The organism is Nesterenkonia sp. (assembly GCF_029265375.1).
In the GTDB taxonomy this organism is placed as follows: Bacteria; Actinomycetota; Actinomycetes; order Actinomycetales; family Micrococcaceae; genus Nesterenkonia.
Genome location: NZ_JAJUJJ010000007.1, coordinates 55,956 through 110,260, shown reverse-complemented (window position 1 = coordinate 110,260; position 54,305 = coordinate 55,956). Strand labels below are relative to the sequence as shown.

The 54,305-nt window shown below is 67.5% G+C and carries 55 protein-coding genes and 2 pseudogenes (1 of these 57 only partly in view); 26 read left to right on the top strand and 31 right to left on the bottom strand.

Features of this window, described 5'->3' with window-relative positions:
- The coding region (locus Q1K09_RS04765) for a transposase (protein ID WP_300343701.1) at positions 1-206 on the top strand (206 nt) is incomplete at its 5' end.
- 135 nt (positions 207-341) lie between these two features.
- On the opposite strand, the gene cas2 is transcribed toward Q1K09_RS04765, so the two are convergent.
- From cas2 to Q1K09_RS04735, 6 genes are all read right to left on the bottom strand, one after another.
- Positions 342-662 (bottom strand): CRISPR-associated endonuclease Cas2, encoded by a 321-nt coding sequence (gene cas2 / locus Q1K09_RS04760; protein ID WP_300343700.1) that lies wholly within the window; start codon positions 660-662, stop codon positions 342-344.
- A 3-nt stretch (positions 663-665) separates the two neighbouring features.
- On the bottom strand, positions 666-1,538 hold the full coding sequence (gene cas1, locus Q1K09_RS04755; protein ID WP_300343698.1) for a type II CRISPR-associated endonuclease Cas1: 873 nt from the start codon (positions 1,536-1,538) through the stop codon (positions 666-668).
- A 4-nt stretch (positions 1,539-1,542) separates the two neighbouring features.
- Positions 1,543-4,668: a type II CRISPR RNA-guided endonuclease Cas9 gene (gene cas9, locus Q1K09_RS04750; RefSeq protein WP_300343697.1), complete on the bottom strand. Its 3,126-nt coding sequence runs from the start codon at positions 4,666-4,668 to the stop codon at positions 1,543-1,545.
- A gap of 449 nt (positions 4,669-5,117) precedes the next feature.
- A complete protein-coding gene (gene hpt / locus Q1K09_RS04745) occupies positions 5,118-5,669 on the bottom strand; it encodes a hypoxanthine phosphoribosyltransferase (protein ID WP_300343696.1) in 552 nt (183 codons plus the stop codon).
- A gap of 21 nt (positions 5,670-5,690) precedes the next feature.
- Positions 5,691-6,722: a tRNA lysidine(34) synthetase TilS gene (gene tilS / locus Q1K09_RS04740; RefSeq protein WP_300343695.1), complete on the bottom strand. Its 1,032-nt coding sequence runs from the start codon at positions 6,720-6,722 to the stop codon at positions 5,691-5,693.
- Between the two features lie 16 nt (positions 6,723-6,738).
- Positions 6,739-7,887, bottom strand: a complete 1,149-nt coding sequence (locus tag Q1K09_RS04735) for a zinc-dependent metalloprotease (RefSeq protein WP_300343694.1) — start codon at positions 7,885-7,887, stop codon at positions 6,739-6,741.
- Positions 7,888-7,988: 101 nt separating this feature from the next.
- Between Q1K09_RS04735 and Q1K09_RS04730 the strand changes: the two genes are divergently transcribed.
- The 3 genes from Q1K09_RS04730 (at position 7,989) to Q1K09_RS04720 (ending at position 9,273) form a co-directional block, all read left to right on the top strand.
- Positions 7,989-8,777: a class I SAM-dependent methyltransferase gene (locus tag Q1K09_RS04730; RefSeq protein WP_300343693.1), complete on the top strand. Its 789-nt coding sequence runs from the start codon at positions 7,989-7,991 to the stop codon at positions 8,775-8,777.
- On the top strand, positions 8,774-8,956 hold the full coding sequence (locus Q1K09_RS04725; protein ID WP_300343692.1) for a hypothetical protein: 183 nt from the start codon (positions 8,774-8,776) through the stop codon (positions 8,954-8,956). The genes Q1K09_RS04730 and Q1K09_RS04725 overlap by 4 nt, the downstream gene beginning before the upstream one ends.
- 122 nt (positions 8,957-9,078) lie before the next feature.
- Complete coding sequence (locus Q1K09_RS04720) at positions 9,079-9,273, top strand: hypothetical protein (RefSeq protein WP_300343691.1); 195 nt, start codon at positions 9,079-9,081, stop codon at positions 9,271-9,273.
- A 4-nt stretch (positions 9,274-9,277) separates the two neighbouring features.
- Here the strand turns inward: Q1K09_RS04720 and Q1K09_RS04715 are convergent, their stop codons facing one another.
- Positions 9,278-10,285 (bottom strand): DUF2332 domain-containing protein, encoded by a 1,008-nt coding sequence (locus Q1K09_RS04715; RefSeq protein WP_300343690.1) that lies wholly within the window; start codon positions 10,283-10,285, stop codon positions 9,278-9,280.
- Positions 10,286-10,347: 62 nt separating this feature from the next.
- Between Q1K09_RS04715 and Q1K09_RS04710 the strand changes: the two genes are divergently transcribed.
- The 7 genes from Q1K09_RS04710 to Q1K09_RS04680 all read left to right on the top strand — a co-directional run bounded on the left by Q1K09_RS04710 (position 10,348) and on the right by Q1K09_RS04680 (position 16,698).
- Positions 10,348-10,665 carry a hypothetical protein gene (locus tag Q1K09_RS04710; protein ID WP_300343689.1) on the top strand — a complete coding sequence of 106 codons (318 nt, stop codon included), beginning with the start codon at positions 10,348-10,350 and terminating at the stop codon, positions 10,663-10,665.
- 7 nt (positions 10,666-10,672) lie between these two features.
- Positions 10,673-11,830: a helix-turn-helix domain-containing protein gene (locus tag Q1K09_RS04705; RefSeq protein ID WP_300343688.1), complete on the top strand. Its 1,158-nt coding sequence runs from the start codon at positions 10,673-10,675 to the stop codon at positions 11,828-11,830.
- A 118-nt stretch (positions 11,831-11,948) separates the two neighbouring features.
- The gene (locus Q1K09_RS04700) at positions 11,949-13,361 is read left to right on the top strand and encodes a GntP family permease (RefSeq protein WP_300343687.1); all 1,413 of its coding nucleotides are present in this window, start codon (positions 11,949-11,951) and stop codon (positions 13,359-13,361) included.
- A gap of 49 nt (positions 13,362-13,410) precedes the next feature.
- Positions 13,411-14,193: a 3-hydroxybutyrate dehydrogenase gene (locus Q1K09_RS04695; protein ID WP_300343686.1), complete on the top strand. Its 783-nt coding sequence runs from the start codon at positions 13,411-13,413 to the stop codon at positions 14,191-14,193.
- 35 nt (positions 14,194-14,228) lie between these two features.
- Positions 14,229-15,017 (top strand): CoA transferase subunit A, encoded by a 789-nt coding sequence (locus tag Q1K09_RS04690; RefSeq protein WP_300343684.1) that lies wholly within the window; start codon positions 14,229-14,231, stop codon positions 15,015-15,017.
- Between the two features lie 8 nt (positions 15,018-15,025).
- Positions 15,026-15,682 (top strand): CoA transferase subunit B, encoded by a 657-nt coding sequence (locus tag Q1K09_RS04685; RefSeq protein WP_300343683.1) that lies wholly within the window; start codon positions 15,026-15,028, stop codon positions 15,680-15,682.
- Positions 15,683-15,723: 41 nt separating this feature from the next.
- A complete protein-coding gene (locus tag Q1K09_RS04680) occupies positions 15,724-16,698 on the top strand; it encodes a 1,4-dihydroxy-2-naphthoyl-CoA synthase (protein WP_300343682.1) in 975 nt (324 codons plus the stop codon).
- 90 nt (positions 16,699-16,788) lie between these two features.
- Here the strand turns inward: Q1K09_RS04680 and Q1K09_RS04675 are convergent, their stop codons facing one another.
- A complete protein-coding gene (locus tag Q1K09_RS04675; RefSeq protein WP_300343681.1) occupies positions 16,789-17,244 on the bottom strand; it encodes a MarR family winged helix-turn-helix transcriptional regulator in 456 nt (151 codons plus the stop codon).
- Positions 17,245-17,292: 48 nt separating this feature from the next.
- Here Q1K09_RS04675 and Q1K09_RS04670 point away from each other — a divergent pair.
- Both Q1K09_RS04670 and Q1K09_RS04665 read left to right on the top strand, forming a co-directional pair.
- Positions 17,293-17,712: pseudogene (locus Q1K09_RS04670) on the top strand (NAD(P)H-dependent oxidoreductase); the annotation flags it as partial.
- Positions 17,692-18,369 carry a GNAT family N-acetyltransferase gene (locus tag Q1K09_RS04665; RefSeq protein ID WP_366909004.1) on the top strand — a complete coding sequence of 226 codons (678 nt, stop codon included), beginning with the start codon at positions 17,692-17,694 and terminating at the stop codon, positions 18,367-18,369. The pseudogene Q1K09_RS04670 and the gene Q1K09_RS04665, both read left to right, overlap by 21 nt.
- A gap of 32 nt (positions 18,370-18,401) precedes the next feature.
- On the opposite strand, the gene Q1K09_RS04660 is transcribed toward Q1K09_RS04665, so the two are convergent.
- From Q1K09_RS04660 to Q1K09_RS04650, 4 genes and pseudogenes are all read right to left on the bottom strand, one after another.
- Positions 18,402-18,794: a hypothetical protein gene (locus Q1K09_RS04660; RefSeq protein WP_300343680.1), complete on the bottom strand. Its 393-nt coding sequence runs from the start codon at positions 18,792-18,794 to the stop codon at positions 18,402-18,404.
- A gap of 32 nt (positions 18,795-18,826) precedes the next feature.
- Positions 18,827-19,183 (bottom strand): annotated as a pseudogene (locus Q1K09_RS13070) (SRPBCC domain-containing protein); the annotation flags it as partial.
- A complete protein-coding gene (locus Q1K09_RS04655) occupies positions 19,180-19,806 on the bottom strand; it encodes a winged helix-turn-helix domain-containing protein (protein ID WP_300343679.1) in 627 nt (208 codons plus the stop codon). The pseudogene Q1K09_RS13070 and the gene Q1K09_RS04655, both read right to left, overlap by 4 nt.
- Positions 19,807-19,837: 31 nt before the next feature.
- Positions 19,838-21,466: an ATP-binding cassette domain-containing protein gene (locus tag Q1K09_RS04650; protein ID WP_300343678.1), complete on the bottom strand. Its 1,629-nt coding sequence runs from the start codon at positions 21,464-21,466 to the stop codon at positions 19,838-19,840.
- Between the two features lie 286 nt (positions 21,467-21,752).
- Here Q1K09_RS04650 and Q1K09_RS04645 point away from each other — a divergent pair, with 286 nt between their 5' ends.
- A complete protein-coding gene (locus Q1K09_RS04645; protein ID WP_300343677.1) occupies positions 21,753-23,834 on the top strand; it encodes an efflux RND transporter permease subunit in 2,082 nt (693 codons plus the stop codon).
- Positions 23,835-23,840: 6 nt separating this feature from the next.
- Here Q1K09_RS04645 and Q1K09_RS04640 read toward each other — a convergent pair whose 3' ends face one another.
- Positions 23,841-24,707 carry a GyrI-like domain-containing protein gene (locus Q1K09_RS04640; RefSeq protein WP_300343676.1) on the bottom strand — a complete coding sequence of 289 codons (867 nt, stop codon included), beginning with the start codon at positions 24,705-24,707 and terminating at the stop codon, positions 23,841-23,843.
- Positions 24,708-25,018: 311 nt separating this feature from the next.
- On the opposite strand from Q1K09_RS04640, the gene Q1K09_RS04635 reads away from it, so the two are divergent.
- The 4 genes from Q1K09_RS04635 (at position 25,019) to Q1K09_RS04620 (ending at position 28,318) form a co-directional block, all read left to right on the top strand.
- Positions 25,019-25,396 carry a DUF1801 domain-containing protein gene (locus tag Q1K09_RS04635; protein WP_300343675.1) on the top strand — a complete coding sequence of 126 codons (378 nt, stop codon included), beginning with the start codon at positions 25,019-25,021 and terminating at the stop codon, positions 25,394-25,396.
- Positions 25,393-25,986 (top strand): hypothetical protein, encoded by a 594-nt coding sequence (locus tag Q1K09_RS04630; RefSeq protein ID WP_300343673.1) that lies wholly within the window; start codon positions 25,393-25,395, stop codon positions 25,984-25,986. Before Q1K09_RS04635 ends, Q1K09_RS04630 begins: the two co-directional genes overlap by 4 nt.
- A 79-nt stretch (positions 25,987-26,065) precedes the next feature.
- Complete coding sequence (locus Q1K09_RS04625) at positions 26,066-27,370, top strand: AMP-binding protein (protein WP_300343671.1); 1,305 nt, start codon at positions 26,066-26,068, stop codon at positions 27,368-27,370.
- Positions 27,371-27,409: 39 nt separating this feature from the next.
- Positions 27,410-28,318 (top strand): 1,4-dihydroxy-2-naphthoate polyprenyltransferase, encoded by a 909-nt coding sequence (locus Q1K09_RS04620; protein WP_300343669.1) that lies wholly within the window; start codon positions 27,410-27,412, stop codon positions 28,316-28,318.
- A 22-nt stretch (positions 28,319-28,340) separates the two neighbouring features.
- On the opposite strand, the gene Q1K09_RS04615 is transcribed toward Q1K09_RS04620, so the two are convergent.
- From Q1K09_RS04615 to Q1K09_RS04585, 7 genes are all read right to left on the bottom strand, one after another.
- Complete coding sequence (locus tag Q1K09_RS04615; RefSeq protein WP_300343667.1) at positions 28,341-28,862, bottom strand: PLDc N-terminal domain-containing protein; 522 nt, start codon at positions 28,860-28,862, stop codon at positions 28,341-28,343.
- A gap of 200 nt (positions 28,863-29,062) precedes the next feature.
- Positions 29,063-29,398, bottom strand: a complete 336-nt coding sequence (locus Q1K09_RS04610; RefSeq protein WP_300343665.1) for a DUF4229 domain-containing protein — start codon at positions 29,396-29,398, stop codon at positions 29,063-29,065.
- Between the two features lie 9 nt (positions 29,399-29,407).
- A complete protein-coding gene (gene ccsB, locus Q1K09_RS04605; protein ID WP_300343663.1) occupies positions 29,408-30,583 on the bottom strand; it encodes a c-type cytochrome biogenesis protein CcsB in 1,176 nt (391 codons plus the stop codon).
- On the bottom strand, positions 30,580-32,337 hold the full coding sequence (locus tag Q1K09_RS04600) for a cytochrome c biogenesis protein ResB (protein ID WP_300343660.1): 1,758 nt from the start codon (positions 32,335-32,337) through the stop codon (positions 30,580-30,582). Before Q1K09_RS04600 ends, ccsB begins: the two co-directional genes overlap by 4 nt.
- Positions 32,334-33,098 carry a cytochrome c biogenesis protein CcdA gene (locus tag Q1K09_RS04595; RefSeq protein ID WP_300343658.1) on the bottom strand — a complete coding sequence of 255 codons (765 nt, stop codon included), beginning with the start codon at positions 33,096-33,098 and terminating at the stop codon, positions 32,334-32,336. The genes Q1K09_RS04600 and Q1K09_RS04595 overlap by 4 nt, the downstream gene beginning before the upstream one ends.
- Positions 33,095-33,793: a TlpA disulfide reductase family protein gene (locus Q1K09_RS04590; RefSeq protein WP_300343656.1), complete on the bottom strand. Its 699-nt coding sequence runs from the start codon at positions 33,791-33,793 to the stop codon at positions 33,095-33,097. Before Q1K09_RS04590 ends, Q1K09_RS04595 begins: the two co-directional genes overlap by 4 nt.
- A gap of 62 nt (positions 33,794-33,855) precedes the next feature.
- A complete protein-coding gene (locus tag Q1K09_RS04585; RefSeq protein ID WP_300343654.1) occupies positions 33,856-34,518 on the bottom strand; it encodes a histidine phosphatase family protein in 663 nt (220 codons plus the stop codon).
- A 51-nt stretch (positions 34,519-34,569) separates the two neighbouring features.
- Between Q1K09_RS04585 and Q1K09_RS04580 the strand changes: the two genes are divergently transcribed.
- A complete protein-coding gene (locus tag Q1K09_RS04580; RefSeq protein WP_300343652.1) occupies positions 34,570-35,793 on the top strand; it encodes a hypothetical protein in 1,224 nt (407 codons plus the stop codon).
- Positions 35,794-35,818: 25 nt separating this feature from the next.
- Here the strand turns inward: Q1K09_RS04580 and purN are convergent, their stop codons facing one another.
- Positions 35,819-36,406 (bottom strand): phosphoribosylglycinamide formyltransferase, encoded by a 588-nt coding sequence (gene purN / locus Q1K09_RS04575; protein ID WP_300343650.1) that lies wholly within the window; start codon positions 36,404-36,406, stop codon positions 35,819-35,821.
- A gap of 76 nt (positions 36,407-36,482) precedes the next feature.
- Here purN and Q1K09_RS04570 point away from each other — a divergent pair, with 76 nt between their 5' ends.
- Positions 36,483-36,932: a hypothetical protein gene (locus tag Q1K09_RS04570; RefSeq protein ID WP_300343648.1), complete on the top strand. Its 450-nt coding sequence runs from the start codon at positions 36,483-36,485 to the stop codon at positions 36,930-36,932.
- Positions 36,933-36,944: 12 nt separating this feature from the next.
- Here the strand turns inward: Q1K09_RS04570 and Q1K09_RS04565 are convergent, their stop codons facing one another.
- A complete protein-coding gene (locus Q1K09_RS04565; RefSeq protein ID WP_300343645.1) occupies positions 36,945-38,252 on the bottom strand; it encodes a DUF6350 family protein in 1,308 nt (435 codons plus the stop codon).
- Between the two features lie 150 nt (positions 38,253-38,402).
- On the opposite strand from Q1K09_RS04565, the gene Q1K09_RS04560 reads away from it, so the two are divergent.
- A complete protein-coding gene (locus Q1K09_RS04560; protein ID WP_300343643.1) occupies positions 38,403-39,614 on the top strand; it encodes a glycosyltransferase family 1 protein in 1,212 nt (403 codons plus the stop codon).
- 49 nt (positions 39,615-39,663) lie between these two features.
- On the opposite strand, the gene Q1K09_RS04555 is transcribed toward Q1K09_RS04560, so the two are convergent.
- Positions 39,664-40,842, bottom strand: coding sequence for a phosphatase domain-containing protein (locus Q1K09_RS04555; protein ID WP_300343640.1), 1,179 nt, complete (start codon positions 40,840-40,842; stop codon positions 39,664-39,666).
- A gap of 24 nt (positions 40,843-40,866) precedes the next feature.
- On the bottom strand, positions 40,867-41,358 hold the full coding sequence (locus tag Q1K09_RS04550; protein ID WP_300343638.1) for an Lrp/AsnC family transcriptional regulator: 492 nt from the start codon (positions 41,356-41,358) through the stop codon (positions 40,867-40,869).
- A gap of 132 nt (positions 41,359-41,490) precedes the next feature.
- Here Q1K09_RS04550 and ald point away from each other — a divergent pair, with 132 nt between their 5' ends.
- Positions 41,491-42,579 carry an alanine dehydrogenase gene (gene ald / locus Q1K09_RS04545; RefSeq protein WP_300343637.1) on the top strand — a complete coding sequence of 363 codons (1,089 nt, stop codon included), beginning with the start codon at positions 41,491-41,493 and terminating at the stop codon, positions 42,577-42,579.
- 69 nt (positions 42,580-42,648) lie between these two features.
- Here the strand turns inward: ald and Q1K09_RS04540 are convergent, their stop codons facing one another.
- Positions 42,649-44,064 carry an MFS transporter gene (locus tag Q1K09_RS04540; protein ID WP_300343635.1) on the bottom strand — a complete coding sequence of 472 codons (1,416 nt, stop codon included), beginning with the start codon at positions 44,062-44,064 and terminating at the stop codon, positions 42,649-42,651.
- A gap of 144 nt (positions 44,065-44,208) precedes the next feature.
- On the opposite strand from Q1K09_RS04540, the gene Q1K09_RS04535 reads away from it, so the two are divergent.
- From Q1K09_RS04535 to Q1K09_RS04525, 3 genes are all read left to right on the top strand, one after another.
- Positions 44,209-45,108, top strand: a complete 900-nt coding sequence (locus tag Q1K09_RS04535; RefSeq protein WP_300343633.1) for an inositol monophosphatase family protein — start codon at positions 44,209-44,211, stop codon at positions 45,106-45,108.
- 129 nt (positions 45,109-45,237) lie between these two features.
- Positions 45,238-46,347 carry a VIT1/CCC1 family protein gene (locus Q1K09_RS04530; RefSeq protein ID WP_300343631.1) on the top strand — a complete coding sequence of 370 codons (1,110 nt, stop codon included), beginning with the start codon at positions 45,238-45,240 and terminating at the stop codon, positions 46,345-46,347.
- Between the two features lie 104 nt (positions 46,348-46,451).
- Positions 46,452-46,913, top strand: a complete 462-nt coding sequence (locus Q1K09_RS04525) for a pyridoxamine 5'-phosphate oxidase family protein (RefSeq protein ID WP_366908991.1) — start codon at positions 46,452-46,454, stop codon at positions 46,911-46,913.
- Positions 46,914-47,027: 114 nt separating this feature from the next.
- On the opposite strand, the gene sucD is transcribed toward Q1K09_RS04525, so the two are convergent.
- From sucD to Q1K09_RS04500, 5 genes are all read right to left on the bottom strand, one after another.
- Positions 47,028-47,942: a succinate--CoA ligase subunit alpha gene (sucD, locus tag Q1K09_RS04520; RefSeq protein WP_300343629.1), complete on the bottom strand. Its 915-nt coding sequence runs from the start codon at positions 47,940-47,942 to the stop codon at positions 47,028-47,030.
- An 18-nt stretch (positions 47,943-47,960) separates the two neighbouring features.
- A complete protein-coding gene (gene sucC, locus Q1K09_RS04515) occupies positions 47,961-49,124 on the bottom strand; it encodes an ADP-forming succinate--CoA ligase subunit beta (RefSeq protein WP_300343626.1) in 1,164 nt (387 codons plus the stop codon).
- 115 nt (positions 49,125-49,239) lie between these two features.
- Entirely contained in the window at positions 49,240-51,678 is a 2,439-nt protein-coding gene (gene pcrA / locus Q1K09_RS04510; RefSeq protein WP_300343624.1) for a DNA helicase PcrA, read from the bottom strand.
- Between the two features lie 32 nt (positions 51,679-51,710).
- Complete coding sequence (locus tag Q1K09_RS04505; RefSeq protein ID WP_300343622.1) at positions 51,711-52,142, bottom strand: TA system VapC family ribonuclease toxin; 432 nt, start codon at positions 52,140-52,142, stop codon at positions 51,711-51,713.
- The gene (locus Q1K09_RS04500) at positions 52,139-52,396 is read right to left on the bottom strand and encodes a hypothetical protein (protein ID WP_300343620.1); all 258 of its coding nucleotides are present in this window, start codon (positions 52,394-52,396) and stop codon (positions 52,139-52,141) included. The genes Q1K09_RS04505 and Q1K09_RS04500 overlap by 4 nt, the downstream gene beginning before the upstream one ends.
- 31 nt (positions 52,397-52,427) lie before the next feature.
- Here Q1K09_RS04500 and Q1K09_RS04495 point away from each other — a divergent pair, with 31 nt between their 5' ends.
- A complete protein-coding gene (locus Q1K09_RS04495; RefSeq protein WP_300343618.1) occupies positions 52,428-53,060 on the top strand; it encodes a hypothetical protein in 633 nt (210 codons plus the stop codon).
- Between the two features lie 56 nt (positions 53,061-53,116).
- Here Q1K09_RS04495 and Q1K09_RS04490 read toward each other — a convergent pair whose 3' ends face one another.
- Positions 53,117-54,305, bottom strand: partial view of an endo-1,4-beta-xylanase gene (locus Q1K09_RS04490; protein ID WP_300343617.1) — the 3' portion only. 89 nt of this gene lie beyond the right edge of the window; 1,189 of the gene's 1,278 nt are visible here — the last part of the coding sequence; its start codon lies off the right edge, out of view; it ends in the stop codon at positions 53,117-53,119.

Below are 54,305 nucleotides of genomic sequence, written 5' to 3'. Positions count from 1 at the left end.
TGGAGTCCTTCAACAGCAGGATCCGGGACGAGTGCCTGAACATCAACAGCTTCTACTCCCTGCTCCACGCAAAGGTCATCATCAGCGACTGGAAGCATGACTACAATCACCACAGGCGACACTCAGCGCTGGGCTACCAGGCACCGGCGGTCTATGCCGCGAGCTGCCGCCACAGAAGAGAAGATCAATCCCCGCAACTCACATAAGACCTGGACCTAACACCGGGGGCATTCCAGAAAACCATAGAGGCACCCCCCATTCTGCACGTGCTCGCAGGGTCACCAAATCTGCCCTTCGTTCTAAACGCGGAAGGCAAGCGCCACTATTGGCTCCTGTAGCGCCTAGAACAAGAGAAGCTGCTCATCCGGGTCCTCAGCTTTTACAGGCTCTCCCTCTGCTTCGAAGCGCTTCATCGAGGACCAAACAGCATCACTGAAGCGCATGATGCGCACCGCTCCACCCGGACTAATGTTCTCCTCAATGTTTTTCACAATCCGGTGAGACTGACTCGCGTTGGGGAAGTACCTTGCATAGACGCTGAACTGAACGCGCGAACACCCTAGGTCGAGCAGCAGATTCCGGAACTGATTGGCCGCCCTCTGCTGAGCTTTTGTCAGGACAGGCAAGTCAAACATTACGAGTAACCACACAGGATCCGCCATTTCCTACACCTTTGGAACATCCAGATACTCGGCTCCGCCCTCTACATACTGGGCAAAGGCAGAGGTGAATCGGTCAATCTCCGCGTCCGCGCGGAACCCCTCCTCCGAGGAGTCGGGGGGACGTACGGCGTGGATGAGTGCCTTCTTGGTCTGCTGATCCAGCAGCAACTCGCGCGGATCGAACGCAAGGATTGCGCGATCGATAACTGCGCGGAATGGCTCGATCAGATCGTCCGCCAACGCGAAGGGGTTCGACCGCCCCCTGTGGAAAATCCCGATCCCAGCAGTGAGTCCCGCACCCAGTATTGAGGTCAAGACTCGTCCGCGGAGGATCGTGTAGCCATAGTTGTGTGCGGCATTCAGCGCGTCATTCGCGCCGGGTATACGAGTGAAGTTCAGGTGCCCATAGAGACCACTCCAGAAAAGGCGGGCTGCTTGGCCTTCGAGGTTCTCCGGATCCCCGGAGCGCACCTTCCTGGACATCTCGTATAGACGTTTTGCCTCAGCAACGTTGCCCGCCATCTCCAGGGTCTTCCCCTGCGACGCGATCTTGGCTTTGATGACTCGCATCCACGCGTTTTTTCTCCGCGGCTCTGAGAGCGCAGCCTGGGCCTGCATCCGAGCGCCCGTGCGAGTATTGTCTGACCAGGGCATAAGCGCGGAAAGAGGCTGACCGCGCCAGTCACAGAAAAGCACCACCACGTCGTGTTTAGCCGCATGGTGCGGGACACCGGGGGAGATGGCGCACTTAGGTCCGATGAGGGCCGTAGAGAGCGAGTCCAAAGGAACTCGACGGCCTTCTATGCTGAACGCCCCACGTTCAGTCCGAACCTTTCCCTCAAAGTTGAGGAGATCGAGTACCTGCCATGCCGCCATCAGCTCACCCCAACAACTTCATTGCCTCTTCCATAGGGGAGAAGCTGCGGGGAAGGCGCGTCGAGTGCCAACGGGGATTACCGAGGGCTTCCCGTCGGATCACCGAGATTCCGGGGAGGAAGGCGCCAATGCTGGCCCTGCCACCCCTTTCAAGCACGCTTGATGCAGTTGGCGAGAGTCCGTCAGGAGGATTCTCGTTCGACAGAAAGTGCGGCCTAATTACTATGCGCCGGGCGTCAAAGAATCCCGAAAGCACCCATCGTCGATCTGGGTACTCTTCGAGGAACTCTAGGACTCCATCCGAGAGACCCCCGCGATGCTCATGGTGGAGGACAAGCTCATCGCCCGGGCTCATCCATCCAACTTGTACGGCTCGCTTGTCGTCCAGCGCAGTTTGAACTTTGTCAGCAACACTGCGCCTAGACATCGACCATTCGGGGACACGAGCTCTCAATATATCCGTCTTGTGGTCAGGCCATATCTTGGCGATCTCCCCCGCGAAGACTCGGAGCATGCCGAATTCAATGACGCCTTTCGGGTTCTTCCACGCGTATATGCGAGCATGATGGATGCTCCCGAGCTCCGCGTATCCACCACGGACTGGGAGAGAAGGGGCGGAAGAGCCGAAGAGAGGAAGGTGTGTGAGACCGCGATCCTGTAGGTCTCGCACCAGCTCTGGGGGCAACTCCACGGCCTTCTTCGCACCGTCGAGTGCGCCCTTGACCTCCAAATACAATTGCGGATCTACGATCCGCTTAGCGGTCTTTACGTCCCAAGGGTCTGTGACGGACTTGTAAGCAAGCTTCCGCACAGTGTCCTTGTGCACGGGTCCCACATTCCTGCCCAGCCGCAGGGGATTCATCACGGCGATCTCATCCTCGAGGATCGTGTCCCGGACGATCTCGCCCAATCGCTGAACCCTCAGTTTCCAATCTAGGAACGACTCACGTTCTCCATAGAGCCGTTGCCAGTCCTTCTCCCACTCCTGGTCGCCCACCCAGAACGCGGCACTCCTCATGTTGTCCCGAATGGCCAGCACTTGCCCGACCGCGTGGTTCATGAGAGCTATAACTGCGGCGTCCACAGCGTGGTGCCGGAAGTCGCCACGATCTTTGATGTCCTTACCCCGCAGACGAATCATCGAATCGATTCCAGAGGCCTTGCGAGCGGCAGAAATTACAGCCCCTCGGTAGACATCGACGGCCGGCTTCTCGATGCCGAGCTGCTCAGCGGACTCAGACAGGAAGCGTTGAATCCGCTCACGCAAAGCGCGTGCTGCGTAGGCGGTCGACTCCATGCTCCGCTCGTCCAGCGGCTCGTCCTCCTCTTTCTGCCGTAGACGGAGAATAGTCTCACGGGTGACTTTCCGTTCTGTGGCATTGGCTCCACGGCCCAGCCAACCCTTTACTCGATTCACGGCCTCGTCCACACTGACCCCTTCACGGTAAGTCTGAGAAGCCCACACTCGGAACGGCACTTTGCCTTTATCCTGATTGCAGCCTCTGCAGACGGCCACTAGGTTCGCGCGTGTTGAGGCACCACCGCCGGCGCGCGGAACGATATGGTCCAGCTCGCAGGATCTCGCATCAATGGTGCAGCCACAGTAGGCGCACTGGCTGTTTTGCCGCTGAACGTACTCCTGGCGGCGAGCGTCGCGTCGAGTCGGTTCGTGCGGAAGCACACCCCTAAGAGCTTCCTTGGCTTGCTCCCGCTCCCGAAGGATACGCCGCTGTTCACTTCGATAGTCAGAAAGAGCTTGAACCCCCATGAATGCGCTACGCACATGTTCCAGATTGACGCGCTCGGGGAGGCCCCAGTTCTGTACACAGCGCAGGAGGAAACGCCGGATGACTGTGAGATTCTGATCTACCGTGGGGTGCTCGGTGCGTTCGTCTAGCGAGGGCGGCGTTGGCTGCCACGTATCGTCCACTCCGAACTCAGCCTTGCGAGCCGCGTGCAGACCTTCCCGGTGCTTTGCCATCCGCGCATTGAGCCGCCTCAACGACTCGGTCGAGTAGGCGGCTCGGCCGTTTTCAAGCTCGATGCTTGCCAGCTTCTCCAGGGCTGTTTCGTCCCACTCGGTGACGATCGCATCAAGGCCTGTCTGCGCGAATAGCTCCTCCTGGCCGTCAGTGGTATCAATGAGCCAAGAAACGAACGCTCGGATCAGATCCGCATCAGCTTCTTCGAACCACTTCTTGATCGGCTTCTTAGCTTTCGCTGGAAGCTGCTCGATGCCGTATTCGAGTAGGTCGAGAGTCCGGTTGATCGGGGGGTTATTTCCGACAATATCGTCCATGGCGTTCGTCTTCAGAGCCCGCGGGGAAACCCCGAGAGCTTTCGCCACGTCTGCCCAGACCGGAGTATCGGTGGGAAGGTGCTCCTTGTGCCAGGTGAGGAGGAGCTCCGTGGCAGTGTCATGCTCTTTGGCCTCGAGTTGTCTGGTTCTACTTCCTTCTCGGATTCTCAAGTTAGCTACAGCAGTGCGGATCCGGAACTCCTGGAATTCCAGCGAGGCTCGCGGCGCGCGGTAGAACTGCGTCATGCCTGGCAGTTCATCCTTACCGACGTTTTCCTGCGGGACCCACGGCTTTTCCTGGTGAAACACTACTTGGATGAGCTGATCCCGATGCGATTCCGGGAGCTCTTGGATGGCCCAGTACCTCTTAACCTCAGCGAGTTGGTCTTCTTGGAGCACCTTGTGCTCAAAGATTGGCAGGTCTCCTTTGGTCTGGGTGCGGCTATGCTTCGACGTTCGAGGGCGGGTGACGATGGTGGGATGACTGCCCAGTGCTCCCAACTGACCCACAGTGAAGTCGTCTGGCAGTGCGCGTCCAAATCGCTCCCGAGCTGCGTCGACGTTTTTCTTGTGTTGGGTGCTAGGCACAGGTAGAGCTGAGAAAGCGTCCCAGGTCAGCCAAGGATTGCGCCAACCCCTGTGTCGTGCGATGTGCCGCAAAGCAATAGACACGTGAGCTTTGAGCTCCTCGAGGTCGGCGATCTTCTCCTCGGCCAGACGGCTCCGCACCTGCCATGGCTCGTAGGTGGCCGGCTCGTCAGAAACGGGGTAACCCAGCTCCCTCAGCTTGGCGTCAAGCTCCTGTAGACGACGATTGCGGTACTTGCGCATTCGGCGAATGCGGCGGGCCAAACCGGCGGATGCTTTGCGACTCACCGGGCTCTTCTCTGTGCCTGGCAAGATTCCGCCATCGATGCGATGCGTGACCGCAGAAAGGATTTGGATCGGAAACCCGTCGTCGTCAAGCTCAATGGCAGCGAGACCTATGCCTCGCTGTCCAACGTCAATGCCGATTCGGTAGCGGCACTCCCGGTCTTTGGGCTTATCTACTCGGATCATCGCGCCCCCAACGGTCGAACCCTCAAGTTTGGGGGAACGCTACCTGAGAATTAGCTTGGAACGTTAGAGTCCGGCTTGAAGGATTTACACCATGCTACTGAGCCGAGAACCGCTATCAGGCCTGAGGACGTTGTGCGTCCCCACCTCTACGGGTTGGCCTGGCAGCAAGGACGAAGAGCACTCCTAGAAAGTCCGAAAGTCAAAAGCCTGTGGCGGCCAGATTATGAGTACACGTGCGGAGCGAGGATGCCGATGCAGTCGAGGTTGCGGTACTTCTCGGAGAAGTCCAGGCCGTAGCCGACCACGAACTTATTGGGGATGTCCATGCCGACGTACTTCACGTCGATGTCCACCTTGGCGGCCTCCGGCTTGCGCAGCAGAGTGCAGATCTCCAGCGATGCCGGCCCGCGGGACTCCAGATTGGCCTTCAGCCAGCTCAGGGTCAGCCCGGAGTCGATGATGTCTTCGACGATCAGCACGTGCCGGTTCATCAGGTCGGCGTCGAGGTCCTTCAGGATCCGCACCACCCCGGAGGACTTGGTGCCCGAGCCGTAGGAGCTCACCGCCATCCAGTCCATAGTCACGTGGGACTTCAGTGCGCGCGCCAGGTCCGCCATGACCATCACCGCGCCCTTGAGCACTCCGACGATCAGCACGTCCTTGTCCGCGTAGTCCCGGTCGATCTCGGCGGCCAGTTCAGCGATCTTCTGCTGGATCTGCTCCCGGGTGTAGAGAATCTCTTCCAGATCGTCTCTGACGTCCTGTACTTCCATGCGAGCGGCCGTACTCCTTGATCAGTGGTCTGCCGAAGGTGGAACGACCACCAGTTTTCCATATTCGCTGGTTCCGCGCGCACCGCGGTAGAGCCTGACGCCGCCCTCCATCTGCACCGGGCCGGCCGACCGGCTGCCGGTGAGCAGCTTCTCGGCCGCCATCAGCCGCTCGTGGCTGGGGTTCGCCCCGCCTGCCGCGGCCACCGCCAGGGCGATGATCCGCAACCGGATGGCCGGGGGTTCTGCGCGCAGCGGCCGCAGCTTCAGCCGCAGCGCTCCGGCCGGGTCGGGGTCCTCCAGCAGATGGGGGAACAGCTCCTTGGCCTGGGTCTCCAGATAGGCGGCGTCGTCGGCGGCGATCTCTGCGGTGCGTGCCAGCGCGTGGCGGATCCCCGGCGAGAGGTGCTCTTCCAGGTACGGCAGAATCTGGGTGCGCACCCGGGAGCGCAGGTACCGGGGGTCCGCGTTGGCCGGGTCCTCCCACCAGGTGAGCCCGGCGTGCCGGCAGATCGCCTCAGTGTCCTGCCGGGTCAGCTGCAGCAGCGGCCGCCGGTAGGGGCCGCGGGCGGCGGGGATCCCGGCCAGTGAGCGGGTGCCCGAGCCGCGGGCCAGCCCCAGCAGCACCTGTTCGGCCTGATCATCCCGAGTATGCGCCAGCAGCACCCGGGTGGCACCCAGGTCGGCCATGGCAGTGCGGAAGGCCTGGTAGCGGCCGGTGCGGGCAGCGGCCTCCGGCCCCAGAGGCGAATCGGGGTCGACGTCGGCGCTGAGAATCCGCACCGGGTCCAGACCGAGCTCCTTGAGCTGGCTTACTGCCCGGCCGGAGATCTCCACCGAGTCCGGGTGCAGGTGGTGGTCCACGACGACGGCTCCGACCTGCGTGCCGGCGTGGGTGCCGCTGGTTCTGTGATGATGCCAGGAGGCGGCGACGGCGAGCGCCAGCGAATCCGCCCCGCCGGAGCAGGTCACCAGGTTCAGGCCGTCCGGGTCCAGCATCTGCCCGACCGCACGCCGGGCGGTGTGCAGCGCGGCGGGGGCGCGCCCACGGCTCATCGCAGCTCCATGCGCGTCACGACCCCCACCCCATGCGGCGGATCCACGCGTCAGGATCGTGCAGCTCGGCTTCGGTGGGCAGGTGCTCAGGGGACTCCCAGACGGTGTTGAACCGCTCCATGCCGATCTGCTCCACAATGTGCCCCACGAACTTCTGCCCGTCGCGGTACTGCGCGGCCTTCAGGTCCAGCTGCAGCAGCCGGCGCAGGGCACGCTCCAAGGGGCTGCGGTGCTTGCCGCGGTCTTCGAAGCGGCGCCGGATGGTCTTCACGCTCGGCACAATGCTGGAGTCCACTGCGTCCATCACCACATTGGCGTGGCCCTCCAGCAGGCTCATCACTGCGGTGAGATGCGAGAGGATCGCCCGGTCCTCCGGGCTCTGGATGGCTTCCAGCAGGCTGCGTCGTCGGGCCGGGGTGCCGTCGTCGTCGGTGCGCTGATCGGCCCGGATCTCCTCCCGCAGGCTCTTGACGGCCTCCACCAGTCGCTGCGGCAGGGTGTCGGCCTGACCCATGGTGGAGGTGGTCAGGGCGGTGATCCGTTCCCGCAGGTGGTCGGCCAGCCAGTCGGCGGCGGCGAACTGGACTCGGTGGGTCTGCTCGTGCAGGCATACCCAGAGCCGGAAGTCCTCGCGCACTACGTTGAGCTGCCCGGCCACGCTGACCATATTGGGTGCCACCAGCATCAGGCGGCCTGAGGGCGCCTCGGCGGAGGTGTGGAATGGGTCGAACTGCCCCAGCACGTGGGCAGAGAGGAAGGCCAGGAGTCCGCCGAGTTCGGCACCGGCCCCCGCGGAGCCGAACACCTGGGCGGTGGAGCCCTCGCGCGCCAGCTGCGGCTTGTGCTCCACGGCAGTCTTCAGTGCAGGGGCGAGCAGCCCCCGGAAGCTGGCCAGATTGGCCGCCGACCAGCCCGGCCGGTCCACCACCAGCACATCGGAGAGCTCACCACCGAGTCCTTCGGCCGCGTCCAGTCCGGTGATGCGGTGCACGTGTCCCACGGCGTCCTGGGCTGCCTGCCGCACTGCCGCGACCTCCTCGGCGGCCTCGGCCGGGGTGAGCCGCGGGCCCGGGGGTGTCAGGCGCGCTGCCGCCGCCTGGGCAACCTCCCAGTTGATGAGCAGTTCGGCGGCCCGATCCTCGGTCAGCGCGGCAGCAGATGTCATGCCTCCATCACACCACAGCAGCCTGGCAGCGGGGAGACCCGCGGCACTGCAGGCAGCTGAGAACCGGGGCTGTTCAGCGGTGCCGCCTAGACTCTTCCACCATGGAGAAGCTGGCTGGCCGGTGGACCGAGGACCCGGAGTTCGTGAAGCTCTACGACGTGGAGAACCAAGGGCTGTGGGATGTGGACTTCTACCGGGATCTGGTGCTGGAACTGGGGGCACGGCGCGTGCTCGACGTCGGCTGCGGGACCGGGGTCTTCGCTGCCGAGCTGGCTCGCCGCGGTGTGGAGGTCACCGGAGTGGATCCCGCCGCAGCCATGATCGAGACGGCCCGCCGCAGGGTGGAGCAGGCGGGGCTCGGCGACCGCGTGACGCTGATCCGCGGCACCGCAGCTGATGTGCCCCCGGCCCGCTTCGACGCGGCCGTCATGATGGGGCATGTGGCGCAGTACTTCCTGACCCGCGCTGAGTGGGACCAGGCGCTTACTCAGACCTTCGCTGCGCTGACCCCGGGCGGCCACCTAGCCTTCGAGTCCCGCAATCCCGACGGCATGGACGCCGATGCCTGGGACGAGCAGTCCACGCGGGCCACCCAGCCCCATCCCGACGGCGGCGAGTTCACCTCCTGGCTGGAGGTGGTGGGCATGGAGCACGACGACGCCGACGGGCCGCTGATCACCGCCCGCGGGCACAATATCTTCCCCGACGGGCGGCATGTCACCGCCGATGAGCCGCTGCGCTACCGGCCGCTGCCGGTGCTGCGCGACTCCCTGGAGCAGGCCGGCTTCGAGGTGCTCGACGTCTGGGGTGATTGGGACCAGTCCCCGGTGGAGTCCCAGTCCCCAGAGCTGATCGTGCTGGCGCAGAAGCCTGATCGGAGGTCAGCATGACGCCCCGCCGGAACGAACGCGAGCCGCAGCGCCAGTCGCTCTCCGATTCGGTCGCCGAGCCTGCCCCCAAACCGCCCTTGGGGCGGCCGCATGACGCGTGGGCCACCGTGTGCCTCACCGTCTCCGTCGCGGCGCTGTTTCTGTTCTTCGGCAGGATGGCCAGCCAGCTGGACTGGTGACTGGTGCCGGTGCGGTCCTGTCGCTGGGAGCGGTGCTCATCTCCATGCAGTAATTCATCCGCGCCTACGGGTTCCGGTCCAAGGGGTGGCAGCAGAGCGCCCCCATCGGCGCCTATCTGGGCATGTTCTTTGCGGTGTTCTTCGTCTTCCACTTCATCACCCCGGCCCTCTACGCGCAGTACGCCTCTCAGAGCCTGCTGGGGCTGGTGGTCAGCTGCCTGGCGCTGGCGACCCTGATCGTGGGCACGCTGCGCTGGGCCCTGGGCAAGGCCCCACAGCCCGGGCGCGGGCCCGACGGCCCCGAAGACGACAGCTGAGCGATCAGCCAAAGCCGTGCAGATACTGCCCGTGAGGGCCGGTGCGGGCGATCGGCTCACCGTCCAGGGACAGAATGAAGCCCGAGCGCTCCGGGTCCTCACCGGGCAGCTTGGCGGCGATCTCATCGAGGATCCGCAGACCCTCATTGCTGACCCAGCGCACCCCGGCGCGGCGGACCGTCTGGAGAAACTGCGCACGCTCGGCGGGCTGCAGATAGACCAGCACCGCTGAGTGGAGCACCACCGGCACTGCGCCGGCCGGCACCTCCTCCAAGGCCTGGGGCAGCTTCTCATTGAGGTCCCCGGCATACAGCCTGGGCGGGTCGGCCTGAACCAGCTGAGCACCGGCGTTGATCCTCTCCAACCGGTACTCCATCCCCGGCCACACCAGGGCCTCCAACCAGCTGCGGTCTGCCGGGTCCTGCAGGTCCAACGGGTTCAGGTCGATGCCGGCCCGCCACGCCACCTCCGGCAGTCTGCGCGGAGGCGCGACCCCGCTGACCTGGCAGCTCAGCTCAGCGCCCGAGCGCAGCTGACCTGCAGGGCTGAGCAGCAGCTCGCCGTCGTCGTGCTGGTAGCGCACCGGCCAGGCATCCGGGTACAGGCACAGGCCTGCGGCGGCTCCCACCTCAATGAGCGCCAGGGGTCTGCCGGTCTCCTCCGCAATCCGGCTCAGGGCCAGGTTCAGCACCGCGATCCGGCCGGCCTCATTGGTCTGGGTGCGCCGGGCCAGGGCAGTTCGGCTGATCTGACTCCAGCGGTCTATCACCGCCTGACGGGCCTGGGCCCAATCGGTCAGGGGAACATCGTGGATCCGGGCCGCGGCGAAGACCAGGTTCGCCTGCCGCTTGGCCTGCGGCAGCTGCATGATCAGCTCCAGCGCCTCGGCGTCCTCGGCCGCAGCGGCGGCCCATTCGGCGTAGCGGGCTGAGACCGGCGCGGCCTCCACCTCGGCGAAGTGCCGGTAGTAGCGGCGCAGCCCATCCATGGTTGCGGTGTCGATCTCCTGCACAGGCCTCAGAGTACGCAGGCTGGGGTGCTGACCGCCAGGGCCCGGATTGCTAGTGTGGGCCTATGCCCTGGATCGCCTGGATCGCCATTGTGGGGATCATCGTCTTCGGGATCACCCAAATCGTGAGTATGGCCACCGGCCGGCCGCTCCCCGGCGGGTCCCGCAGTGATGAGATCAAGCACCTTGAGCGTCGCATCAAGGAGCTGGAGCGCGCCGCAGAGGCGGGCCAGATCGAGGGCCGGGTCCCCACCAAGGCGGAGGAGAACCTGGCTGCAGAGGACCGCTGGCGCCTGGACATGCTGGAGGCGCGGCTGGAGGAGCTGGAGCGCCGCGGCGGCGATGGAGCCGACGACGACGGCCCTGAGACGTCGCAGAGCTGAGCGGGAGATGGGTTCTGACCCTTGGGAGGGGCTGCTGGAGCAGCTGGAGAATGACGCCTCCATCTCTCAGCAGACCATTGCCGAGCTGCGCGCGACCGTGCCCGGCTACGACACTGTCCCCACCGAAGCTCTTCAGGCCTCCGTGGAGCGCAATATTGCGCTGAGCATCCGCACCATCCGCGCAGGCGAAGAGCCCTCGCACGAAGATGTGGCAGAAGCCGATGCGCTGGCTTCGGAGCGCTACGCCCAGGGGGTCCCAGTCGGCAGCGTGCTGGCCGGTTTCCGGGTGTGCATGTCCGTGATCCTGCACCGGCTGCTGGAGCACGCGCCGCACCACGGGCTTGCTGCCGAACAGGTGCTGGCCTGCTCCACCCTGCTGTGGTCGCTGGGGGATGCGTTCTCCACCCGCGCAGTGCAGGTCTATCAGGACAAAGAGGTCTCCCGGGCGCTGGCCGACTCCACCCGGCGGGCGGCGTGGATCAGCGATGCGGTGGCCACATGGATGGATCCGGCGGAGCTGGCCCGCGGGGCCGCGCTCTACGATGTGCCCACCGCTGCGCCGGTGCGCGCCCTGGTGGCTCAGGCTCAGCCGGGGGCGGACCTGGAGCGGCAGCGCATGCTGCACGACTGGGCCGAGCGGGCCGGGGTGCGGGTGCTCACCGCGGTGCGTGACAGCTCCCTGGTGGGGATCCTGATCGGTGAGCCCGCCGCCGGCGTACAGCCCGATCCGCTGACGGTGGGGGTGGGCAGGGCTTGCCTGCTGGAGCAGCTCCCGCAGTCCTTCGAGTCGGCGTCCACCGCACTGCGTGCCTCCCGGGCAGTGGGAGCCTCCGGCCTGGTGGATCTCCATCGGCTCTCCTGGCGGGCTGGGGTGCACGCCTGTCCAGAGGTCACCGAGACGCTGAGGCAGCGCTACCTGGCTCCGGTGGAGGAGGCCGGCGCCTTCGGTGAGCATGTGCTGCAGGCGGTGGAGGCCTATCTGCAGCATCGGCTGAGCATCCCGCTGGCTGCCCGCAGCATCCCAGTGCATGTCAATACGCTGCGCTACCGGCTTCAGCGCTTCAGCGAGATCGTCGGGGCCGACCTGGGCGATATGGATGCACTGGTGGAGATCTCCTGGGCTCTGGCCGCTCGGCGCGGCCCCTCCCCCAGCACCCCTTCGTAGCTGGCTACGAAATGGCGCGGCGACCCTTGGCGGAATGCATGTAGCGCGTGTCACATCTGCAGGCGCATGCTGGCAGGCGACGAAAACCCTTCCCCGCGCCTATTTTCGAGGAGCTCATATGGTTCTGGGCATCATCGGCATAGTGGTCTCACTGCTGCTGCTGATCACACTTGCCTACCGCGGCGTCCCGGTCATCCTGGCCGCCCCGGTCTCCGCCGTAGTCTGTGTGGTGTTCTCCGGAGCACCGATCCTGGCCTCCTATACCGAGGTGTTCATGCCGGCGATGGCTGACTTCGTCGGCAGCTGGTTCCCGGTGTTCCTGGTCGGCGCGATCTTCGGAATCCTGATGACCGTCACCGGCTATGCGGAGTCCATTGCCCGCACCGTCACCGGCTGGATCGGCAGCCGCAGCGCCATCGCCGCCACGGTGATCACCTCGGCGCTGATGACCTACGGCGGCATCAGCCTGTTCGTCGTCGCCTTTGTCATGTACCCGCTGGCGCGCGAGCTGTTCCGGGTCGCGGACATTCCCCGTCGGCTGATTCCCGGAACCATCGCGCTGGGCATCTTCACCTTCACCATGACCGCGCTGCCGGGCTCCCCACAGGTGCAGAACATCATTCCTGGCCAGTTCTTCGACACCGGGTCCTACGCCGGCCCCGGGGTGGGCGTGCTCGGCGGGGCGCTGATCTTCGGACTGGGCCTGCTGTGGCTGGAACGTCGTCGTTCCAGCCTGCTCAGCAAGGGTGAGAGCTTCGCCAGTGCAGAGAGCGAGAAGGTGGTCGGCGGCCCGGCCGACGACGGCTCCACTGTCACCACGGCCCTGACGCCGCTGAACCGGGTTGTTCCCTTCCTCCCACTGCTGACTGTCTTCGCGGTGAACTTTGCCTGCACCCTGCTCGTCTTCCCAGCCCTGGACTGGTCCTACCTCGAAGAGGAGACCTTCGGCGGCATCGCCTACGAATCCCGCGCCGGGCTGTGGGCGGTGCTGGTGGCCATCACTGCGGCGATCGCACTGATCGTGGCCCTCAACGTCGGCCGCTGGGAGACCCTGAAGGTCGGGTTCGGCGACGGTGTGAAGCGCTCGATGCTGCCGATCTTCAGCACCGCCTCAGAGGTCGGCTACGGCGCAGTGGTCGCCTCAGTGGCGGCCTTCGCCGTGGTGCGCGACTCGGTGTTCAACATGGGCGCCAACGCGCTGGTCACCTCAGTGGTCACCACCTCCATCACCGCCGGTCTGACCGGCTCCTCCTCCGGAGGTATGACGATCGCGCTCAACGCCCTGGGCGCGGACCTGCGCAGCATGGCCGAGGCAGACGGCACCAGCCTGGAGATGATGCACCGGCTGACCGCAATGGCCGCCGGCGGTCTGGACACCCTGCCGCACTCCGGAGCCGTGGTCACTCTGCTGATCGTCTGCGGGCTGACCCATCGCCAGTCCTATAAGGACATCGGTATGGTGACTCTCGTGATCCCTGTGCTGGTCGTCACAGCCCTGATCGGCCTGGTCTCGGTGGTCGGACCGTTCTGATCCGCCGCAGACCACCTGTTCTGACCGCACCGCCGCACCAAGGAGACCCATGGACACTCAGACCGCCCGCAACTCACCCGTTCCCGCCGGCGCGCTGCAGGGCCGCCGCGCCCTGGTCACCGGAGGCGCCTCCGGCATCGGAGCCGCCTGCGCCCGGGCCTTCGCGCAGGCTGGAGCCGAGGTGACCGTCTGCGACCTGAACGCGGAAGCTGCCCAGGCACTGGCCGCCGAGATCGGCGGCACCGCATGGGCTGTGGACCTCGCGGACACCGCCGCGCTGGAGGACCTGAGGCTGGACACTGACATCCTGGTCAACAACGCCGGAGTGCAGCGGGTGGCCCCGATCCACGAATTCGACCCCGAGGCCTGGCGGCTGATCCACCGGCTGATGGTGGAGTCCCCCTTCCTGCTGATCCGGGCCGCGCTGCCGGGCATGTATGAGCGCGGGTTCGGCCGGATCCTCAATATCTCCTCGGTCCACGGGCTGCGGGCCAGCGCGTACAAGTCCGCCTATGTGGCGGCCAAACATGCTCTGGAGGGACTCTCCAAAGTCACCGCCCTGGAGGGGGCCGAGCACGGGGTGACCTCCACCTGCATCAACCCCGCCTATGTGCGCACCCCGCTGGTGGAGAAGCAGATCGCCGACCAGGCCCGGATCCACGGCATCGGGGAGGACGAGGTGGTGGAGCAGATCATGCTCACCGAGGCGGCGGTGAAGCGCCTGGTGGAGCCGGAGGAGGTCGCTTCCCTGGCGCTGTGGCTGGCCTCCGACGCCGCAGGGATGGTCACCGGAGGCTCCTACACCGTCGACGGCGGCTGGAGCGCACGCTGAGTCAGGACCACAACATCAGTGCATCAGGAGGACGCATGAGTATCGACAAAACAGTAGCCACCGCCGCCGATGCGGTGGCCGACATTCCCGACGGCGCAACGCTTGCAGTCGGCGGCTTCGGGCTCTCCGGCAATCCGATCCAACTGATCGAGGCCTTGCTGGAGCAGGGGGCCACGGACCTCAGCGTGGTCTCCAACAACTGCGGGGTCGACGACTGGGGCCTGGGCGTGCTGCTGGCTGCCCGCCGCATCCGAAAGATGACCTCCTCCTATGTGGGGGAGAACAAAGAATTCGCCCGCCAGTATCTGGAAGGCGAGCTGGAGCTCGAGCTGCTCCCCCAGGGCACCCTGGCGGAGAAGCTGCGCGCCGGCGGCGCCGGTATCGCCGCTTTCTACACGCGCAGCGGTGTGGGCACCCAGGTGGCCGAGGGCGGCATCCCAGTGCGCTATGACAGCTCCGGGGCGGTGGCGGAGGCCTCCCCGCCCAAGGAGGTCCGGCCCTTCCGGGTCCATGACGGCCGGCTGCTGGAGTTCGTGCTCGAGGAGTCCATCGTCACCGACTTCTCCCTGGTGCACGCCCTGCGAGGAGACCGGCACGGGAACCTGGTGTTCAACAAGTCCGCCCGCCAGTTCAGCCCGCCGGCGGCTATGGCAGGCCGGGTCTGCATCGCCCAGGTGGAGGAACTGGTGGAGCCTGGGGAGATCGACCCGGACCAGGTCCACCTCCCCGGGATCTACGTCCACCGGGTGCTGGAGGTCGGCACCGAGATCGACAAGCCCATCGAGAAGCGCACCGTCCGCACTGCTGACGGCGACCGGAAGTGAGGAGAGGGATGTCCACCACCACCGAGACGGGCTGGACCCGCGACCAGATGGCCGCCCGAGCTGCCGATGAGCTGCCAGACGGCGCCTACGTGAACCTCGGCATCGGGATGCCCACGCTGATCCCGAACCACATCCCTGCCGGCCGTACTGTGGTGCTCCAGTCGGAGAACGGGATCCTCGGAGTGGGCCCCTACCCCACCGAGGAGCAGATCGACCCTGATCTGATCAACGCCGGCAAGGAGACCGTCACCGTGCTACCCGGCGCCTCCTTCTTCGACTCGGCCACCAGCTTCGGGATGATCCGCGGCGGAAAGATCGATGTGGCGGTGCTGGGGGCCATGCAGGTCTCCGCCGGCGGCGACCTGGCCAACTGGATGGTTCCGGGCAAGATGGTCAAAGGCATGGGCGGAGCGATGGACCTGGTCCACGGCGCCGAGAAGGTCATCGCACTGATGGATCACGTGGCCAAGGACGGCTCGCACAAGATCCTGCCCCAGTGCACCCTGCCGCTGACCGGCAAAGCCGTGGTCAACCGGATCATCACCGACCTGGCCGTCATCGATGTGGTCGGCAGCGACGCCGAGCCGCGGCTTCAGCTGGTGGAGACCGCGCCGGGTGTCAGCCGCGACTACGTCCAGGAGCGCACCGGAGTGGAGCTGCACTGAGCCGGCAGCGCGGCGGCCCGGCCCGGGTAGACTCTCTCGGCGTGACCGGAACACAGAGCTCCCAGCCCGGACCGGGCCTGCCCGCCCAGGTCTCCGACGTCTTCGACCCCCACCAGTGGCGCGAGGTGGAGGGTTTCGACTTCACCGATATCACCTATCACCGCCGGGTGCAGCGCGACGACGACGGCGCCGTGATCGGCGACCTGCCGGCGGTGCGGATCGCGTTCGACCGGCCGGAGGTGCGCAACGCCTTCCGGCCCCATACCGTCGATGAGCTCTACCGAGCGCTGGACCACGCGCGGATGACCCCCGACGTCGGCGCGGTGCTGCTCACCGGCAACGGACCCTCGCCGAAGGACGGGGGCCATTCCTTCTGCTCCGGGGGTGACCAGCGCATCCGCGGCCGGGACGGCTACCGGTACGCCTCCGGCGACACCGCTGAGACAGTGGATCCGGCCAAGGCCGGGCGGCTGCACATCCTGGAGGTCCAGCGGCTGATCCGCACCATGCCGAAGGTCGTCATCGCCGTGGTCAACGGCTGGGCCGCCGGCGGCGGACATTCGCTGCACGTGGTGGCGGATCTGACCATCGCCTCCAAGCAGCACGGGAAGTTCAAGCAGACCGATGCCACGGTGGGCTCCTTCGACGCCGGCTACGGCTCAGCGCTGCTGGCCCGGCAGATCGGCCAGAAGAAGGCCCGGGAGATCTTCTTCCTGGCGCGCGAGCATTCGGCGGAGGACATGGTCGCTGCCGGCGCGGTGAACGAGGCCGTTGATCATGAGCGCCTGGAGGAGGTGGCCCTGGAGTACGCCTCAGACATTGCGCGGCAGTCCCCCCAGGCGATCCGGATGCTGAAGTTCGCGTTCAACGCCGCCGATGACGGCCTGGCCGGCCAGCAGGTCTTCGCGGGAGAGGCCACGCGCATGGGCTACATGACCGATGAGGCGGTGGAGGGCCGCGACGCCTTCCTGCAGAAGCGGGAACCCAACTGGTCCGACTTCCCTTACTACTACTAGATGCGCGGCCGCAGCTCGGCTTACTTGCCTCAGTGTTACTACCACGAATGGGAGTAAGCACGTGGCTGCCTCTCCGGAGCCCAGGGCGCGCTACGGGCAGATCTTCTCGGCAATGCGTTCCAAAGCGCGGAGATCCTGGCCGGAGAGACGGTCGATCACATGCCGGCGGACCGACTCAAGGTGCCAGGGGGCTGCTTCTTCCAGTGCGGCCCGCCCCTGATCCGTGAGGACCAAGAAGCAGCTGCGCCCGTCATCGGGGTCCGACTCTCGTCGCACCAGGCCCCGGGCCTCCATTCGGCTGGTATGCCGGGAGAGACGGCTGCGGGACCACCCCATCTTCTCCGCCTGCTCACGCACCGTGCTGGTGGACTCCGGACGCTCGGACAGCGTGCTCAGCACCTCATAGTCGGCGTCCGAGAGGCCGATCGAGGCTAAGTCCGAGGCCGTGGCGGCCTGGATGTGGATCATCATGCGCCGCAGGGCACGCCATGCCCGCTCCTCCTCGGCGCTGAGCCACTGCGGCTCTCCATCGTGATTCATTGACATGGCAACAATCTATCGTCTAGTTTCATTTACATGTGAACGAAGCTCCTTGTCATCACCTCCAGCACTCGCCCCGGAGCTCTCGGCCCTGCTGTGGCCGAATGGTTCACCGACACTGTGACTCCCCAGGCAGCTGACCTGGGTGCCGACCTGGTCCCGGTCTCCTTGGCCGAGCTGGGCCTGCCGTTTCTCGATGAGCCTGAGCCGCCGGCCAAGGGGATCTACCGGCAGGAACACACTCGGCGGTGGAGCGACCTGGTCAGATCAGCCTCCGGGTTCGTGATCGTGACGCCCGAGTACAACTACGGCATGCCCGCCACATTGAAGAATGCCCTGGACTTCTTGGGCCGGGAGTGGGCGTGGAAGCCGGTGGGCTTCGTCAGCTGCGGCAACACCTCAGCGGGGACCCGTGCCGTCCAGCACGCCAAGCAGGTGGTGACCACCCTGCGGATGGTGCCGATCGGGGCGACCGTGGCGCTGCGGCTGGGTGAGGTCGCAACCGGGGACGCCGTGACCCCCTCAGCCTCCCACGGCGCAGCCGCCGCGTCCGTGCTGGAGGAGTTGGTCCGCGCCGCCCATGCGTTGCGTCCGATGCGCGAACGCAGCGCACCCGGGGCCATCGCCGGGCCGGTTCCGGGAAGCTATCTCCGTCGGCTGACAGCAGGGGATGCCGCGGAGGTCACTGTCCTGCAGCGCTGCTGCTGGGTGGAGGAGGCCCGCGCGAACCAGACCCTGGATCTGGCTGCGCTTGACGAGTCGCCTCACCAGGTGCGCGAATGGCTGCAGGCGTGGACCGCATGGGGTCTGTGGCGGGACGGCCGTCTGCTGGGGATGGTGCGCACGCTCAAAGATGGGGAGGACTGGCACATCGGGCGCCTGGCCGTAGTCCCGGATATGCGGGCCCGGGGCATCGGGGCCAGTCTGCTGAGCCATGCGGAGGCGTGCGCAGAGGCGGGAACGGCGCGCAGCGTGCTGACCACCGGCAGCGGCAGTGAGCACAATCTTCGGCTCTACCAGCGACAGGGCTACCACCGGCTGCCCGATGGTCGCCACCCGGGAACAGTCCGACTCACCAAACCGCTCGGCTCACCGGCCAGCCACCGCATAGCCGGAGCGGCGATGAGCTGAGTTCATCTGACTGCAGCTCGCGTAACTGCGGCTCACGGGTGCAGGCGCTTCACCCGCTCCCGCCAGAGGGGCTCTTCCCGGTCGCGCACAGAGGGCCCTTCTTCGCCGTAGAGCGAGCCCTGGATGATGATCCCGGCCGAGGTGCCGTACCCCGAGCTCGCGATGCCGAAGATGCCTGAGGTCGGCTCTGAAGTGCGGATGGCCACCACGTCGTCGTGCAGGTATTCGACGATGCCGCACAGCCGCGGAGTGTCAGAACCCGTCTGCACCTCATCGCCGACCTTCGCCCCGGACAGCACCAGGGCGTCCAGCGCGTCCGGAGCCTGCCCAGCCCGGGAATCTCGTGCTGGATGAGCAGCGTGGTGGTGGGCAGGCCGGCAAAGTGCCTCAGGCAGATCTGCAGGTTCCTCAGGGCTGGCACCCAACCGTACAGGGTACCGTCGATCATGTCCTTCCACTCCTCGCCGCGGTCGAGGAAGCCGGAGGAGAGCCGGACCCGGCAGGTGCTGCCGGAGGTGGCCTCCACCAGCATCTCTGTATTCCAGGCCGGCACATCGTCGCGCTCCTCGTAGACCAGCCGGCGGGGCGGCTCCCATGCGGTGATGACGCCTTCGGAGTCGCCGTAGTCGCCGTGGTGGGTGATGATCGCACCACCTTCATGCTCCTCCACCTGGGCCGGAACGAACCACGCCTCGATGCCGGGCCCGGTGGCTATGACCTGCCACACCTCCTCGGCAGTGCCGGGTACCTCGGTCTCCAGAACGGCCCGGTATCGGCCGTCACCGCTGTCGATCCAGTGGTTGATCTCACTCATGCTGCACCCTCCTTGGGGGATTCTGCGGCTCCGGGGGTCTCGGGATGGGGATAGACGCCGACGATCAGCCGGTGACGGCGAGCGCCGGGGGCGGCATCGTCATGGTGCCTGGCCACAACCTCACCCACTGCCTGGGCCAGGTCGCGGGCGAAATCAGCTCGTGCGGCGGGGCTGGCGAAGCAGATGTCAGCGTCCAGTGCGAAGGTCTGCACCGGCCGGCCGGTGCTCCGCGACCGGGCCAGGAGCCTGCCTATGTGCCGCACAGCCTCGACGGCAAGCGAGAGCAGGAACGAGGCCGAGAGCCGGTCGGCCCGCTCGTCGGGCTCCGGCACAGCGGCCGGCCCCATGGTCTCCGGGGAGATCACATAGGCCCGGGCCGTCGCTTTCATCACCCGCTCGGTGATCCCGCCCCAGTGCCGCGCCTCGTCCGGGGTCACCAGTCCTTGGGCTTCCAGCTTCTTGAGGTGATAGTTGACCTTCTGCCGCGGCAGACCCGCCGCACGGGCCAGTTCGCTGGCCGACCTCGGCTCCTGCAGAAGCGACAGCAGGTGCGAACGCACCGGATTGAGGGCCACGATCGCTGCGCCGGGGGTGCTGATGACGTCCACTGATTCACCGCTCACACCTACACCATCACCTTGACAAATCTTTTTGTCACGAGGTGGCATCTCCCAGACGAAGGCGCCGGAATCCCGAGAGGTCCCGGATCATCGCCCGGTCATGGGTGGCGACGACGACGGCGGCCTCGGTGCGGATCAGCGCCTCGGTGAGCTCATCGACCAGCTGCATCGCCAGGTGGTTGCTCGGCTCATCCAGCAGCAGCACATGAGGGAGCTCCGCAAGCCGCAGGGCTAACTCCAGGCGGCGCTGCTGCCCCTGGGAGAGCGCCGAGACGGCGGTGTTCTGCGCCTGCTCGTCCAGCAGACCGAACCCATCCAGGGAGCACGCCTGCTGCGGGCGGATCCGGCGGGTGCTCACCAGCCGCCTAGTGTGGGCTTCAAAGATCTCCCGCGCGGTGCGCTGAGAATCCCATGGCGGGTTCTCCTGCCCCACCAGGGAGATTCGAGCGTCCTGCCGGTGCCGCACGTGACCGGTGCCGGGCGCCAAGGTGCCGGCCATCAGGTGCAGCAGAGTGGACTTGCCGGTCCCATTGGGCCCGGTGACCAGCAGCTTGTCCCCGCCGCGCAGCTGAAGACTGACTGGCCTGGAGAGTCTCGGCGGCAGGGAAACGTTCTCCACTGAGAGGTAGACAGCTGTGGGTTTGGAGTGCAGCGTGGGCATCTGCAGCGTCATCGGAGGTTTCGGCACGGTGATGTGGTGCTCCCCGAGGGCTTGCGCCTGCCGCTTGACCTGCTGCACCACCGATGGGGCTCGGGATTGGCGCTGATGCTTTCCGGTGCCCTTGTCAGGCCGCCATCCTGTGGAGAGCCGGTTCTGGGCGGCCGAGAGCGCATCCTGCAGCCGCGTCCGTTCGGCCGTCTGCCGCTGGTACTCCTGCTCCCAGGCCTCCCACTCCTTTCGCCGTCCCTCGATCCAGCCCTGGTATCCCCCGCCGTAGAGCCGCGGGGCGCCGTCGTGTGTGGGGTCCAGGTCCAGGAAATGGTCGGCCACATCGGCCAGCAGCTGCCGGTCATGGCTGACCAGCGCCACGCCTCCGGGGTGGGCCCGGATCTTCTCGGTGAGGAAGGTCAGGCCGGAGGTGTCCAGGTGGTTGGTGGGCTCGTCCAGCAGCTGCAGCTCCTGGGGCGCACCGAGCAGGCATGCCAGGCGCACACGGTACCGCTGTCCCACCGAGAGCTCGGTCAGCAGTCTGTTCCGGTCGGTGCAGGCGCTCAGGGCTTCCAGCGCGACGTCCACGCGCCGGTCCGCGTCCCAGGCGTCCAGCAGTTCGGCGGTCTGCAGCGCGGCGGCATAGCGGTCGGCGTGCCTCGCGGGGTCTTCTGCCAGGGCTGCCGCGGCGGCGTCGAGCTCCTCCACCGCGCGGCGGGAGGGCTCCAGGGCGCGCTCCAGGAGGGTGCCGACGGTGTCGCCGGCGTCGAACTCCAGGGCCTGCTCGGCGATGCCGGCCTCTCCGTGGAGGGTGATGCTGCCGGCGTCGGGGATCACCCGCCCCAGCAGGGTGTGCAGCAGGGTGGTTTTTCCCCGTCCGTTCTCCCCCACGATGGCCAGCCGGGAGCCTGCGCTGAGGGTCAGGGACAGATGCGTGAAGAGGCTGCGGCCGCCGCGGGCAACGGTGAGGTTCTCGGCGGCCAGGTGGAAGGGGCGCAGTCGAAGTGCAGACACAGGTGTGCTCCGTCTTATCGGTGATGTGCACCGGGCAGGCGGAGGCGTCCACGGGCTGTGGCTCAGATCAGAGAGTGAGGGTGCCGCCCGGCAGGGTCAGAGTGACCGTGCGACGGCGAGCAGGTGCTGCGAGAAGGTGCGGGAACGCTGCGCGCCGTCAGAGGACGGGGCGCAGGCGACGCGAGGGCATGCAGAAGTTCATCTCTTCGAGAATATCAGCCTGGGTGTATGCTGGCACTCCGCGCTATGGCTGAAGAGTCCGGCACCACCGGAAGGATCCTCGCAGGTGAAGACCTCCGCTGCACGTCTGGCGGTTCCCGCCCTCCTGGTTCTTGTCTGGTTGGCCTGGAGTTCCTGGGGCGGCCAGACCTTCGGCCAGATCTCAGAGGTCACCACCAACGATCAGGCCGACTTCCTTCCCATCGATTCAGAGTCCACCCGGGCGCTGGAGCTGCGGGAACGGTTCGCCGAGAGCGACGCCGTCCCCGCCACAGTGGTTGCCGCCTCTTCCGACGGGGCTGCACTCACAGCCGGGGAGCAGGAGGAGGCCGAAGCTCTTGGGGCGGAGATCTCCGCACTGGCCGGTGTGGAGCAGGTAGTTCCGCCTCAGCACTCCGAAGACGGAAGCGCTCTGCAGATGCTGGTGCTGCTCAACGCCAGCGCCAGCGAGGACGGCACTCTTGACCAGCTGCGCACCGTGGTGGCCGACGGCCTGAAGGATGAGTCCTGGGACGCCGCCGTAACAGGCCCGGCCGCCCTGTCCGGGGATTTCGCCGAGGCTTTCGCCGGCATTGACGGAATCCTGCTGCTGGTGGCTGTCGTCGCAGTCTTCCTCATTCTGGTCGTCGTCTACCGCTCCGTGCTGCTCCCGGTGCTGGTGCTGCTCTCGGCCGTAGGAGCTCTCAGCACGGCGATCACCGTCATATGGGCCATGGCGCAGCGGGGGTGGATCACTCTGGACGGTCAGATCCAGGGGATCCTCTCGATCCTGGTCATCGGCGCCGCCACGGACTACTCCCTGCTGCTGGTAGCCCGCTATCGCGAGGAGCTCGCCCGCACGGAGAGCCACTATGCCGCGCTGTGGACGGCGGTGCGCCGTTCGACCCCGCCGGTGCTCGCCTCCGGAGGCACAGTTGCTGCGGCGATGCTGTGCCTGCTGCTCTCCGACCTGGACTCAAACCGGGCTCTGGGGCCGGTGGTCAGCGCCGGCATCGTCTTCTCCATGCTGGCCACCCTGACCTTCCTGCCCGCCCTGCTCGCGCTGCTCGGCCGGCCCGCCTTCTGGCCGAAGGTCCCGCACCTCGCCGCGGACACCTCAGCCTCGCAGTTCCGCCTCTGGCGCAGGGTCGCGCATGTGGTGCGGCGGCGCCCGCGCACGGTCTGGCTGGCGGTGACGCTGCTGCTGGTGGCCGCTGCCGCGGGCGTGACGCAGCTGAAGGCCCATGGCGTCCCGCAGACCGAGCTCGTGCTGACTGAGACTGAGACTCAGCGGGGCCAGGATCTGCTGGAGGAGCACTTCGAGGCCGGCACCGGATCGCCGACCACCGTGTTCGTCGACGCTGCGGAGGCCGAGACGGCTCTGGCGCTGGTGAGTGAGGCCGACGGCGTGGCCAGCGCCCACCTTGTGGGTGAGGACTCGGCTCCGGCCTCGGATGCCGAAGCCGCCCGTAAAGTGGACGGCTGGGCGCAGATTTCGGCCACCTTGTCCCACCCGGGCGACTCGTTGGAGGCTGAGGACACCGTCCGGGAGCTGCGCACTGAGCTGGACGCCGTTCCGGGCGAATCCCTGGTGGGCGGGACCACGGCGACCCAGCTGGACACCAACGAGACCGCCCAGCGCGATCTGAGGGTGATCATTCCGCTGGTGCTGCTGTCGATCACCGCGATCCTGGTGCTGCTGCTGCGCTCGCTGGTCACGCCCCTCATTCTGGTGGCCACCACAGTGCTGTCCTACGTTGCCGCCCTGGGCATCTCCGCGCTGGTGTTCAACCACGTTTTTCGTTTCCCGGGGGCAGATCCGTCGGTGCCGCTCTACAGCTTCATGTTTCTGGTTGCCCTCGGGGTGGACTACAACATCTTCCTGATGACACGTGCGCGGGAGGAGGCGCCGGAGCACGGCGCGGCAGAGGGCACTTTGCGGTCGCTTGTTGTCACAGGCGGCGTCATCACCTCCGCCGGCGTGGTCCTGGCCGCGACCTTCGCAGCGTTGGCGGTGCTGCCGGTGATGTTCATGGTGCAGCTTGCCTTCCTGGTGGCGGTCGGCATTCTGATAGACACCTTCGTAGTGCGGACCCTCCAGGTTCCCGCTCTGTGTGCGGACCTCGGCCGTCGCATCTGGTGGCCCTCCCGCCTCAGCCGGGCGTCGTGACCGCAGTCAGCCTTCGTGCTCCACCGGCATCCAGATCTCGCAGTGGGCCTCATCCCCGGTGAAGCTGAGGTAGCGCACGATGCTCGGGCCGGGGCGCAGGCGCCACGGGTTAGAGGGGAACCAATCGGTGGCGGTGGCGGCCATCAGCCTCTGCAGCGTCTCCGGGTGGGGCCCCTGCGAGGCGAACACGGCCCAGGAGCCGGGCTCGACGGTGCTCGAGTCCAGGTCCTGGGGAACGTCCGTGCCGGAGCTGAGCGCGACGCCGTGCAGATACGTCAGCAGGGAGCCTTCGGGGGCGTCGGGCTCCAGCCCGTGGCTGACCGAAAGTATCCCGGACGGTTCGGCGTCGTTGATCTCCTTCAGCCGGAGGTTCTGCTCCGCGGAGATGGATTCGACGTGCTCTTGGATATGCGCGTTCACTCCCTCATAGATCAGCGGCACCTCCGCGGCATAGCCTGCCAGGACAAGCTCGGGCTTCTCAGTGATGGTGACGTCCATCGGAACATTCCCTTCTACGCTCAGGCGGAACCGGAGCGTGGATTGTGTGCGGAGAGGACCGCCGTCGCGCCGCACCTCAGCGGGCCTGGCCCCGTGCACCGAGCGGAACGCCCGGCCGAAGGCCTCGGCCGAGCCGTAGCCGTACTTCACGGCGACCTCCAGCAGGCCGGCCTCGCCGCGAGTGAGGTCGGCAGCGGCCAGCGTCATACGACGGCGGCGCACGTACTCTGAGAGCGGCATCCCGGCCAGTGCTGAGAACATCCGGCGCAGGTGGTACTCGGTGGTGCCGTGCTGCCTGGCGAAGCGTTCCCAGTCGATCTCACCGGTGAGCTGATGCTCCACGGTCTCGACCAGCGCATTGAGTGTGCGGATCATGCGGTCCTCCTGACGCCTTCTATCCTCGGAGCTGGGGAGCACCTGCTGCCCGATAATCCGGGACGCCTTTGATCAGCCTACGGCCGGGCGGGCCCAGCGGACTTCCCCGGACCCCTGCTGATAATCTGTGGCCCAGCACGTTGATGTGCTCTCGCGCAGTCGATGACGAAGTGCTCGTCTGACACATCCGCGGAGAGGACCGGCACAGGCCGGGACACGTCCGCGATGGAGATTGCGCAGCTGGCCCCTGCCCCCCAGGGGCTGACTGTGTTGACAATGCCGCGGATGCGGCGCGAGAGAAAGGTTCCATCATGTCCCCCGCTCGTACGGACAAGACCACCAAAGACCTCCAGGCCGTGGTGGAGAAGATCCAATCCATGCCGGAGCCCTATGCGGAAATCGGGGCCCGCCTGCACGAGACGATCCTTGCCGCCGGCCCGAAGCTCAAACCGCGGCTGTGGTACGGGATGCCCGGCTACGCCACCAGCCGCAGCGCACCAGATCTGGTGTTCTTCCGGCTCGACGACGGCGTGATGACGCTGGGCCTGTCGGAGAAGGCCACTGTGGACCGGGAAGCCGGCAGCACCCTGCGGCCCTGCGCCTGGTACCTCGAGGAGCTCGACGACGCCACCGAGGAGAAGGTCGCCGAACTGGTTCGCACCGCTTTCGGGAGCAGAACCGGCCGGTGACGTTCCTCGCGCCAGCAGACCCCTCAGCGGCGGACTGGATCCTGCGCGCAGAGGTGCACTGGTGGCGGCTGGTCACCCTGGGGCCGCCGGGATTCTCGGCCTACGCGCGGCTGCGGTACATCCCCGATCCGGACTATCCGGGCCAGAGCGAGAACTCCGTGTCCCGACCGCCTGACCGGCCCGAGGACACTGAACAGCTCAGCACCGCAGCCGGCGTCCTCGCCGCCCACACGCGAACGCCCGGGCAGGCCTACGCCCTGTTCTGGGACGGTTGGGGCAGCACCGAGTGGACAGCCCACCTCGCGCCGCACCTCAGCGCTGCGCCTCTGCCGGGCGGGGAGCGTGAGTACTTCCTGGCCGCAGTCAGTCTGGAGGAGCTCTGCCGCGAGCTGGCCGCACCCGGCTCCTGGCAGATGCCGCCGCCGTCGTTCCTCTGGCCCGCTGACCGTGCCTGGTGCATCACATCCGACGTCGACCCGCACTGGGCCGGCATCGCAGCCACCCACGCCGGGATCCGCGCCCTGGCGGAGCACCCTGTGCTGGACGTCGTCGAGACCTCGTTCAATGCTGACCAGCCGTTCTACCACTGAGCTGGTTCAGGTTGGCTATGCTGGCTCTGCACCTGAACCCAGAACCGGCCGAATCCCCTACCCTGAACAGCTCGCACAGATGCCCTACTCTCCTGGCCCCCAGTCCGCCTCCGAGCCCGAGCCAGACGGCGTCGCAGACGCTGAGGACCACGGAAGCAGGTGGATCACTCAGGCCCTGGAAGCGCTGGAGGCCGCCCGGCGGGGCAGGACGGCGCCTCTAGAGTTCCTGCCGGCTGAGGCCGGGCGTCCGCCGCGCTGGGTGGAGCGGCCCGAGGCCGGGGTGGCCGACGATGTCACCGCGGTGGTGCGCACCTCAGGCTCTACCGGCACTCCGAAACAGACCCTGCTGACGTGGGAGGCTCTGGAAGCCTCCGCCCAGATGACCGCGGAGGCCCTCGGCGGGCACGGCCAGTGGCTGCTGGCGCTGCAGCCCAGCTATGTGGCCGGCCTGGCGGTGCTGACCCGCAGCCTGGTGGCCGGCACCGAACCGGTGCCGCTGCTGGAGACCACCACCGATCCGGCCGCCTTCACCGCAGCTGCCTCCCGCCTCACTGCCGCCCGGCGCTATGTGTCCCTGGTGCCGGCTCAGCTGCAGCAGCTGGTGGAGCACGCGGAGGCGGGCCACGAGCACTCGGCTGATCTGCTGGCGGCGCTGCAGCGCTTCGACGCCATCCTGCTCGGCGGAGGCCCGACGCGTCAGGAGCTGTTCCAGCGTGCACACGATCTTCAGCTGCAGGTGATCCGCACCTACGGGATGAGCGAGACCTGCGGCGGCTGCGTCTACGACGGCTACCCCCTTCCTGGGGTGAGCATCTCCCTGGGCACTCACGGCCGGGTGCTGCTCTCCGGCCCGATGGTGGCGCTGGGATACCTCCACGATGACGAGCTGACAGCTGCGAAGTTCGACACCGATCCGGCCACCGGGCAGCGCCGCTTCCGCACCGATGACCTGGGCGAGCTGAGCACGGTCAGCGCCGACGACGTCGAGACCCTGGCTCTGGTCGCCGGGGCCGGGCATCAGGCGCAGATCGTTCCGCAGCTCAGCGTCACCGGGCGGGCTGATGATGTGATCATCACCGGCGGTGTGAAAGTCTCCGCTGACCAGGTGCGCCGAGCCGTAGAGTCCCATCCGCGGGTGCGTGAGGCCTTCGTCGCCGGAGTGGAGGACCCCCGCTGGGGGCAGCGGGTCTCAGCCGCCGTCGTGCTCTCCAGCACCTCCAAAGATGGCAGCACCTTTGAGGAGATCGATGAGCTGGTGCGCCGGGAATTGGGCGCGGCGGCCGTGCCGAAGCATTACGAACTGCTGGGCGCCCTTCCGCTGCTGCCCAACGGCAAGCCGGATCGGCAGGAGCTGACCCGGCTTCTGGAGAGCGGTCAGCGATGAGCGCGCCACTGACACCTATGAGGGGATATTCCAACTGAGATGGCAACACTGAGCGACTGGGCCGCCGGGGCGCGGCCGCGCACCCTGCCGATGGCGGTAGCACCGGTGGTCATCGGCGCCGCAGCGGCCTTCAGCCACACCGGCAGCCTGAGTCTGCTGCAGACGGTGGTGGCCGCGCTGGCGCTGGTGGTGGCGCTGGCCCTGCAGGTGGGGGTCAACTACGCCAATGACTACTCCGACGGCGTGCGCGGCACCGACGATGCCCGGGTGGGGCCGATGCGCCTGACCGCCACCGGCACTGCGGCCCCGCAGCAGGTCAAAGGCGCCGCGGTCATCAGTTTCGCGGTGGCCGCGGCGGCCGGTGCGGCCATTGTGCTGATCATCGGCGCCTGGTGGATGCTTGCGGTGGGGGTGCTGTGCATCCTGGCGGCCTGGTGGTACACCGGCGGGTCCAGGCCCTATGGCTACCTGGGCCTGGGCGAGGTGATGGTGTTCGTCTTCTTCGGGCTGGTCGCCACCCTCGGCACCGCCTACGCGGCGGTCCAGGCCTCCGCGGAGCCGGTGAGCCTCCCTGCTGCCGAAGCTCTGGTGGGGGCCGTCAGTCACGGACTGATCGCCAGCGGACTGCTGATGGTCAACAATATTCGAGATATCCCCACTGACGCTCAGGCCGGCAAACGGACGCTGGCGGTGCGGCTGGGCGAGGGCCCGGCGCGCTGGGGCTATGCGGCGATGCTAGGGGTGGCGGTGCTGCTGCCGCTGGCGCTGCTGCCGACCAGCTGGTGGTACCTGCTGGTGGTTCTCTCCTGGGTGGTGTGCGTCGGTCCGATTCGCATTACGCTGGTCCGCCGCGCCACCGGCGGCGCGCTGATTCCGGTGCTGCAGCAGACCTCGGTGGTGGGGCTGGTGTTCGCCGCAACGTATTCGGCGGCCATGCTGCTCAGCTGAGACTGGTAGGCCGCGGGCGGGATCAGCTGGGGGATTCGCCGCCGTCGTCGTCGGTGCGGGCCCGGCGGTCTCGGGGGTCGGTCCCGTTGCTGGAGTCTGTCCCCTCGGTATCTGCGTCACTTCCGGGGGCGGCGCCATTGGCGGAGTCCTTGCCGCCTGCGGGATCCGCCTTCCCCGGCTGTCCGCCGGTGGTTCCCTGCGGCCCGCCGGATCCGCGCTTTCTGCGCTGCTCCTCGGCCCGCTTGCGGGCCTCCTCCTCGCGCCGCTGCTGCTGGCGGCGCTCAACCTCGACCCGGCGCAGGAATTCGGGATCGTCATCGGGAGCGGCAGGACCCCGCCGCTGCGGTGCAGCCGAGCGCCCTCGTGCCTTTCCGAACGCCAGCCACAGGCCGGGTCCCAGCAGCGGCAGCAGCAGGATGATGAACACCCATGCCGCCTTCGGCAGCACGCGCACCTGGTGCCGCGGGGTCTGCAGGCATTCGACCATGCAGTAGATGAGCAGGGCCAGCGCCACCACTGCCAGACCGATGAAGATGCGTACCATGCTTCCAGCCTACCGGGCCGGGCCGCCGTTCAACGTGTCGAGAAGGCCGAAACCCCCGGTCACAACGGGCCAGTTTGGGCCTTTCCGACACGTGATGCGGGGCGGGGCGGGAACCAGCCGCGGGCGGGGCGGGATCAGCCGGGGATAGCAGCCGGGGCAGGGCTGGGTCAGCCGCGGGCGGCAGGCCGGGTGGGACGGGATCAGCCGCGGGCGGCAGGCGGATCGGCCTCGGGGCCCTGGTGAGGATCCCGGGCGGGGTCGGTCTGCTGGTGGTAGCGCTCGGCGATCTCATCCTCGGCGGCGTTGTCATCGGCCTCGGAGGCGCTGTACCGACGCCGGCCCAACCAGCCGGCCAGCTGCTGGCCGGCGGCTACCCGCAGCCGGTTGAAGAACAGATAGGCCACAGCCCAGGAGACCAGCAGGCCCACCAGCAGGGCGAAGAGCAGCGTGAAGCGCCCCAGATCCAGGTAGAGACAGCCGAAGAAGACCGCGGCGAAGACGCCCAGGCGCAGCAGAGAGTATTTCAGCACAGCCATGTTCGTCTCCTACTCGGGCAGTCCGGCGTAGGAGTGCAGACCGGGGAAGAAGACGTTGACCACCGCATAGTTGATGATGATGCATCCGAACCCGATGATCGACAGCCAGGCGGCTCGATTTCCCGTCCAGCCGCGGGTGGCCCGGGCGTGCAGATACCCGGCGTAGACCACCCAGATCACGAAGGTCCACACCTCTTTCGGATCCCAGCCCCAGTACCGGCCCCAGGACTGCTGGGCCCAGATGGCGCCGGTGATCAGCGGCCCGACCGTCCAGAACACGAAGGCCACTGCGTTGAGCCGGTAGGCCCACGACTCCAGGGAGAAGGCCTGCGGCACCAGGCGCATGAACTGCCAGCGCGCCACTGTACGCTCGAACCGGCCCTCACCCCCGGCAGACTCCAGCGCCTTCTCACGCCGGGACTGGACCAGCTGCAGGACGTTCATCGCGAAGGTCAGTGTGAACAGCGAGATCGCCAGCACCGCCAGAGAGACGTGGATGGCGATCCAGGGGCTCTGCAGAGCAGGCTGGACGTGGCCCACCGGAGTGGGGAAACCGATAGTGGCGGCCACCATCATGGTCACCACCAGGCCGAGCACAAAGATCCCCAGGAATCGCAGATCCCGCCGCAGCAGAGCAGCCAGGTAGACCACGGTCACCACCAGGGCGGCGCCGACCAGGAACTCATACATATTGCCCAGCGGCCACCGGGAGGCGGCCAGGCCGCGGGCGACGACGGCGAAGGCGTGGCCGGCTGCCCCCACCGCGGTCAGGGCGATGGCCACATTGGCGAACGGGCGCCGTGTGCCCAGATAGGCCATATCCGCATCCACCAGCTCCGGCTCGGCTGCCGCGGAGCCGGCTGAGGTGCCCTCCGGCCGGTCTGCGGCGCCCGGGGCACCGGTGCCGGAGCCGCTGGTCGCAGGCGAGGCGGACGCCTCGGAGGCAGCCGCACCAGATGAGGCGGTGCCGGCTGCTGCACCGACCCGTTCCCGGGAGGAGGACTGCTCAGCTGCCAGCTCAGCCTCCACCCGGCGGATCGTCGCCGAGCTGCGGGCGGTGTCCACAGTGAACAGGATGAACGCCAGGGTGTAGAGGCAGGCGCTGATCAGTGTGAACAGCTCAGAGTATTCGGCCAGCTGCACATTGATGCTGGGCAGCTGGACGGTCAGCACGGGAATGGTCATGACTCGGTGTTCTCCTCGGGGGCGCGGACTGGCCAGGCCTTCTCAAACTCGGAGCGCAGGGCGATGTTCTCCTCCCGCAGGCTGAAATCCTCGCCGCGGGACAGCAGCCCGTAGCGCACCAGTGTACGCCCGGCGTCGGTTCTCTCCACGGTCACCCATGCCCGCCGGCGCCGCGTGAACAGGCTGGTCACCAGTCCTGCGGTGGCGGTCAGGGCGCAGATCAGCACGGCCGTCTCACCCGGGTTGTAGGTGATGTCGATGGCGATGTAGTCCTGCACTCCCTCGAACTCGATGGAGCCGAGTCCGTTGGGCAGCTCCTGCGTATCGCCCGGGCTCAGCACGATTCCGCCGGCGTCCGTCTCCCGGGAGTTGAGCACCTCCAGGTCCTCTGTCTCCAGGACGTAGACGTTCTGCGGAGTGCCGTCATCGAGTCCGAGGTCGCCGTAGTAGGAGTTCAGGTGCAGCTGCGGGTTGTGCAGCTCGGGGTCCACTGAGACGGCCATGCCGTCGCCGGTGTCATGGGCTGTGGGGAGAAACAGGCCCACGAAGCCCAGCTGCTCGGGCTGAGCGTCGGGAACCTTGAGGACCATCATGGAGGAGTAGGTGCCGTCGTCGGGCCGGGTGATCACCGGACCGGAGAACGCCACCTCCCCCTCGCCGTCGCGCACAGTCACCACTGGCGCGTAGCCGTTGCCCGGAAGGTAGACGTTCGCCCCGCCCAGGGACAAGGGGTGGTTCACCCGCAGCTGCCTCTGCTCCGGCTCGTCCCCGGGGCCCTCCTGGACCGTGACGTCGGCGGCGAAGTCCAGCGCCTGGCCGTAGTGGGGGCCCGGCTCGCCGTCGACCAGTTCCCGGTCGAACGCCCGCTCGAATCCGTCGAGCCGGATCATGAAGGGCTCCAACTGGTCCTCGCTGAACCAGGTGCCCGGGTAGAAGTTGTCATAGGCGACCAGCGCGTTGACGAAGCCTTCGTCCTCCACAATGATCTTCTGCCCCCGGTAGCTGAACATCGCGCCCAACGCCACGAAGATCAGCACTCCCACCAGAGAGACGTGGAAGAGGATATTGCCGACTTCCTTCAGATAGCCCTTCTCCGCGCCCACCGAGCCGGAGGTGACCTCACCGGCCTCATTGCGCTGGGGCCGGGTCTCCACCCGGTAGCGGCGCTTGCGCAGAATGCGGGCCGCATCCTCCAGCGCCTGCTCAGGGGTGGGGCCGGGGCGGCTGGACTCGGCAGCGTCCTCGCCGTCGGGATGGTTCAGCTCCACGGCCCCGTATTCAGGCAGCCGCTCCAGCCGGCGGGGGGTGCGCGGCGGGGCCGATCGCATCTGCTGCCAGTGCTTGCGGGCGCGCGGGATGATGCAGCCGATCAGCGAGATGAACAGCAGCAGATAGATCGCCGAGAACCACACTGAGGAGTAGACGTCGAACATCTGCAGGGCGTCCAGCACCGGCCCGAGCGTGGGATTGTCGTCAATCCAGGCCTGCACCGCGAAGGAGTCCTGGACCCGCTGCGGGAAGACAGAGCCGGGCACCGCCGCCACCGCCAGCAGCAGAAGAAGCATCAGCGCAGTGCGCATCGAGGTCAGCTGCGTCCAGGCCCAGCGCAGCATTCCCGCGAAGCCCAGCGCAGGGACGGCCGCCTGGCGCGGCTCGCGGGCATCGGCGTCGGAAGCGGAGGAGCCGGTGCCCTGGGCTGCGTGCAGAGCGTCCTCCCGGGCGTTGTCCCGGTGGGCGGAGGGCTCGGTGCTCATATGGGCATCACCACCTCATTGGCGAACCAGTCCTGCAGGGCATAGACCCATGTGTTCCAGATGCCGGTGACCATCAGCAGGCCCACCACGATCAGCACGGCGCCCCCGGTGCGCATCACTGCGGCCTTGTGCCGGGTGAAGAACGCCATGGCCCGCATGCCGCGCTGCAGGCCGAGGCTGATCAGGATGAACGGCAGACCCAGACCCAGGCAGTAGATGAACACCAGCAGCGCCCCGCGGCCGGGTTCGGCGCCGTAGACCAAGGCCAGCACCGCTGCCAGGGTGGGGCCGATGCAGGGGGCCCAGCCGATGCCGAAGGTGGCCCCCAGGATGGGCGCGCCCAGCAGTCCGTCGGGGGGACGGCGGCGGATCTTGGCCTCACGCTGGAAGAGGCTGAAGGCACCCATGAAGACCAGGCCCATGAGCACGACGACGGCTCCCAGCACCTGGGTGACCCAGCCGCCTTCGAACCGCAGCCAGGCTGTGGCGTAGGTGAACACCGCTCCGATGAGCACGAACACCACGCTGAACCCCAGGACGAACAGGGTGGCGCCGAGCACCATGCGGGATTTTGCGCGCTGGTGCAGCTCCACTCCGGAGAGTCCGGTGACGTAGCCCAGATAGCCCGGCACCAGCGGCAGCACACAGGGCGAGAGGAAGGAGACCAGCCCGGCCAGAAGCGCCACCGGAGCGGCCAGCAGCAGTCCGCCGTCGAAGATGATCTCAGCGAACGGATTGTTCGCCGTCAGTGCCGGCGTCATGCCTCAGGCGCCGCGCTGCCGGTGTGCAGCCGGTGGTCTGCGGCCGCGTCCTGCCCGGAGGCCTGCCGGCTCGAGTCCCCGGCGTCGTCGTCCTCCTCCAGGGCGGTCGTGACCAGTGCCCGCAGGGTGCCCGGCTCGATCATGCCGACGATCTTCGCCGCCACGCGGCCCTGGGTGTCCAGCACCAGCGTCGTTGGCACCGCGGAAGGGTGGACGTAGTCGGTCATGGCCATCAGCACCTGGCCGCTGCGGTCCTCCATAGAGGGGTAGGTGACCCCGAAGTTCCGCTCGAAGGCTTCGGCAGTGGCCTGGGTATCACGGGTGTTCACGCCGTAGAACTGCACACCTTCGGGCTGGAACTCCTCGTAGAGGGCCTGCAGATCCGGAGCCTCTTTGCGGCACGGGGCGCAGCCGGCGTACCAGAAGTTGATGACGGTGACCTGGCCGGTGAACGTCTCGGCGTTCACCTCGGTGCCGTCGAAGAGGGTGGACTCCACTGCCACCGGTTCGCCGCGGTTCTCCGGGGCGATCTCCTCCACGGAACCGTCGCCGGCCACATAGTTGGAGCCGTCATTGGAGGCCCGCTGCGCCAGCTCATCCGAGGAGCCTCCGCAGCCGGTGAGCGCCAGGGCAGCCACCAGCAGGGCCGCGCCGGCGGCGCGGACCCGGGTGCCGCAGTGCTGGAGAAGAGTCATAAGTCTCCCAAATTCTACAGCGTGTAGAACGAGTGCGCGAAGGCGCCGTCGCACCTGCGGGCTCAGGCCCCTGGGAGCGCCAGCGCCTGCTGGGAGAGGTGCTTGTTCGGCTCGGCGTAGCTGACCGACTCCACTCCCTCAGGGCCGATGTGCAGGGTGGTCACGGATGTCAGTGTGCATTCGCGCTGCCGGGGGTCGTGCCACAGCGGCCGTTGCTCGGCCCACAGGCGGGTGACCCAGATCGGCAGCTGGTGAGAGACCACCACTGCCTCGGCCCCGTCGCCGTATTCGGCCAATGCGCGGTCCGAAAGGTCCTTCACAGCCGCCAGCACCCGTTCCACCTGACGCTTATACGGCTCCCCCCAGGAGGGCCGGAACGGGTTGAGCAGCAGCGGCCAGTAGCGGGGGCGGCGCAGGTGGTGCTTGACATCGGAGAGACCCTCGAACGCGTTCTCGGCCTCCAGGACCCGCTCGTCGATGGTCACCGGCAGACCCAGCCGCGCGGCGAGCGGCGCGATGGTCTCCTGCGCCCGCTGCAGCGGGGACGACGCCAGCAGATGAACCGGGTGGCCGTTCTCAGCGCGTTGGACGAAGTGCTCGGCGATCCCTTCAGCCATCTGCCGGCCGAGCTCGGAAAGACCGAAGCCGGACAGGCGGCCGTAGAGCACGCGGTCTGGATTGTGCACTTCGCCGTGGCGGACCAGGTGTACAGCAGTGGAAGGCATGGCCCCTAGTCTCTCAGCTTCCTGGGTATCCTTCAGGCTGAAGTCGATACAGTGGCACTGGACGCCGCGCGGGAGTGCGGCGCCTGGCCGGAGGCCGCAGGAGCCGCATGGCATCTGCTGCGGCGGGAGAAGCAACGAGACGACGACGCCGACACGACGGGGAGCGGAGAGTTCATGAGCACTGAATCGGGCGGGAACCGCCCCGACGACGCCGACCGGTCCCGCGGCCAGGACCCGCGGCCGGAGCCCCGCTACGGGCGCTATGCCTCCGAGCGGTCAGATTCCGAGGGCGATCAGCAGCAGAGCCGTCAGCAGCAGAGCCCGGAGACCCCGCCGTCAGGCAGCGGGTCTTCGGAGCAGGCGGCGGACCAGTCACCGCAGAATGCCCCGTGGGGTCAGCCCACCTGGGGACCGTCCGGGACCACCGGTCCCGGCAGCCGGCCCGTCTGGGATCAGAGCCCCTACGCTCAGGAGCCCTACGGGCAGAATCCGTATGGGGAGAATCCCTATGGGGAGACCCCCTACGGCACCAACCAGCAGCAGAGCCCCTACGGCCAGAACCCTTACGGCCAGCCCTCACCGGCTGACCAGCCCGGCTACGGCGTTCCCGGCGGATACCCCGGCGGACCGGGCGCCTGGGGCGGGTATCCCGGCGGACCCGGCGCTGAACGCCCCAAAATGCCGGGCACCGTGCAGGGGGCGCGCTGGCTGATGCTCATTGCCGGCGTGCTGGCCCTGGTATGGGGAGTGCTGGCCACCACCCAGGCCGCCCCGGTGCTGGAGGAAGTCCTCAGCGACGAGCAGTTCCAGCAGATGATGGAGCAGGATCTGGAGCGCCAGATCGAACAGACTGATGACCCTGAGCTGCGTGCTGAGCTGGAGAATATGGACCCGCAGGAGATGCGGGAGATGATGACCCAGGCCTCCCAGATGGTGCTGGCCATCTTCGCCGTGGGCTGGGGAGTCTTCCTCCTGGGCGTCTACCTGCTGCTGGCCTTCTTGGGCACCATGTTCAACGCGGCCCGGGTCCTGGCCACTATCTGGGGCGCGCTGAGCCTGACCATGTTCGTCCTGGGATTCGGCATCGGCTCGCTTTACATGGTGATCAGCGGGGTGGTGGCCGCCAGCATCGGGGCGGTGATCCTGCTGTGGCTGCCGGCCTCCAGCGACTACCTCCGTCAGCGGCGGGCCTATAAGGAAGCGCTGAAGCGTCCGTCGCCGCCGCCCTACGGGCAGCCCGGCCTCACCAGCCCGTACGGCGGACCGGGAGCCTGAGCGCCGCCGGGCGCTGCCTCACCGCTCAGGAGAGGACCAGCTCCCCCGCGGCGATGCGGCGCAGCGTCTCCACCAGCAGACGACGCTCCTGAACCTTGATGCGCTCATGCAGCGCGGCTTCGTCGTCGTCGGCTCTCACCTCCACCGCCGCCTGCGCCAGAATCGGCCCGGTGTCCACCCCCGCATCCACCTGGTGGACCGTGCAGCCGGTGATCTTCACCCCGGCGGCGAGCGCGTCGCGGACCCCGTGAGCCCCGGGGAAGCTGGGCAGCAGCGCCGGATGCGTGTTGATCACCGGCGCCCCGACCTGCTGCAGAAACTCGGCGGAGAGGATCTTCATGAACCCGCTGGAGACCAGCAGATCCGGCCGGTGGCTGCGCACCTGCTGGCACAGCTGGCGATTCCACTGGGATCGCTGATCGCCGGTGGCCCCGCGCGGCAGCGGCACCGCGAAGGTGGGAATCCCGGCAGTTTCGGCACGGGCCAGTCCCCCGCAGCCGGACACATCCGATCCCACCGCGGCCAGCTCGGCCTGCACCTGCCCGGAGGCCACGGCGTCGATGACCGCCTGCAGATTGGTGCCCGAACCGGACACGAGGACGACGATTCGCATGCGCTCCAGAGTACCGGTCAGCGATAGGCTGGACGCCGAGCCGGCCGACCAGCGATGACCTCAGGAAGGGACTGCGATGACCGCCACGCCCCCGCCCTCCGGCCCCGCGGCCGGTTCCTCAGGCTCCCGGCCCCGCCCGCCGGCGGATGAGGACACCCAGCGGTACTACTCCCGATTCCTCGGCTGGCTGGTGCTGGCGATCATCCTGGGCTATGCCGGCCTGCAGTTCCCGCTGCCCTGGAGGGCCGTGACAGTGCTGGCCTCGGCAGCAGGGCTGGTGGGGGCGGTGGTGCTGTTCATCCACTGCGTGCGACGGCGGCTGAGCGCGCTGATGCTCATCGGGGCGGTGATGGTCTCGCTGTGCTGCGGCACCTTCTTGGTCTCGGCCGGCGCGCAGCTGGTCTTCTGGGAAGCCAGCGCCGAGTTTGAGAGCTGCCTGAATTCAGCGGTGACTCAGCGCGCCACCGACCAGTGCTTGGACGACTACGAGCAGAACATCGTCTCCTCGATCCCCGGCATGCCCTAAGCTCTCTGCATCTCACGAGGAGCTGAAGGACTCAGCGGAGTCCCCCGGCTCTTTGGTCCGCGCGGGGCCGTCCACGCTGCGTCGCGCTGCCCGACGGCGGCGGGTCAGCGCAGTGGCGGGGGCCGCCAGGTATCCGACGATGGTGCCCACCGCAGTCCAGGCCCCGAACATGCCGGCGGCCAGGCCGGCATGCGGTCCGATGTCTGTCATCCGGCCGATGCCCAAGGAGATGTGGGACAGCCACAGCGGTCCCACCAGCAGCGCGGCCGCCACCAGACCGGTCAGCAGACCCAGCGCCGCTGTGGAGACCGTCAGGGAGACCGGCCGCAGCTTCAGCTTCAGCTGGCACCAGTCGTCAAAGTGGTTCTCCCCCTCCCGCATCAGCCACCAGCCGGCGATCACCCCGGCAGTCAGCGGCAGCGTCAGCACCGCCCAGGAGTACTCCAGCACCGAGGCGGGCAGGGCTGCCAGCAGCGGCACCTCCGGCACGGAACCCAGTTCCGCGGCCAGTGGGCCCACCGGCGATCCTGATCCCATGGCGAATCCGGCGCCGGTGGTGTAGGCCAGGGTCCACAGCACCACATTCGGGACCAGCCCCAGGTGCAGCAGCGTCACACCGATGCCGCCCCACAGGCCGGCGCCCAGCTCTTGGTAGGCATTGGCGATATCCATCCAGCGGAACGCGATCCAGCCGGCCAGCAGCGCGGCGGAGAGTCCCAGACCGGCCACTGCGGCAACAGCGCCGCCGCGCAGCACCGCCCACAGATAGGAGCCCGCCCATTTGAGCTGCTGGGAGAGCTGCTCCACCAGGGTTTCCAGGTCCACCCCGATCATGCGGGTGGCGCTGCGCGCCTCGGCGTAGCAGCCCGCGAGCGAGCCCACCCCCATCAGAACCCCTGCTGAGACGCCGGCCCACACCTGGGTGCCGGGGTCCCCCTGGGCGAAGGCGGCCACTGCCACTGCGGCGGCCGCACAGCCGAGGGTGAACGCCGCCAGGCCCTGCCACAGCTGGCTGGGATAGGCGCCCTGGGCCAGCCGCCGGCCCGCCCGCCAGGCCAGCAGGAAGGGAATCAGGGTGAAGCCCAGCGGCACCAGGTGGAACCAGTCATCGCCGCCGGGCAGGTTCAGCGGAGAGGCGTGGATGGCCAACCAGACCTGACCTGCCAGCACACCGACGGCCTCCGGGTCGAAGGCGCTGAGGCTGCGCGCCAGCGTAATGCCCAGCACGGGCAGCGCCACCATCAGCGCGGTGGCCAGAACCACTTGGAGAGCTTCGAAGAGGCCGAAGAGCCACAGCGGGGGCGTGGGCAGTTTTCTCATCGCTTCCATGGTGCCAGCGCGGCCGCCCGGAACCCGGCAATGACCCGGAGCCGGGCCCGGCGAGCGCCTGCAGGCAGGGTTCACAGACTATTCACCTGAAGTCCACCTGAACGCCGGGGTACCGCTACCTGGGGCGCCGATGGTGTCAGTGTGAAGGTTGTGGTGGTTGCTGAATCGTTCCTGCCGCATATGAACGGCGTGACCAACTCCGTGCTGCAGGTGCTGGCGCATCTGCGCCGCCGTGGAGACCAGGTCACCGTCATCGCACCCTCGGACTCGTTCCTGGAGACCAATCCGTTCTCCGAGTCGGTGTCTGACCACCTGGAGGTCTGCGAAGGCTACCCGGTGATCCGAGTGCCCTCGGTGCCGCTTCCGGAGTATCCGAAAGTGCGGGTGGCGGCCGGGTTCGTGATGCGGATCCGGCACCTGCTGGAGAGGATCCAGCCCGACGTCGTCCACATCGCCTCCCCCTTTGTGCTGGGCTGGCGGGCCATTCAGGCCGCCGAGTCGCTGGGCCTGGCTACTGTGGCCATCTATCAGACCGAGGTGCCTACCTATGCGGCGCGCTACCGCCTTCCCTGGGCCGCTGAGCTGCTGTGGCAGCACGTGGAGCGGATCCACCGCAGCGCCACAGTGACGCTGGTTCCCAGCTCCTTCTGCAAGGCTCAGCTGCGCCAGCGCGGCATTCCCCGGGTGAAGACCTGGCGGCGCGGGGTGGATATGGACCTGTTCAATCCGCAGCGCCGCAGCCAGGCGCTGCGCAGCACCATCGCGCCGGAGGGGCAGCGGCTCATCGGATTCGTGGGGCGGCTGGCCGCAGAGAAGCAGGTGGAGGACCTGGCGGTGCTGGACAATCTGCCGAATGCGCGCCTGGTGATCATCGGCAGCGGCCCGTCCGAGCAGGTGCTGCGCCGCCGGCTGCCCAATGCCTACTTCGCCGGGTTCCTCTCCGGTGCGGACCTGGGGGCGCATGTGGCCAGCCTGGACGTCTTCGTCCACCCCGGAGAGGCGGAGACCTTCTGCCAGACCATCCAGGAGGCGATGGCGGCCGCCGTGCCGGTGGTGGCTGTGGGCCGCGGCGGTCCGGTGGACCTGGTGGACCCCGGCCGCACCGGGTGGCTCTACGCGCCCGGGGATCTGGAACGGCTGCGCTCATCGGTGGAGCATCTGGTGGGCGACGACGACGTGCGCGCCGCATTCTCCGCTGCGGCTCATCAGCAGGTGCAGGGCCGCTCCTGGGAGGCGATCTGCAACCAGCTGGTGGGGCACTACGCCCGCGCCGTGGAGGTCAACGGGCGCCTGCAGGCTCGGCGGGCCAGGGATTACATCACCTCCGGCGGCCTGCTTCCGGGCCTGGGGTAGCGCACCGGTCCGCCGGTGCTCAGAGGTGCGGCTGGACTCGGGCAGGGGGTCAGTCCAGCAGCCCGTGGGCGGTCAGCGACTCGGAGATGTCCTTGCCGTCGGGCCCGTAGATCCAGGGGATGCGGTGCTCCCCCACCTGCTGCACTGCCGGGGCGCGCTTGCCGTCCCCGTCCCGGCTGGTCGGCAGCAGCTGTCCGCCCGCGGGCCGTTCGGCGCGGCCGCCGGCGAGCACCGCCTCGGAGTAGGTCAGCTCCCGGATGATGACCGCTCGCACCGACTCCGGGTGCTTGCGCGCAAAGTCCGCATAGATCATCGGGTCATGTTGGCCGTCGTCGCCGATCAGCGTCCAGCGGATATGCGGGAACTCCTCGGCCAGCCGGTGCAGCTGCTCAACCTTGTGGCCCTGGCCGGAGCGGAACCACCTGTCCTCGGTGGGCCCCCAGTCGGTCAGCAGCAGCGGCCCGTGGGGATAGAGATTGCGGGTCAGGAAACGGGTGAGTGTCTGCGCCACGTTCCAGGCGCCGGTGGAGAGGTAGAGCACCGGGGCGCCGGCTGAGCGGCTGAGCAGACGCTCCATCATCACCGCCATACCGGGGGTGGGGGTGCGGGCATGCTCGTCCAGCACGAACGAGTTCCATGCCGCCAGCAGCGGGCGGGGGAGCTTGGTGACGACCACTGTGTCGTCGATGTCGCAGATCACCCCGTCGGTGGCGTCGTCGGAGATGATGTGCACATCAGCGGTGACCGGTTGGGCGCCGGGAGCCTCCAGGCGGATCTCCTGCCACCCGGGTTCCAGCCGGACGCCGTCGGCCAGCCGGATGACGGTGTCTACGATGCCTCCACGATCTGCCGCCACCTCAAAGCGCTGGCCTGCGGCGACGATGCTCACCTGGGCGAAGGGCACCGGGGCGGAGACGAAGTTGCGCCATCCTCGCACGCCGTCGGCGATCACTTTGGCCACCCGGCGCCCGTTCTCAAAGTCGGTGTCCGGGGCCATCACCACGCGGGAGAAGATCCGCACCCAAGTGGGAGACCCGTAGCCGGCCAGGGAGAGCACGGTGACGTGCTGACCGCGGCGCTGGGCCATGCCCAGCCGCAGCTCGTGCCACCGGTCCTCTATCTTCGTCGCGCGGTTGCGCGGCTTGGTGTAGTGCTCTCGCAGGGCGTCAAGATCCTGGTGGACCTCAGTGGGAGCAGGCGCGGGCTCGCGGCGGTCCGGGGTCGTCATCGCTGTCCATCATAGAGAGACTGTTCAGGACATGTCAGGAAGTCCGCCCCGGGCGGTGTGGTGCTCGAAGACGATATTGGTCTCGGTCAGCGCCACTGCCGGATTGGCGGAGAGGTTCTCCAGCACGAACTGGCGCACGTGATCGGTGTCGCGGACCTGCACGTGGATGAGGAAGTCCTCAGTGCCCCCGAGGATGAACAGCTGCGAGACCTCCGGGTGCTCCCTCAGTTCGGCGGCCATCTGCTCCATCAGGTTCCGCGCTCCCGGGCGGATGCGCACGCTCACCAGCGCCTGCAGGGTGTAGCCCAGTGCGCGGGGGTTCAGCTCCACGGTGAACCGTGAGATCACGCCGCGCCGCTTCAGTGAGCGCACCCGGGCCAGACAGGCGCTGGCAGAGAGTCCCACCGCCCGGGCCAGATCACTGTTGGCGATCCGGGAGTTCTCGTTCAGCCGGCGCAGGATCTCCTGGTCGAGGTCATCGAGCACGGCAGAAGAATCATCGGGTACCGCCGGCATAGACAGCTCCTTTGCGAAGATCTGCTGAAAGAGAAGGGGGTTGTGACGAATAGTATGCGGCACAATCGACGATTATGCGCATACTGCTGGAGAATCATGAGGAGTTGTCCCGTCATCGTTCGAAAGGCCGCTATGCGCATTGGAGTTCCCACCGAGGTCAAGGCCCATGAGTACCGGGTGGCGCTCACACCTGCCGGCGCCGATGCGCTGGTGGGATCCGGGCACACGCTGCTGGTGCAGTCCGGCGCCGGCGTCGCCGCCGGATACCCTGATCATCTCTACGCCGAGGCCGGGGCGGAGCTTGTCGCCTCCGCGGAGGAGGCGTGGGCCGCGGAGATGGTGCTCAAGGTCAAGGAGCCGATCAGCAGCGAGTACCAGTTCCTGCGCGAGGACCTGGTGCTGTTCACCTATCTGCATTTGGCTGCCGACCGCGAGCTGACCCGGGCGATTCTCGACGCCGGAACCACTGCCATCGCCTATGAGACGGTGCAGCACTCCGACGGCAGCCTGCCGCTGCTGACCCCGATGAGCGAGGTGGCCGGCCGGCTGGCTGCGCTGGAGGGAGCCAACCATCTGCGTGCGCCTGCCGGCGGCCGCGGGATCCTGCTGCCAGGGGTGCCCGGCACTCCCAGCGGTCGTGTGGTGGTCCTCGGAGGCGGAGTGGCCGGGGAGAACGCGGCCCGTGTGGCCCTGGGCCTGGGAGCTGAGGTCACGGTGCTGGACATCTCTCTGCCGCGGCTGCGGCAGCTGGACACCAGCTACTCCGGCCGGCTGCGCACCCGCGCGTCCACGCCCTACGAGATCGCCTCCCAGGTGGCCGCAGCGGACCTGGTCATCGGCGCGGTGCTGGTCCCCGGTGCGGCTGCGCCGAAGCTGGTCACCGAGGAGATGGTCGCCCAGGCCCAGCCCGGCACAGTCTTCGTCGACATCGCGGTGGACCAGGGCGGCTGCTTCGAGCCCAGCCGCCCCACCACGCACACCGACCCGACGTTCCGGGTCCATGATGCGGTGTTCTACTGTGTGGCGAATATGCCGGGGGCGGTGCCTGCCACCTCCACTCCCGCGCTGACCAATGCGACCCTGCCCTTCGTCCGCCGGCTGGCCGATCTGGGAGCCGAGCAGGCGCTGGCCAGCGACGAGGCGCTGGCCAAGGGGCTCAATGCCGCAGCCGGCCGGCTGCACAATGCGGCCGTGGCCGCTGCCCACGGTATGGAGGCCTGAGTTCTCGGGCGGTGACCAGCCGTCGGAGCTCCGGCCCTGTGCCGGCAGCGCCCCGGTCCGGCTGGCTCCTCACACAGTTGTGCGCAGCGGGACCTCTTTGATCAGCAGGTTGGCCGCTACAGCCGGCAGGGTCAGGCAGGCAGCCACCAGGAACATGGTTCCGGAGGCCTCTGCGTAGGCAGGTGAGGGGGCCGACCCGTTGACTTCAGCCACAGAGACTCCCACCACCTGGATGGCCATCACCGAGCCGAGGATGGACGTTCCGGCTGCGCCGCCGAAGACGCGGAAGAAGGCGATCAGCGCACTGGCCTGGCCCACCCGGGTGACCTGGACCGTGTTCTGCACCGCGAGCATGAGGTTCTGCATCTGCGCGCCGAAGCCCAGACCGATGATGAACAGCATGCTGAGGATGAACAGGTAGTCGGTGCCGGCCCCGATGGTGGCCAGCAGGAACATGCCGGTCGTCTGCAGCAGCGAGCCGGCCACGATGTAGGGCTTCCAGCGGCCGTAGCGGGTGATGAGCCGGCCGCTGATCAGGGCTCCGAGCATATTTCCCAGAACCAGCGGCAGGATGAGCAGCCCTGACTCGGTGGGACTCAGCCCCCGGCCGATCTGGAAGTACTGGCCCAGGAAGGCGGGCATGCCGAACAGGCACACCGCGATGGATGCCGAGGACAGTGCCGCGAGGAAGGTGGTGCGGCTGAGCAGCATGCGCAGCTGGATGATCGGATTGGAGACCCGCCGCTCCACCAGCACGAAGACCGCCAGCAGCAGCAGGGCCGTCAGCACCAGGGCGGCGGAGGGCCAGGAGACCCAGGCGAAGGACTCTTCGGTCCCGGCGAAGGAGAACCACATCAGCAGCAGGCCGGAGGCGGTCACCAGCAGCAGCGCGCCGAGGTAGTCGATGCGCCCCGAGGAGCGGATCACCGGGACCTTCAGCGTGAAGGAGATCAGCACCAGCGCGAACAGGGACAGCGGCACCCCCACAAAGAAGCACCACCGCCATCCCAGGGTGTCCACGGTGACTCCGCCGATCAGCGGCCCCAGGGCAGTGGCGGTGGCCAAGCAGGCGCCGATGTATCCGGAGTAGCGGCCGCGCTCCCGCGGGGAGACGATGCTGGCCAGGATCGCCATGGCCAGAGCGGTCAGCCCGCCCAGACCGATCCCCTGGACGAACCGGGCGGCGATGAGCATCTCCATGTTCTGGGCGAAGCCTGCGGCCAGGGATGAGAGGAAGAAGATCACATTTGCGGTCTGGAACAGCGCCTTCTTGCTCATCATGTCCGCCAACTTGCCCCAGACCGGAGTGGAGGAGGCATTGGCCAGCAGAGTGGCGGTGACCACCCAGGAGTACTGAATCTGACTTCCGTGCAGCTCTCCGACGATCACCGGCAGCGCGGTGACCACCACATTCATCGACACCATGGCTGCGAAGAACACCACTAGGATGCCGGCGATCGCCCAGCCAAGGTCTCGGCGGGTCATCTCTTCAGGGAGGGAGGCGTCCGCAGCAGCAGACCCAGACTTTAGTTGCATCTGCAAACTACTTTAGGCCTTCGACGCCCCGGATGCAAGCAGCCGACCACCGCAACGTCGCCGCTGGAGGCTTCCAGCTCTACAGTGGTGAACGTGAGTTCTCAGTCTCTCCATTCTGCAGAGTCCCGTCCCGCCGTCGTCCCCTCTCCCGCCGAGCTGCGCCGCATCGCGGTGGAGGCGGCCACCGCCGCCGGCGTTCCGCTCACCGGGGCGTTCCGCGCCCAGATGGAGATCGCCACCAAATCCAGCTCCCACGATCTGGTCACCGTCTGGGACCAGCGCACCGAGGCCCGACTCATCGAGGAGCTCACCGCCGCGGTCCCAGATTCGCGGATCACCGGTGAGGAGGGCGGCTCTCACGGCAGCGGCCGGGTGGAGTGGATCATCGACCCCATTGACGGGACCTCCAACTTCGCCCACGGCTTCGCGATGTTCTCGGTCTCCGTGGCGGCCGCCGTCGACGATGAAGTCCTCGCCGGGGTGGTCCACGACCCGGTGAACCGGCTGACCTTCTCCGCCGATGATCACCACGCCTGGCTGGCGGTGGGCTCGGGCCCGGAGAAGCCGCTCCAGCCGGCCCCCAAGCGCCCCTCCGGGGAGGCGGAGCTGAACCTGGTGACCAGCTTCCCCTCCGCCGAGCGGCTGGCTCAGCACGGGCAGGAGGCGCTGGAGGCTTTCGGCACGCTGGTGACCACCTACTCCACGGTGCGCAGGCTGGTCTCCGGTGCGCTGGAGCTGTGCCATGCAGCTGCCGGGTGGGCCGATATCGCCGCCGGATGCGGCACCCGCCCGTGGGATGTGGCCGCCGGGCAGCTGATTCTGCGCCGCGCCGGAGGCCGCTACCTGCCCTATGGCGCAGCCGAAGGACGCGGCTGGGAGGGCGACGACGGCGCCTTCGACCGGCACCTGGCGCCAGGCTATGTGGGCCTTGCCCCCGGTGTGGATGCCCCCACCGCCCAGCAGGTGGTGGCGCGCTTCGCGGCCCACCGCTGAGGCAGCCCGCCCGGGTGGAGGCTCGCTCCACTGCGCCGGCGCTTTCTTCAGCCGCGTTAGGGATGCTGAAGAATCGTCATACCCGCACATGGCCTGCCGCCGCGGCGCCCGGGGCGGCACTATGGAGATGTGAGCACGTCATCGCAGCACTCTGATGGGCAGTCCGAGCCGAGTCCGCGGCAGATTCGGCGCTGGCGCAAGTACCTGGCCGATGAGATCGCTGAGGCGCGGCTGTATGAGCAGCTGGCCCGCCGGAAGCAGGGCGAGGAGCGGCAGATCCTGCTGGGGCTCGCTGAGGCGGAGAAGCGGCATCAGGACCACTGGCGCCGGCTGCTGGGCGAGCACGCCCACCGGCTTCCCGCGCCCTCGGCCCACCGCGTGGTGCTGGGCTGGTTGGCGCAGGTCTTCGGTTCGGTGTTCGTGCTGGCCCTGGCTCAGCGCGCCGAGCGGGACTCCCCCTATGAGGATGATCTGGATGCCACCCGCGGCATGGCCGCCGATGAGGAGATCCATGAGGAGGTCGTCCGGGCGCTGGCCGCCCGGGGGCGCGAAAAGCTCTCCGGCGGGTTCCGGGCGGCAGTCTTCGGCGCCAATGATGGGCTGGTGTCCAATTTCGCCCTGATCATGGGTATGGGCGGCACCGGTGTGGGCGCCTCCGTGGTGCTGCTCACCGGGATCGCCGGACTGCTGGCAGGGGCACTGTCGATGGCGGCCGGGGAGTTCATCTCGGTGCGCAGTCAGCGCGAGCTGCTCGATGCCACCCGGCCTACGCAGGCGACCCTGCGGGCCGCCCCCGATCTGGACTTCGACCACAATGAGCTGGTTCTGGTCTACCGCGCGCGCGGACTGAGCCCGGAGGATGCCGAGCACCGCGCCTTGGAGCGGCTGGGGGTCTTCGACTGCGACTGCCGGCCGGAGAAGTCGCTGAATCTGCAGGAGGTCCGCGATGAGCATCAGGCGGTCGGCTCTGCCTGGACTGCCGCTGCGGCCAGCTTCTGCTTCTTCGCAGCCGGCGCGCTGATTCCGGTGCTTCCCTATCTGGTCGGCGCCTCCGGCTGGACGGCGGTGGCCGCCTCCACCGGCCTGGTCAGTGTGGCGCTGCTGTGCACCGGCGCCGTGGTGGGCCTGCTCTCCGGAGCTTCGCCGCTGACCCGCGCGCTGCGCCAGCTGGGGATCGGCCTCGGCGCTGCCGTGGTCACCTATGGGCTGGGCTCGGTGCTGGGTGTGACCGTGGCCTGAGTTCGAGGGACAGCAGCCCGGGCCCTCTCAGTGTTTTCTACACGCTGTAGAAAACCGGTGTAAACTGAATCTGCCGGGTGAACTGGCTCACAGGAGAGAAGGCGATGGCATTGATGTTTGACCACCCTCATGACGAACCGGTCCTCATTCTCAGCCAGGAGCAGTGCTGGACGCTGCTGGAACGCATTCAGCACGGTCGCCTGGTGGCCGTGGTGGGCGAACGGGCCGACATCTTCCCGGTCAATGTGGTCGCCGACGAGCGCACGCTGGTCTTCCGCACCGCGCCCGGGACCAAGCTGGCCGAGGTGGCGGTCAATGAGAACGTGCTCTTCGAGGCGGACGGAATCCTCTCGGACCAGGCCTGGTCGGTGATTGTGCGCGGCACTGCCCGCCGCCTGGAGTCCGGCGCAGAGATTGCCGAGGCCGAAGCGCTGGGGCTGACGCCGTGGACCCCCACAATGAAGGACCATTTTGTGCGGATCACGCCCACGGAGGTCTCTGGACGGCATTTCCGGTTCGGCCCGCACCCGGAGCGTGAGCTCGGCGAAGGCTCCGAGGGAGGCTGAGCAGCCCAGCGCATTGCGCCGCGCACCAGAACCTGGCCGCACACCGCACCCCTGAAAAACCGCAGGCGCCCGCCCCTGCTGTGGGACGGGCGCCTTCAGCGAATGCGGCCGGAATCAGCCGGAGTAGACCTCGCGCAGCAGCGCGGCGGTCTCTGATGGGGTCTTGCCCACCTTGACTCCGGCGGCCTCCAGGGCCTCCTTCTTCGCCTCTGCAGTGCCGGAGGATCCGGAGACGATTGCGCCGGCGTGGCCCATGGTCTTTCCCTCCGGGGCGGTGAAGCCGGCCACATAGCCGACCACCGGCTTGGTGACGTTGGCCTTGATGTACTCAGCGGCGCGTTCCTCGGCGTCGCCGCCGATCTCACCGATCATCACGATGGCCTTGGTGTCGGGATCGGCCTCGAAGGCCTCCAGGGCGTCGATGTGGGTGGTGCCGATCACCGGGTCGCCTCCGATGCCGATGGAGGTGGAGAACCCGATGTCGCGCAGCTCGTACATCATCTGGTAGGTCAGGGTGCCGGACTTGGAGACCAGACCGATCGGGCCCTTGGTGGTGATGTTGGCCGGGGTGATGCCGGCCAGGGCCTCACCGGGGGTGATGATGCCCGGGCAGTTGGGGCCGATGATCCGGGTGGCCGGCTTGCCGTCGGGGCCGGTCTTGGTCAGCGACAGGTTGTAGAACTCCGCGGAGTCCTGCACCGGGATGCCTTCGGTGATGACCACCAGCAGGCCGATGCCGGCCTCGATGGCCTCTATGGCGGCGTCCTTGGCGAACTTCGGCGGCACGAAGACCACCGAGACGTCCGCCCCGGTCTTCTCCATCGCCTCGGAGACGCTGCCGAACACCGGCAGTTCGAGGTCGTTGCCCTCGGCGTCCTTGTGGGAGACGGTGGTGCCGGCCTTGCGCGCGTTGACGCCGCCGACCACGTTGGTGCCGGCCTTGAGCATCAGGGCGGTGTGCTTGGTTCCCTCACCGCCGGTGATGCCCTGGACGATGACCTTGGAGTCCTTGTTCAGGTAGATCGACATGGTATTAGCCTTCAGTCCTTACTTGTTTGCCAGCTCGGCGGCCTTGTCGGCACCGCCGTCCATCGTGTCAGCGGTGATGACCAGTGGGTGGTTGGCCTCAGCCAGGATGCGGCGGCCCTCCTCCACGTTGTTGCCGTCGAGACGGACCACGAGCGGCTTGGTGGCGGTGTCACCCAGGATCTCCAGGGCCTTGACGATTCCGTTGGCCACGGCGTCGCAGCTGGTGATTCCGCCGAAGACGTTGACGAAGACGGACTTCACCTGGTCATCGCCGAGGATGACGTCCAGCCCGTTGGCCATGACCTCTGCGGAGGCGCCGCCGCCGATGTCCAGGAAGTTGGCGGGCTTAACCCCGTTGTGCGCCTCACCGGCGTAGGCGACCACGTCCAGGGTGGACATCACCAGGCCGGCGCCGTTGCCGATGATCCCGACCTGACCGTCGAGCTTCACGTAGTTCAGGTCATTGGCCTTGGCCTTGGCCTCCAGCGGGTCCTCGGCCGATTCGTCCACCAGCTCTGCGTGGCCGGGCTGACGGAAGGCGGCGTTCTCATCCAGGGTGACCTTGCCGTCCAGGGCGATGATGCGGCCCTCGCCGGTCTTCACCAGCGGGTTGACCTCCACCAGGGTGGCGTCCTCGGAGGAGAATGCGGTCCACAGCTGCTGGAAGACCTCGGCCAGGGCGGGGACCTCTTCGGAGGAGAAGCCGGCCTTCTCGGCGATCTCAGCGGCCTTGGCCTCGGTGATGCCCTCATTGGGGTCGAAGTTGACCTTGGCCAGCTTCTCCGGGGACTCGACGGCGAGCTGCTCGATCTCCACGCCGCCTTCCTTGGAGCACATGGCCAGGTAGTTGCGCTCGGCGCGGTCCAGCAGGATGGAGAAGTAGTACTCCTCGGCGATGTCGGCTCCCTGAGCGATCATCACCCGGTGCACCGTGTGCCCCTTGATGTCCATGCCCAGGATCGCCTGAGCGTGCTCGTAGGCCTCCTCCGGGGTTTTGGCCAGCTTCACGCCGCCGGCTTTGCCGCGGCCGCCGACCTTGACCTGAGCCTTGACGACGACGACGCCGCCAATCTGCTCTGCCGCTGCCTTCGCTTCTTCCGGGGTCTGCGCCACGATGCCGGCCAGCACGGGTACACCGTGTGCCTCGAACAGATCGCGCGCCTGGTACTCATACAGGTCCACGGGTGGTGTCCTTCTGCGTCGAAGTCATCTTCACTTGATGAAGCTCAGCTCTGCGGGCACACGTGTGCCCCTGGCAGCCGGAAAGCCGCGGACCTCAGCCCGGACAGGCGGCCGCCTAGCCGATCTTCTCAAGGGGAGCATATCGCAGGAGAAGTCGCTTCTCAGACCCGGCGAAGCTGACCTTCGCCACGGTTTTGTCGCCGCTTCCCTCCAGGCTCTGCACCTCTCCGACGCCGAACTTGGCGTGTTTGACCTGGTCGCCAGGGTTCAGGGCGGGGATCTCCCGTTCGGGGTTGACCTGGGTGCGGGTGCTGGCTGCCCCGCGGGCCGGAGTGAATGAGACCTCCGGCCTCTGCGCTGCGGGCCCAGTCAGCGAGGGTTCGGCTCCCCAGCCGAGGCTGCGGCCCGCGGCGCCGCGTCCGCCGCCGCGATCAGTGGAGACTCCGCTGTACTCCACCAGCTCCTCGGGAAGGTCGGCCAGGAACTGGCTGGGCGGGTTGTACTGCACCTGGCCCCAGAGGCTGCGGGATTCGGCCCGGGTCAAGTAGAGCCGCTGCTCGGCGCGGGTCAGCCCCACATAGGCCAGGCGGCGCTCCTCGGCCAGCTGCTCGGCATCGCCCATGGACCGCTGGTGCGGGAAGACGCCGTGCTCCATACCAGTGAGGAACACCACAGGAAATTCCAGCCCCTTGGCGGTGTGAAGGGTCATCAGGGTGACCTGTCCCTGCTCGGCGGCCAGACGCTGGGACTCCTCATCCCCTGCGGAGGGGATCGCATCGGCGTCGGCGATGAGGCTGACCTGCTCCAGGAAGTCGGCCAGGCTCGGCGCCTCTGAGGTGGCCTCGTACTCCTTCATCACCGCCACCAGCTCGCCGAGGTTATCGGCCCGGGACTCGTCCTGCAGGTCTTTAGACTCGCGCAGCGCAGCCATCATGCCTGACTGCTCCAGCACGGCCTCCAGCACCACCGAGGGCTGCTCAGAGGCGGCCAAGGCGGCCACATCGTCCATCATCCGCACGAACGAGCCGATGGCCTTGACACTGCGTGCCGCGATCGCCGGGGCCTCCTCTGCCCGGCGCAGCGCCTCGAAGAAGCTGATGCGGTCGCGGGAGGCCAGAGCGGCGACGGCACCTTCGGCCCGGTCCCCGATGCCGCGCTTGGGCTCGTTGAGGATCCGGCGCAGGTTGACGTCGTCGTCCGGGTTGTTGATCACGTGCAGATAGGCCAGCGCGTCCTTGATCTCCTTGCGGTCGTAGAACCGGGTGCCGCCGATGACCCGGTAGGGGATGCCGCGGTGGATCAGCCGCTCCTCCAGGGAGCGGGACTGCGCGTTGGTGCGGTAGAAGACCGCGACGTCGCTGGGCCGGATCCCGTGCTCATCCCCCAGGGCGTCGATGGTGCGGGAGATCCATTCGGCCTCGTCGGATTCGCTGTGGGCGGTGTGGACCACCACCGCCGGGCCGCTGCCGTTCTCGGTCCAGAGGTTCTTCTCGGTGCGCGAGGGGTTCTGGCTGATCACCGCATTGGCCGCCGAAAGGATGTTCTGGGTGGAGCGGTAGTTCTGCTCCAGCTTGATGACCCTCGCCTGCGGGTAGTCCCGCTCGAATTCGACGATATTGCGGATATCGGCACCGCGGAAGGCGTAGATCGACTGGTCGGAGTCGCCCACCACCGTCAGTTCTGCCGGCGGGGTCTGCACCTCATAGTCCGGTCCGGTGAGCTGCCGGATGAAGCGGTACTGCGCGTGATTGGTGTCCTGATACTCGTCCACCAGCACATGGCGGAACCGGCGCCGGTAGTTGTCCAGCACGGCAGGGAAGGCCTCGAACATGTAGACGGTCTCAGCCAGCAGGTCGTCGAAGTCGTAGGCGTTGGCCGCCCGCAGCCGCTGGGTGTACTCGCCGAAGATGGTGGCCACTGCCTCGCTGAACGGTTCGCCCGGAGCTTTGGCGGAGTAGTCCTCCGCGTCGACCAGCTCATTCTTCAGCGCCGAGATCTTGTTCCGGATCGCCCGTGGGTTGAACCGTTTGGGATCCAGCTGGTGCTCTTTGGCGATCTGGGTGATCAGCCGCAGGGAGTCGGCGGCGTCGTAGATGGTGAAGGTGGACTTCCGGCCGATGGTGGCCGCCTCCGACCGGAGGATGCGCACGCAGGAGGAGTGGAAGGTGGAGATCCACATCCGCTCTGCCGCCGGCCCGATCAGCCGCGCGATGCGCCCCTTCATCTCCCGGGCGGCCTTATTGGTGAAGGTGATGGCCAGGATCTCATGCGGGCGGGCGGCACCGGTCTGGACCAGGTGGGCGATCCGCTGGGTGAGCACGCGGGTTTTGCCCGAGCCTGCGCCGGCGACGATCAGCAGCGGGGAGCCGGTGTGCAGCACAGCTTCCTTCTGCTGGGGATTCAGCCCCGCAGTGGCTGACTCCGCCGAGCCCGTCGTGTTCGTCCCCACGGCAGCTGCATCGGTATGGGGTGAGCCTGCAGCGCCGGCGGGCGGGGCGCCTGCGGCGGCGCCGGCTGGGCCGCGCTGAGTCGGAGGGGTGAAGAGGAATTCCATATCCCCTCCAGTCTACGGGCGGCCGGGGACGCTCAGTCCTGGGCGAGTACGGTGGTGCGCACCGAAGGGTGCCTGCGGCCCAGTTCGGCGTCGAAGGTCACTAGGGTGTGACGGCCCGCCTGGGCGAAGGCCGCGAGGTAGTCATCTGTCCAGAGCTTGTGGCTGCCCTCATTCCGAGAGGACATAGTCCGCCACACCGCCTCTGTTTCAGCAGGCTCCTCAGACCAGATCACCCGTGCATCGGCCGCGAGCTGGTCCATCACCTGCCACGCCTGAGCACGGGTGAGAGCGTCCTCCCCCAGCACCGCGGGAATGGTGAGCAGTCGCAACAGGGACATTTGGGTGATGCGGCAGAGAACAACCGGGCCATCGGTGCCGTCGAACCATCGTCGCGCCGCGGAGTGGTGCGTGTGTCTGCCCCACACTCCGGCGAGCCAGACGTTGACATCAGGCAGGCAGCTCATCGCTTCAGCTGTTCGGCCTCGTCATGATCAAGGATCTCCGCAAGATCTCGGTTGGTGTAGGTGACGGCGGGCCGCTCAGAATCACTGCCCACCAATGGAAGCGACACGCGACCATGTGGTGCCCCGCTTCCCGGGGCGGCCACCTCCCGCTCCAGCAGGCGGACAAACATCTGCTTGAGAGACTCGCCCCGCTCTGCAGACCGCGCCTTAGCCCTACGCATCAGATCGTCTGGGAGATCAACAGTGGTGCGCATAAAAACATATTAGCATCCCGCGTGGTGCTGCGTGCCTGAGATGATGGGGGCCATGTCCAAACGGAGGAAGAAGGCGCGCGGAAACCCGCAGCAGCCAGGCGGCCGGGCTCCAAGGTCCCGGCAGAGGATCCCCCGGCCGGCGCCGGAGGAGCAGAGCTCGCCGCGCATCCTGGTCTACGTTCTGCTGGGCGTCGCCGCCGTGATGGGACTGTACCTGCATGCCTACGCCATGCCGCAGCTGACGCACTTCGCCCAGGGTTTGACCATGCCCGATGCCCGGGCAGGCGGCTACAGCGCCGAAGAGATCGCGGCACTGCAGGAGGCGATGGAGGACCAGGCGGCCGGGCAGCTGAGCTTTGTGCACAAGACCGCCGGCACCATCTTCCCGGTGGCGGTCTTCCTGGCGGCCTGGGCAGCACTGGGACTGCTCGCCCGCGGCCGGTGGCGGTGGCTGGTCCTGGCGGCGGCCGCGGCGCTTGCCGCCGTGGACATTACGGAGAATGTGCTGATTGACCAGGCCCTGGGGCAGGTTCCGCCTGATCCGCAGCTGGTGGGCTGGGCCTCGGCGTTCACCACCGCCAGTTGGGTGCTGCTGGCGTTAGTGGGCGCCGCGGTGGTGGCCGTGGTGGGGCGCGATGCCCTGGCGCAGCGCTCCGGCAGATAACGACCCCGGCGTGCTGATCACCGGCCTCTCCACTCGCTTTCCCAGGATGTTGCTGCTCAGGCCAGCATCTGCACGCTGAGTTCTGCGTTTCCGGAGGTCTCGAGGCTGAGCTGGGCGGACTCCCCGCCGGCGGTGACCCGGTAGTCTCCGAGGAAGCCGCTGAACCGGATGCGCCCCTCGTCGTCGGCGCGCAGCGCGGTCTCCGGCAGCCACCACTCGGAACGCAGGAGTTCGCGCAGCCGGTGGTAGGCCGGCTTCGGGGTGCCGTCCCGGCGCAGCATCCCTCCGGGTGCGTTGAGCCACATGCCGCGATCGGGCAGCCCCCAGTAGGTGATGGCCTCCACGCTGGGGTGGGCCACCAGGCGGCGGTAGTGGGCCTCGATCTCCTCAGCCTGGATCTCCTCGCCCTCCGGCGTCGAGGGCCAGTCTTCGGCGCTGACCTGCCAGTCGTTGAGATCCACAATGTGTTCGGGCACAGCGGAGCCGGAGAGGATGGTGGTTTCGGTGAAGTGCAGCGGAATGTTGTACCGGGAGAACCGCTCGAGCACCTGCTGTGTCTTCTCCTCACCCCATGGGCCTTGATGCATATGGGACTGCAGGCCGAGCTTGTCGATCCGGATACCGGCCTCCAGGGCAGCTTCGATCAGACACTCGTAGGCGGTGGACATGTCGAAGTCGTTCAGCAGAAGGGTGGCCCGCGGATTGGCGGCGCGGGCCTCCTCGAAGGCGATGCGCATCATTTCCACCCGGCCTTTGACGTGGGCCAGCCGGGTGATCGCGTTGTCCTCAGCGGTGAAGACCGGCATGATCACCACCTCGTTGATGGCGTCCCAGGTGTCGATGACACCGGCGAAGCTGGTCACCTCCCGGCGGATGCGGGCACGCAGCAGCTGCTCGACCTCCTCCAGAGGCTTCTGCAGCAGCCAGGGTGCGGAGACCGTGTGCCACACCAGCGGGTGGCCCTTGGTGCGCACTCCGTGCTGGGCGAACCATTCGGCGGTGCGCAGCAGTTCCTGGGTGCGGTCGGCGCCCTGCTCGGGTTCGAAGCTTCCCCAGTAGAAAGGGAGGGTAACGGTGTCGAAGAGCGCCAGCCAGTGCTCGGCGAAGGCGTCGTCGTACTCCGGGTCCCGGGAGCGTCCGTTGACCCAGTCGATGAGCTCGAATCCCGTGCAGCCGAAGCTGAAGGCATGGCGAACCTGCTCCACGGTGACCTCGACTCCGCTCAGCGGCTCGCCGTGGGCGTCG

Excerpts from the sequence above, each read along its gene's own strand:
- cas2 (WP_300343700.1), bottom strand. The coding sequence starts at position 662 with ATGGCGGATCCTGTGTGGTTACTCGTAATGTTTGACTTGCCTGTCCTG.
- cas1 (WP_300343698.1), bottom strand. The coding sequence starts at position 1,538 with ATGGCGGCATGGCAGGTACTCGATCTCCTCAACTTTGAGGGAAAGGTT.
- cas9 (WP_300343697.1), bottom strand. The coding sequence starts at position 4,668 with ATGCGCAAGTACCGCAATCGTCGTCTACAGGAGCTTGACGCCAAGCTG.
- hpt (WP_300343696.1), bottom strand. The coding sequence starts at position 5,669 with ATGGAAGTACAGGACGTCAGAGACGATCTGGAAGAGATTCTCTACACC.
- tilS (WP_300343695.1), bottom strand. The coding sequence starts at position 6,722 with ATGAGCCGTGGGCGCGCCCCCGCCGCGCTGCACACCGCCCGGCGTGCG.
- Q1K09_RS04735 (WP_300343694.1), bottom strand. The coding sequence starts at position 7,887 with ATGACATCTGCTGCCGCGCTGACCGAGGATCGGGCCGCCGAACTGCTC.
- Q1K09_RS04730 (WP_300343693.1), top strand. The coding sequence starts at position 7,989 with ATGGAGAAGCTGGCTGGCCGGTGGACCGAGGACCCGGAGTTCGTGAAG.
- Q1K09_RS04725 (WP_300343692.1), top strand. The coding sequence starts at position 8,774 with ATGACGCCCCGCCGGAACGAACGCGAGCCGCAGCGCCAGTCGCTCTCC.
- Q1K09_RS04720 (WP_300343691.1), top strand. The coding sequence starts at position 9,079 with ATGTTCTTTGCGGTGTTCTTCGTCTTCCACTTCATCACCCCGGCCCTC.
- Q1K09_RS04710 (WP_300343689.1), top strand. The coding sequence starts at position 10,348 with ATGCCCTGGATCGCCTGGATCGCCATTGTGGGGATCATCGTCTTCGGG.
- Q1K09_RS04705 (WP_300343688.1), top strand. The coding sequence starts at position 10,673 with ATGGGTTCTGACCCTTGGGAGGGGCTGCTGGAGCAGCTGGAGAATGAC.
- Q1K09_RS04700 (WP_300343687.1), top strand. The coding sequence starts at position 11,949 with ATGGTTCTGGGCATCATCGGCATAGTGGTCTCACTGCTGCTGCTGATC.
- Q1K09_RS04695 (WP_300343686.1), top strand. The coding sequence starts at position 13,411 with ATGGACACTCAGACCGCCCGCAACTCACCCGTTCCCGCCGGCGCGCTG.
- Q1K09_RS04690 (WP_300343684.1), top strand. The coding sequence starts at position 14,229 with ATGAGTATCGACAAAACAGTAGCCACCGCCGCCGATGCGGTGGCCGAC.
- Q1K09_RS04685 (WP_300343683.1), top strand. The coding sequence starts at position 15,026 with ATGTCCACCACCACCGAGACGGGCTGGACCCGCGACCAGATGGCCGCC.
- Q1K09_RS04675 (WP_300343681.1), bottom strand. The coding sequence starts at position 17,244 with ATGTCAATGAATCACGATGGAGAGCCGCAGTGGCTCAGCGCCGAGGAG.
- Q1K09_RS04665 (WP_366909004.1), top strand. The coding sequence starts at position 17,692 with ATGGTGCCGATCGGGGCGACCGTGGCGCTGCGGCTGGGTGAGGTCGCA.
- Q1K09_RS04640 (WP_300343676.1), bottom strand. The coding sequence starts at position 24,707 with ATGATCCGCACACTCAATGCGCTGGTCGAGACCGTGGAGCATCAGCTC.
- Q1K09_RS04635 (WP_300343675.1), top strand. The coding sequence starts at position 25,019 with ATGTCCCCCGCTCGTACGGACAAGACCACCAAAGACCTCCAGGCCGTG.
- Q1K09_RS04625 (WP_300343671.1), top strand. The coding sequence starts at position 26,066 with ATGCCCTACTCTCCTGGCCCCCAGTCCGCCTCCGAGCCCGAGCCAGAC.
- Q1K09_RS04620 (WP_300343669.1), top strand. The coding sequence starts at position 27,410 with ATGGCAACACTGAGCGACTGGGCCGCCGGGGCGCGGCCGCGCACCCTG.
- Q1K09_RS04615 (WP_300343667.1), bottom strand. The coding sequence starts at position 28,862 with ATGGTACGCATCTTCATCGGTCTGGCAGTGGTGGCGCTGGCCCTGCTC.
- Q1K09_RS04610 (WP_300343665.1), bottom strand. The coding sequence starts at position 29,398 with ATGGCTGTGCTGAAATACTCTCTGCTGCGCCTGGGCGTCTTCGCCGCG.
- ccsB (WP_300343663.1), bottom strand. The coding sequence starts at position 30,583 with ATGACCATTCCCGTGCTGACCGTCCAGCTGCCCAGCATCAATGTGCAG.
- Q1K09_RS04600 (WP_300343660.1), bottom strand. The coding sequence starts at position 32,337 with ATGAGCACCGAGCCCTCCGCCCACCGGGACAACGCCCGGGAGGACGCT.
- Q1K09_RS04595 (WP_300343658.1), bottom strand. The coding sequence starts at position 33,098 with ATGACGCCGGCACTGACGGCGAACAATCCGTTCGCTGAGATCATCTTC.
- Q1K09_RS04590 (WP_300343656.1), bottom strand. The coding sequence starts at position 33,793 with ATGACTCTTCTCCAGCACTGCGGCACCCGGGTCCGCGCCGCCGGCGCG.
- Q1K09_RS04585 (WP_300343654.1), bottom strand. The coding sequence starts at position 34,518 with ATGCCTTCCACTGCTGTACACCTGGTCCGCCACGGCGAAGTGCACAAT.
- purN (WP_300343650.1), bottom strand. The coding sequence starts at position 36,406 with ATGCGAATCGTCGTCCTCGTGTCCGGTTCGGGCACCAATCTGCAGGCG.
- Q1K09_RS04570 (WP_300343648.1), top strand. The coding sequence starts at position 36,483 with ATGACCGCCACGCCCCCGCCCTCCGGCCCCGCGGCCGGTTCCTCAGGC.
- Q1K09_RS04565 (WP_300343645.1), bottom strand. The coding sequence starts at position 38,252 with ATGAGAAAACTGCCCACGCCCCCGCTGTGGCTCTTCGGCCTCTTCGAA.
- Q1K09_RS04555 (WP_300343640.1), bottom strand. The coding sequence starts at position 40,842 with ATGACGACCCCGGACCGCCGCGAGCCCGCGCCTGCTCCCACTGAGGTC.
- Q1K09_RS04550 (WP_300343638.1), bottom strand. The coding sequence starts at position 41,358 with ATGCCGGCGGTACCCGATGATTCTTCTGCCGTGCTCGATGACCTCGAC.
- ald (WP_300343637.1), top strand. The coding sequence starts at position 41,491 with ATGCGCATTGGAGTTCCCACCGAGGTCAAGGCCCATGAGTACCGGGTG.
- Q1K09_RS04540 (WP_300343635.1), bottom strand. The coding sequence starts at position 44,064 with ATGACCCGCCGAGACCTTGGCTGGGCGATCGCCGGCATCCTAGTGGTG.
- Q1K09_RS04525 (WP_366908991.1), top strand. The coding sequence starts at position 46,452 with ATGGCATTGATGTTTGACCACCCTCATGACGAACCGGTCCTCATTCTC.
- sucD (WP_300343629.1), bottom strand. The coding sequence starts at position 47,942 with ATGTCGATCTACCTGAACAAGGACTCCAAGGTCATCGTCCAGGGCATC.
- pcrA (WP_300343624.1), bottom strand. The coding sequence starts at position 51,678 with ATGGAATTCCTCTTCACCCCTCCGACTCAGCGCGGCCCAGCCGGCGCC.
- Q1K09_RS04505 (WP_300343622.1), bottom strand. The coding sequence starts at position 52,142 with ATGAGCTGCCTGCCTGATGTCAACGTCTGGCTCGCCGGAGTGTGGGGC.
- Q1K09_RS04500 (WP_300343620.1), bottom strand. The coding sequence starts at position 52,396 with ATGCGCACCACTGTTGATCTCCCAGACGATCTGATGCGTAGGGCTAAG.